The 57,671-nt window shown below is 39.3% G+C and carries 51 protein-coding genes and 2 other annotated features (1 of these 53 only partly in view); of the genes, 19 read left to right on the top strand and 32 right to left on the bottom strand.

Annotation, left to right across the window (positions count from 1 at the left end):
* Positions 1-62 carry the final stretch of a hypothetical protein gene (locus COE25_RS16260; protein ID WP_098933340.1) on the top strand. It extends 358 nt beyond the left edge of the window, so 62 of the gene's 420 nt are visible here — the last part of the coding sequence; its start codon lies beyond the left edge, outside the window; the stop codon is at positions 60-62.
* 88 nt (positions 63-150) lie between these two features.
* Here the strand turns inward: COE25_RS16260 and COE25_RS16255 are convergent, their stop codons facing one another.
* Complete coding sequence (locus tag COE25_RS16255) at positions 151-339, bottom strand: DUF6954 family protein (RefSeq protein ID WP_098933339.1); 189 nt, start codon at positions 337-339, stop codon at positions 151-153.
* A gap of 113 nt (positions 340-452) precedes the next feature.
* Positions 453-1,706 carry a tyrosine--tRNA ligase gene (tyrS, locus tag COE25_RS16250; RefSeq protein WP_098933338.1) on the bottom strand — a complete coding sequence of 418 codons (1,254 nt, stop codon included), beginning with the start codon at positions 1,704-1,706 and terminating at the stop codon, positions 453-455.
* A gap of 47 nt (positions 1,707-1,753) precedes the next feature.
* Positions 1,754-1,972, bottom strand: a binding site (T-box leader).
* Positions 1,973-2,117: 145 nt separating this feature from the next.
* On the opposite strand from tyrS, the gene COE25_RS16245 reads away from it, so the two are divergent.
* A complete protein-coding gene (locus COE25_RS16245) occupies positions 2,118-5,006 on the top strand; it encodes a transglycosylase domain-containing protein (protein WP_098933337.1) in 2,889 nt (962 codons plus the stop codon).
* A 115-nt stretch (positions 5,007-5,121) separates the two neighbouring features.
* On the opposite strand, the gene acsA is transcribed toward COE25_RS16245, so the two are convergent.
* Positions 5,122-6,840, bottom strand: a complete 1,719-nt coding sequence (gene acsA / locus COE25_RS16240) for an acetate--CoA ligase (protein WP_088089272.1) — start codon at positions 6,838-6,840, stop codon at positions 5,122-5,124.
* Positions 6,841-7,061: 221 nt separating this feature from the next.
* On the opposite strand from acsA, the gene COE25_RS16235 reads away from it, so the two are divergent.
* From COE25_RS16235 to COE25_RS16225, 3 genes are read left to right on the top strand one after another with little or no spacing between them, the layout of a single operon-like run.
* Complete coding sequence (locus tag COE25_RS16235; protein ID WP_088089273.1) at positions 7,062-7,694, top strand: GNAT family N-acetyltransferase; 633 nt, start codon at positions 7,062-7,064, stop codon at positions 7,692-7,694.
* 36 nt (positions 7,695-7,730) lie between these two features.
* Positions 7,731-8,378 carry an acetoin utilization AcuB family protein gene (locus COE25_RS16230; protein ID WP_098933336.1) on the top strand — a complete coding sequence of 216 codons (648 nt, stop codon included), beginning with the start codon at positions 7,731-7,733 and terminating at the stop codon, positions 8,376-8,378.
* On the top strand, positions 8,375-9,547 hold the full coding sequence (locus COE25_RS16225) for an acetoin utilization protein AcuC (protein WP_098933335.1): 1,173 nt from the start codon (positions 8,375-8,377) through the stop codon (positions 9,545-9,547). The genes COE25_RS16230 and COE25_RS16225 overlap by 4 nt, the downstream gene beginning before the upstream one ends.
* A gap of 37 nt (positions 9,548-9,584) precedes the next feature.
* Here COE25_RS16225 and ccpA read toward each other — a convergent pair whose 3' ends face one another.
* The 5 genes from ccpA to COE25_RS16200 all read right to left on the bottom strand — a co-directional run bounded on the left by ccpA (position 9,585) and on the right by COE25_RS16200 (position 13,537).
* On the bottom strand, positions 9,585-10,583 hold the full coding sequence (gene ccpA / locus COE25_RS16220) for a catabolite control protein A (RefSeq protein WP_088089276.1): 999 nt from the start codon (positions 10,581-10,583) through the stop codon (positions 9,585-9,587).
* A 248-nt stretch (positions 10,584-10,831) separates the two neighbouring features.
* The gene (locus COE25_RS16215) at positions 10,832-11,911 is read right to left on the bottom strand and encodes a bifunctional 3-deoxy-7-phosphoheptulonate synthase/chorismate mutase (RefSeq protein WP_098933334.1); all 1,080 of its coding nucleotides are present in this window, start codon (positions 11,909-11,911) and stop codon (positions 10,832-10,834) included.
* 218 nt (positions 11,912-12,129) lie between these two features.
* Positions 12,130-12,465 (bottom strand): bacillithiol system redox-active protein YtxJ, encoded by a 336-nt coding sequence (gene ytxJ / locus COE25_RS16210; RefSeq protein WP_088089278.1) that lies wholly within the window; start codon positions 12,463-12,465, stop codon positions 12,130-12,132.
* A 95-nt stretch (positions 12,466-12,560) separates the two neighbouring features.
* A complete protein-coding gene (locus COE25_RS16205; protein WP_098933333.1) occupies positions 12,561-13,055 on the bottom strand; it encodes a YtxH domain-containing protein in 495 nt (164 codons plus the stop codon).
* A 20-nt stretch (positions 13,056-13,075) separates the two neighbouring features.
* Positions 13,076-13,537: a DUF948 domain-containing protein gene (locus COE25_RS16200; RefSeq protein WP_098933332.1), complete on the bottom strand. Its 462-nt coding sequence runs from the start codon at positions 13,535-13,537 to the stop codon at positions 13,076-13,078.
* A gap of 223 nt (positions 13,538-13,760) precedes the next feature.
* Here COE25_RS16200 and COE25_RS16195 point away from each other — a divergent pair, with 223 nt between their 5' ends.
* Positions 13,761-14,876: an aminopeptidase gene (locus COE25_RS16195; protein WP_098933331.1), complete on the top strand. Its 1,116-nt coding sequence runs from the start codon at positions 13,761-13,763 to the stop codon at positions 14,874-14,876.
* A 188-nt stretch (positions 14,877-15,064) separates the two neighbouring features.
* Here the strand turns inward: COE25_RS16195 and murC are convergent, their stop codons facing one another.
* The 6 genes from murC to COE25_RS16165 all read right to left on the bottom strand — a co-directional run bounded on the left by murC (position 15,065) and on the right by COE25_RS16165 (position 22,141).
* Complete coding sequence (gene murC / locus COE25_RS16190) at positions 15,065-16,366, bottom strand: UDP-N-acetylmuramate--L-alanine ligase (protein ID WP_098933330.1); 1,302 nt, start codon at positions 16,364-16,366, stop codon at positions 15,065-15,067.
* A 234-nt stretch (positions 16,367-16,600) separates the two neighbouring features.
* A complete protein-coding gene (locus COE25_RS16185) occupies positions 16,601-19,060 on the bottom strand; it encodes a DNA translocase FtsK (RefSeq protein ID WP_257208853.1) in 2,460 nt (819 codons plus the stop codon).
* Positions 19,061-19,223: 163 nt separating this feature from the next.
* Positions 19,224-20,012, bottom strand: coding sequence for a DUF1444 domain-containing protein (locus COE25_RS16180; protein WP_098933406.1), 789 nt, complete (start codon positions 20,010-20,012; stop codon positions 19,224-19,226).
* Positions 20,013-20,107: 95 nt separating this feature from the next.
* A complete protein-coding gene (locus tag COE25_RS16175; protein ID WP_098933329.1) occupies positions 20,108-20,422 on the bottom strand; it encodes a thioredoxin family protein in 315 nt (104 codons plus the stop codon).
* Between the two features lie 81 nt (positions 20,423-20,503).
* Positions 20,504-21,007, bottom strand: coding sequence for a DUF84 family protein (locus tag COE25_RS16170; RefSeq protein ID WP_088089285.1), 504 nt, complete (start codon positions 21,005-21,007; stop codon positions 20,504-20,506).
* A gap of 60 nt (positions 21,008-21,067) precedes the next feature.
* Entirely contained in the window at positions 21,068-22,141 is a 1,074-nt protein-coding gene (locus COE25_RS16165) for a M42 family metallopeptidase (protein WP_098933328.1), read from the bottom strand.
* A gap of 193 nt (positions 22,142-22,334) precedes the next feature.
* Between COE25_RS16165 and COE25_RS16160 the strand changes: the two genes are divergently transcribed.
* Complete coding sequence (locus COE25_RS16160) at positions 22,335-22,658, top strand: PepSY domain-containing protein (protein ID WP_088089287.1); 324 nt, start codon at positions 22,335-22,337, stop codon at positions 22,656-22,658.
* A 41-nt stretch (positions 22,659-22,699) separates the two neighbouring features.
* On the opposite strand, the gene COE25_RS16155 is transcribed toward COE25_RS16160, so the two are convergent.
* Both COE25_RS16155 and trmB read right to left on the bottom strand, forming a co-directional pair.
* On the bottom strand, positions 22,700-23,542 hold the full coding sequence (locus COE25_RS16155) for a YtnP family quorum-quenching lactonase (protein WP_098933327.1): 843 nt from the start codon (positions 23,540-23,542) through the stop codon (positions 22,700-22,702).
* Positions 23,543-23,640: 98 nt separating this feature from the next.
* The gene (gene trmB / locus COE25_RS16150; RefSeq protein ID WP_088089289.1) at positions 23,641-24,282 is read right to left on the bottom strand and encodes a tRNA (guanosine(46)-N7)-methyltransferase TrmB; all 642 of its coding nucleotides are present in this window, start codon (positions 24,280-24,282) and stop codon (positions 23,641-23,643) included.
* A gap of 163 nt (positions 24,283-24,445) precedes the next feature.
* On the opposite strand from trmB, the gene COE25_RS16145 reads away from it, so the two are divergent.
* On the top strand, positions 24,446-24,724 hold the full coding sequence (locus tag COE25_RS16145; protein WP_088089290.1) for a YtzH-like family protein: 279 nt from the start codon (positions 24,446-24,448) through the stop codon (positions 24,722-24,724).
* Here the strand turns inward: COE25_RS16145 and COE25_RS16140 are convergent, their stop codons facing one another.
* The 4 genes from COE25_RS16140 to thpR all read right to left on the bottom strand — a co-directional run bounded on the left by COE25_RS16140 (position 24,725) and on the right by thpR (position 29,421).
* Positions 24,725-25,498 (bottom strand): phosphotransferase family protein, encoded by a 774-nt coding sequence (locus COE25_RS16140; RefSeq protein WP_088089291.1) that lies wholly within the window; start codon positions 25,496-25,498, stop codon positions 24,725-24,727.
* A 219-nt stretch (positions 25,499-25,717) separates the two neighbouring features.
* Positions 25,718-27,850, bottom strand: coding sequence for a type I pullulanase (gene pulA / locus COE25_RS16135; RefSeq protein ID WP_098933326.1), 2,133 nt, complete (start codon positions 27,848-27,850; stop codon positions 25,718-25,720).
* A complete protein-coding gene (locus COE25_RS16130; protein ID WP_098933325.1) occupies positions 27,837-28,820 on the bottom strand; it encodes a diacylglycerol/lipid kinase family protein in 984 nt (327 codons plus the stop codon). The genes pulA and COE25_RS16130 overlap by 14 nt, the downstream gene beginning before the upstream one ends.
* 22 nt (positions 28,821-28,842) lie before the next feature.
* Entirely contained in the window at positions 28,843-29,421 is a 579-nt protein-coding gene (gene thpR, locus COE25_RS16125) for an RNA 2',3'-cyclic phosphodiesterase (RefSeq protein WP_098933324.1), read from the bottom strand.
* A gap of 167 nt (positions 29,422-29,588) precedes the next feature.
* Here thpR and cysK point away from each other — a divergent pair, with 167 nt between their 5' ends.
* Positions 29,589-30,518, top strand: coding sequence for a cysteine synthase A (gene cysK / locus COE25_RS16120; protein WP_088089295.1), 930 nt, complete (start codon positions 29,589-29,591; stop codon positions 30,516-30,518).
* Positions 30,519-30,563: 45 nt separating this feature from the next.
* Here cysK and dat read toward each other — a convergent pair whose 3' ends face one another.
* Entirely contained in the window at positions 30,564-31,436 is an 873-nt protein-coding gene (dat, locus tag COE25_RS16115) for a D-amino-acid transaminase (protein ID WP_088089296.1), read from the bottom strand.
* A gap of 575 nt (positions 31,437-32,011) precedes the next feature.
* Between dat and COE25_RS16110 the strand changes: the two genes are divergently transcribed.
* Together COE25_RS16110 and COE25_RS16105 are read left to right on the top strand one after the other, a co-directional pair.
* Positions 32,012-32,233, top strand: coding sequence for a DeoR family transcriptional regulator (locus tag COE25_RS16110; RefSeq protein WP_066260326.1), 222 nt, complete (start codon positions 32,012-32,014; stop codon positions 32,231-32,233).
* Positions 32,234-32,706: 473 nt separating this feature from the next.
* A complete protein-coding gene (locus COE25_RS16105) occupies positions 32,707-34,062 on the top strand; it encodes an amino acid permease (RefSeq protein ID WP_098933323.1) in 1,356 nt (451 codons plus the stop codon).
* 48 nt (positions 34,063-34,110) lie between these two features.
* Here the strand turns inward: COE25_RS16105 and COE25_RS16100 are convergent, their stop codons facing one another.
* On the bottom strand, positions 34,111-34,995 hold the full coding sequence (locus COE25_RS16100) for a LysR family transcriptional regulator (RefSeq protein WP_098933322.1): 885 nt from the start codon (positions 34,993-34,995) through the stop codon (positions 34,111-34,113).
* A 124-nt stretch (positions 34,996-35,119) separates the two neighbouring features.
* Here COE25_RS16100 and COE25_RS16095 point away from each other — a divergent pair, with 124 nt between their 5' ends.
* A complete protein-coding gene (locus tag COE25_RS16095) occupies positions 35,120-37,120 on the top strand; it encodes a YhgE/Pip domain-containing protein (RefSeq protein ID WP_098933321.1) in 2,001 nt (666 codons plus the stop codon).
* A gap of 44 nt (positions 37,121-37,164) precedes the next feature.
* Here the strand turns inward: COE25_RS16095 and COE25_RS16090 are convergent, their stop codons facing one another.
* A complete protein-coding gene (locus COE25_RS16090) occupies positions 37,165-37,542 on the bottom strand; it encodes an ArsR/SmtB family transcription factor (RefSeq protein WP_098933320.1) in 378 nt (125 codons plus the stop codon).
* Positions 37,543-37,968, bottom strand: coding sequence for an SRPBCC family protein (locus COE25_RS16085; RefSeq protein ID WP_098933319.1), 426 nt, complete (start codon positions 37,966-37,968; stop codon positions 37,543-37,545).
* Between the two features lie 286 nt (positions 37,969-38,254).
* Between COE25_RS16085 and COE25_RS16080 the strand changes: the two genes are divergently transcribed.
* Complete coding sequence (locus COE25_RS16080) at positions 38,255-39,001, top strand: AAA family ATPase (protein ID WP_180247515.1); 747 nt, start codon at positions 38,255-38,257, stop codon at positions 38,999-39,001.
* Positions 39,002-39,243: 242 nt separating this feature from the next.
* Here COE25_RS16080 and speD read toward each other — a convergent pair whose 3' ends face one another.
* On the bottom strand, positions 39,244-40,053 hold the full coding sequence (speD, locus tag COE25_RS16075; protein WP_088089302.1) for an adenosylmethionine decarboxylase: 810 nt from the start codon (positions 40,051-40,053) through the stop codon (positions 39,244-39,246).
* 190 nt (positions 40,054-40,243) lie between these two features.
* Here speD and COE25_RS16070 point away from each other — a divergent pair, with 190 nt between their 5' ends.
* Together COE25_RS16070 and COE25_RS16065 are read left to right on the top strand one after the other, a co-directional pair.
* Positions 40,244-40,678 (top strand): Dps family protein, encoded by a 435-nt coding sequence (locus COE25_RS16070; RefSeq protein ID WP_088089303.1) that lies wholly within the window; start codon positions 40,244-40,246, stop codon positions 40,676-40,678.
* Between the two features lie 143 nt (positions 40,679-40,821).
* The gene (locus COE25_RS16065) at positions 40,822-42,108 is read left to right on the top strand and encodes a DUF4309 domain-containing protein (protein ID WP_098933318.1); all 1,287 of its coding nucleotides are present in this window, start codon (positions 40,822-40,824) and stop codon (positions 42,106-42,108) included.
* A gap of 171 nt (positions 42,109-42,279) precedes the next feature.
* Here COE25_RS16065 and COE25_RS16060 read toward each other — a convergent pair whose 3' ends face one another.
* Both COE25_RS16060 and COE25_RS16055 read right to left on the bottom strand, forming a co-directional pair.
* A complete protein-coding gene (locus tag COE25_RS16060) occupies positions 42,280-42,999 on the bottom strand; it encodes a 16S rRNA pseudouridine(516) synthase (protein WP_088089305.1) in 720 nt (239 codons plus the stop codon).
* Positions 43,000-43,027: 28 nt separating this feature from the next.
* Positions 43,028-44,638 carry a putative polysaccharide biosynthesis protein gene (locus COE25_RS16055; protein WP_098933317.1) on the bottom strand — a complete coding sequence of 537 codons (1,611 nt, stop codon included), beginning with the start codon at positions 44,636-44,638 and terminating at the stop codon, positions 43,028-43,030.
* Positions 44,639-44,842: 204 nt separating this feature from the next.
* On the opposite strand from COE25_RS16055, the gene COE25_RS16050 reads away from it, so the two are divergent.
* Complete coding sequence (locus COE25_RS16050; RefSeq protein WP_098933316.1) at positions 44,843-46,117, top strand: BaiN/RdsA family NAD(P)/FAD-dependent oxidoreductase; 1,275 nt, start codon at positions 44,843-44,845, stop codon at positions 46,115-46,117.
* A 7-nt stretch (positions 46,118-46,124) separates the two neighbouring features.
* Here the strand turns inward: COE25_RS16050 and COE25_RS16045 are convergent, their stop codons facing one another.
* Positions 46,125-46,310: a sporulation protein Cse60 gene (locus COE25_RS16045; protein WP_088089308.1), complete on the bottom strand. Its 186-nt coding sequence runs from the start codon at positions 46,308-46,310 to the stop codon at positions 46,125-46,127.
* Between the two features lie 151 nt (positions 46,311-46,461).
* Between COE25_RS16045 and COE25_RS16040 the strand changes: the two genes are divergently transcribed.
* Genes COE25_RS16040 through COE25_RS16030 form a run of 3 tightly spaced genes read left to right on the top strand, consistent with a single transcriptional unit; the run spans position 46,462 to position 48,279 of the window.
* Positions 46,462-46,872, top strand: coding sequence for a hypothetical protein (locus COE25_RS16040; RefSeq protein WP_098933315.1), 411 nt, complete (start codon positions 46,462-46,464; stop codon positions 46,870-46,872).
* Positions 46,872-47,750, top strand: a complete 879-nt coding sequence (locus COE25_RS16035) for an FAD:protein FMN transferase (protein WP_098933314.1) — start codon at positions 46,872-46,874, stop codon at positions 47,748-47,750. The genes COE25_RS16040 and COE25_RS16035 overlap by 1 nt, the downstream gene beginning before the upstream one ends.
* 7 nt (positions 47,751-47,757) lie before the next feature.
* A complete protein-coding gene (locus COE25_RS16030) occupies positions 47,758-48,279 on the top strand; it encodes a ferric reductase-like transmembrane domain-containing protein (RefSeq protein ID WP_257208860.1) in 522 nt (173 codons plus the stop codon).
* A gap of 51 nt (positions 48,280-48,330) precedes the next feature.
* On the opposite strand, the gene COE25_RS16025 is transcribed toward COE25_RS16030, so the two are convergent.
* The 4 genes from COE25_RS16025 to COE25_RS16010 form a co-directional block, all read right to left on the bottom strand.
* Positions 48,331-48,645 carry a rhodanese-like domain-containing protein gene (locus tag COE25_RS16025; RefSeq protein ID WP_088089312.1) on the bottom strand — a complete coding sequence of 105 codons (315 nt, stop codon included), beginning with the start codon at positions 48,643-48,645 and terminating at the stop codon, positions 48,331-48,333.
* Between the two features lie 48 nt (positions 48,646-48,693).
* A complete protein-coding gene (leuS, locus tag COE25_RS16020) occupies positions 48,694-51,111 on the bottom strand; it encodes a leucine--tRNA ligase (RefSeq protein WP_098933312.1) in 2,418 nt (805 codons plus the stop codon).
* A gap of 43 nt (positions 51,112-51,154) precedes the next feature.
* Positions 51,155-51,376 (bottom strand) — a binding site (T-box leader).
* 191 nt (positions 51,377-51,567) lie between these two features.
* On the bottom strand, positions 51,568-55,869 hold the full coding sequence (locus COE25_RS16015) for an endo-alpha-N-acetylgalactosaminidase family protein (protein ID WP_373605360.1): 4,302 nt from the start codon (positions 55,867-55,869) through the stop codon (positions 51,568-51,570).
* A 359-nt stretch (positions 55,870-56,228) separates the two neighbouring features.
* Positions 56,229-57,431 carry an AgaS family sugar isomerase gene (locus COE25_RS16010; protein ID WP_098933311.1) on the bottom strand — a complete coding sequence of 401 codons (1,203 nt, stop codon included), beginning with the start codon at positions 57,429-57,431 and terminating at the stop codon, positions 56,229-56,231.
* Between the last annotated feature and the right edge of the window lie 240 nt (positions 57,432-57,671).

The following is a 57,671-nucleotide window of genomic DNA, read 5'->3' as shown; positions in this document are numbered from 1 at the left end:
AGGAACTCGTTCGCATTCCTATGTTCTACATTAATAATGTTAGTTATAGGAGTAAAAATTAAAAAGCTGAATCCGAAGAACCTAAGTCACGAAGACATGAGTCACGTTAATAAGGTTAAAGCCCTCATACCCATTGTATGAGAGCTTTTTCTATCCTCGATTGACCCATTTGATAGATTTCCGATATAAAAAGGCAAGTATTATATAGATGACAACTACGATAGCCGCAGTCGATAATCTTTCTTGTAATACCCCGTCTGCATATAAAACAGGACCAAGTCCGAAAAATGTAACAAGTGCGATGAGAATAATAAAAACGGCTTGTAATAATATTTTCAATACATTAACCCCCATATTCGTTCCTTTTATATTAGACGAAATAAATTAACCCGTTGTTACACGGATATCCTTATAGCAAAAAAAGGGCTTTGATTTCCAAAGCCCTTCTTTTATTAGTATTTAATTAACGTATACTTCTTTTTACCTCTTCTAATAATCGTAAACTTTCCTTCAATTCGATCGGATTCTACTAAGATATAAGCGTTGTCCGTAATTTTCTCACCATTAACAGTAACAGCACCATTTGAGATGTCTTCACGTGCTTGACGCTTGGATGGGGAAATTTTCGCCGCAACCAAAAGATCGACCAAATTCTCCTCATTTTGTGAAGTATAAGCTGGTACATCTTTAAAGCCCTGCTCGATTTCCGCACCTGAAAGACTTCTTACATCCCCGCTAAATAACGCCTCGGAAATTTTGATAGCCTGTTGCAAGGAATCTTCACCGTGAATCAAACGAGTCAGTTCTTCAGCTAATACCTTTTGTGCCTTACGAAGATGCGGCTCTTCCTGAACAGCTTTTTCTAATTGTTCAATTTCCTCGTGCGAAAGGAATGTGAAAATCTTTAAGTATTTCACTACATCTGCATCAGCCGTATTAATCCAGAACTGGTAGAACTCGTATGGGGTAGTTTTTTCAGGATCTAACCAAACGGCACCGCTTTCCGTTTTTCCAAACTTTGTACCATCTGCTTTTGTCACAAGCGGAATGGTTAACCCATATGCCTTCGAGCCTTCTGGCTGAACTTTGCGGATTAATTCCAATCCTGAAGTTATGTTCCCCCACTGGTCACTTCCGCCAATTTGTAATTTACAGTTGTGATGCTCATATAAATGAAGGAAATCCATCGCTTGTAAAATAGTATAAGTGAATTCAGTAAACGAAATACCCGTCTCAAGCCTTGATGCAATAGTATCCTTCGCCAGCATGTAATTGACACCGATATGCTTGCCGATATCACGCAAGAAGGTAACGACATCCATTGAGCCTGCCCAATCATAGTTATTAACCATGATCGCCCCGTTTTCACCTTCAAATTCGAAAATAGATTCAAGTTGCTTTTTGATACCAGCTACATTATCCTGCACTGTTTCTAATGTTAACAGCTTTCGTTCTTCACTTTTACCACTTGGATCTCCAATCAAGCCTGTCGCTCCTCCGACTAACACAATCGGACGATGTCCATGCTGCTGAAATCTTCTAAGAGTTAAAAATGGCAGCAAATGGCCGATATGCATACTATCTGCGGTTGGGTCAACACCGCAATATAAAGAAATTTGCTCCTTGCCTAATGTATCCTTTAAACCTTCTGCATCCGTCTGCTGATAGATAATTCCTCTCCATGCCAAATCTTGTAATAAATCCATCCTATTCCCTCCCATTTGGTAAAAAAATAAAAACGCCCCTGCAAAAATGCAAGGACGTAAATTTACGCGGTACCACCCAGCTTGAGGAAAATTCCTCCAACTCAAAAAATTAACGGTTTAGACCGTTCTCCGCTACTAAAAATCAGGTTTCACAGAGAAAGCTCAGGGGAGTAATTCACTCTTCTATATGTATCAGCTCGCACCACCGCTGACTCTCTAAAAACAGGGATAGAAGAACTACAGTTGGTTCCCTTCACAGCTTTTTATAAAATTAATGTATAGCTTTTTTTACCATATATAAAGCTCCTTGTCAAACCCAACTGGAAATTTCAGATAAATGTAGAAGTTTGTCAGTTTTTAAACCTTTGGTATGCTATAATGTACTTGATTTTAGATGAGGTGATACTATAGATGGTTGAAAAATTACAAGCATGGATAGAAAAAGCAAAATCCTTACTGAACATATTTACCCATAGAAAAACGGTTAAACGTGCACGAATCACATATCAAGTAGTTTGGAATCTGTTACTCCTTGTATTAACAGTCGTCATTCTTGGCGGATCATTTGCCACAGGTGTTGGTGCTGGTTATTTTGCTTCACTTGTAAAAGATGAACCTGTTCGTTCGTATGACAGCATGAAAAAAGATATTTATAACTATACGGAAACTTCTGAGTTATATTTTTCGGATAATGTTTATCTTGGTAAACTTCACACCGACTTGGAACGGGAAGAAGTAAAATTGGACGATGTATCAAATGATTTAGTCAATGCGGTAGTTGCAACTGAAGACGAATACTTTTACAAGCATAAAGGTGTTGTCCCAAAAGCTGTATTTCGGGCCGTTTTTCAGGAAGTGACAAATTCTGCTGTTCAATCCGGCGGTAGTACCTTAACACAGCAATTAATAAAAAATCAAATCTTAACAAATGAGGTCTCGTTTCAAAGGAAAGCCAATGAAATCTTACTTGCTCTTCGTTTAGAGAAATTTTTTGATAAAAAAGAAATTCTTGAAGCTTATCTTAATGTGTCTACCTTAGGAAGAAATTCGTCTGGACGAAACATTGCTGGTGTCCAAGCAGCGGCAAAAGGGATCTTTGGTAAAAAGGCGAGTGATTTAACACTTCCGCAAGCCGCTTTCATTGCAGGGTTGCCTCAAAGCCCGTTTGGATATACCCCTTTTACACGGGAAGGGACGATAAAAGAACCGCAATATCTCGAACCAGGTCTCACACGGATGAAAACCGTCCTAAAGAGAATGTTTGACGGTGGCTATATTAACGAGCATGAATATGCGCAAGCCTCTGCCTACGATATTAAAAAGGATTTTATCAACCCGGTCGCAAACCCACTGGAAAAATACCCATGGTTAACAGTCGAAATTGAAAAGCGTTCGATTGAAGTCCTGACTACTGTCTTAGCAAAAAATGATGGGATTTCAGAGGAAGAGTTAAAAAACGATGACAATCTTGCTTATAAATATCAAATATTAGCTCGAAATGCTTTGCGTCAAAATGGATACAAGATTCATTCGACGATAGACAAAAACATATACGATGCGATGCAAAAGGTTAAGGATAATTATCAATATTACGGACCCGATAAGCCTCAAGAAAAAAAGGATCCTGAAACAGGAGAAATAAAAACAGTTATGGAACCTGCGGAGGTTGGGGCGGAACTGATCGAAAACAAGACTGGAAAAATTATCAGTTTTGTCGCTGGAAGGAATTATGACGATCAACAGCTTAATCACGCAACCAGTGCCATCAGACAAAACGGTTCTACCATGAAACCACTTCTTGTCTATGCACCAGCGATTGAGTTAGGAAAAGCAGCTCCGGGAACACCGCTGCCAAATGTAGCGTTAAGTCTTGCTCCCGGCAGAAGTGATCCTTGGCCGCAAAACTATGACTATCGGTACAGTGGACTGGTTTCAGCAAGATATGCATTGGCGAAATCCTATAACGTACCAGCGGTTAAGCTTTACAAGAGTATCGTTGATCAACGTCCCGCCAAGTATCTTGAAAAAATGGGATTTACTTCTTTAAGAAAAGATGATTATACCAATCTAGCTACTTCGATTGGATCGATGACAAATGGGGTAACCATCGAAGAAAATACGAACGCATTTAGTACCTTTGCTAATGATGGAAAATTTATTGATGCCTATATGATTGATAAAATTGTCGATAAAAACGGCAAGGTTATCTATCAGCACGAAGTGAAGCCTGTTAATGTCTTTAAGCCGCAAACAGCCTATTTAACGATTGATATGATGCGTGACGTGGTAAAGATGGGAACGGCAGCAGGAGTTAGAAGCAAACTAAATTTCAGTGCGGACTGGGCTGGGAAAACGGGGACAGGAAATCAATATATTGACTCTTGGTTCGTTGCTTCAAACCCTAATGTCACCTTTGGTCTGTGGAGAGGGTATGATACACCAAAATCGCTCCAGACATCCGGTATGTCTTATAGTTCACGGACCAATAACTTATGGGCTCAGTTAATGAACGCTGCCTATAAAATTAAACCTGATCTAATTGCTCCAAAGACGTCATTTAAAATGCCAAAAGGAATCGTACAACGTTCTTATTGTGCAGTTTCCGGAATGCTTCCTTCCGAGGCATGTTCAAAAGCAGGATTAATCGAAACAGATTACTTTAATGTCAATAATGTACCAACAAGAGTTGATGATAGCTTAATTGAAGGAAAATTTGTTATGGTTGGCGACAAAAAATATTTGGCCTTGGATTCTACACCAAAAGAGTTTGCCCAATTTGGTCTCATTTTAAATCCTGATTTTATCAAACGCATTGTTGGAAGTAACTTCCATAATTATAGACAACTAATTCCACAGAAGGAGCGCTGGGGGAAAATTCTCGTATCAAGTGCAAAAATGTACGATAACGGGAAGAACCCTGACAGTGTCGTCTTAAAAGTAGAAGGAAATACATTAACATGGTCAGCATCTGGTGATAATGATGTTGTCGGTTACCGCGTCTATCAAGGTGGATTAGTTTCAGCAAAAGTAGGCAGTGTGATCAATGGCTCAAATCGATCATTTCAAGCTGGCACTGGTACCTATTATGTAACGGCGGTCGATATTGCTGGTAGAGAGTCTGCCCCCTCGAATCTGGTTGAGGCTGGAGTAATAGTAACACCACCACCTGTAGATCCAACTAAACCTGCAGTACCGAAAGACCCTGCTAAACCTGGTGTACCGAATGGCCCTGCTAAACCTGGTGTACCGAATGGCCCTAATGTTCCAACTAAACCGACTGAGCCAACAAAAACACCGTAAATATTTAAAACCGCACCGATAGTTGGTGCGGTTTTTTCTGTTTTTAGAACACTAAAAAGCCAGGCATCTAGCCTGGCTCAAGTCATTTTCTTTTCCCATAATGGAAATCCGGTCTTTAATCTTCCATTGTAGAAAGGTCACCTGTTGGCAGGTTTAGTTCCCATGCCTTTAACACACGTCTCATGATTTTCCCGCTTCTTGTTTTCGGCAGCTTATCACGGAAATCAATTTCCCTTGGTGCTGCATGAGCGGCAAGACCTCTTTTCACAAATTGCCTGATTTCTTCTTTTAGTTCGTCCGTTGGAGCATAGCCGTCTCTGAGTGCAATGAAGGCTTTAATGATTTCACCACGAACTGGGTCTGGTTTACCGATGACACCGGCTTCAGCGACGGCAGGATGCTCGACTAGCTTGCTTTCTACTTCAAACGGTCCTACGCGCTCCCCTGAGGTCATAATAACGTCATCGACACGGCCCTGGAACCAGAAATAGCCCTCTTCATCCATGTAAGCAGAATCGCCTGAAACGTACCAATCGCCTGGCATAAAGTATGATTCATATTTCTCTGGATTATTCCAAATTGTATTCATCATGGAAGGCCAGCCTTTTTTAATCGCGAGGTTCCCCATCCGATACGGCGGAAGTTCATTCCCTTGATTGTCAACAATCGCTGCTTCTACACCTGGAATCGGTTTCCCCATTGAACCGGGTTTAATTTCCATACAAGGATAGTTACTAATCAATTGCGCACCAGTTTCTGTCATCCACCAGTTATCATGAATTCGCTTATTGAATACCTTTGCCCCCCATTTAACAACTTCAGGGTTTAATGGTTCCCCGACGCTTAGAACATGGCGTAGACTGCTTAGGTCAAATTTCTTAACCAATTCATCACCTGCACCCATTAACATTCGGAATGCCGTAGGAGCACTGTACCAAACGGTTACACCAAAGTCCTCAATCATTTGATACCAGGATTCTGGACTAAATCGACCTCCGACAATCACATTCGAAGACCCTGTTAACCATGGCCCAAAGATACCGTAAGAAGTACCGGTTACCCAGCCTGGGTCAGCAGTACACCAATAAACATCATCCTCTTTTAGATCGAGCACCCATTTAGCTGTCTGGTAATGCTGAAGCATGGCATTATGTACATGCAATACACCTTTTGGTTTTCCTGTTGAGCCTGATGTGTAGTGCAGGATCAAGCCGTCCGTTCTGTCAACCCATTCAATTCGAAGATCCTTGCTTGCGGCTTCAAATTTTTTCAAAAAGTCAATATATCGGCCTTGTTCATCAACATTATTACCGATAAGGAAAATATGCTTCAGTGCAGGCAGGTCTTGAACAGGCACCCGGTCCAACAATTCAGGTGTCGTGACTAAAACTTTCGCTTCACTGTCTTGCAGACGGTCCCTGACAGCCCCTTCCATGAATGCTTCAAATAAAGGACCAACAATAGCCCCAAGCTTGATTGCACCCAAAACGGTAAAGTAAAGTTCTGGAGAGCGCGGCATAAAAATAAATACACGGTCACCTTTTTCTACATCCCCGTAAGTTTTTAACACATTGCCCGCTTTGTTTGATAGATCTTTCATTTCTTTAAAGGTGTACTTCTCATTTCTTGAACCATCACGATAGTATAGTGCAACTTTATTTTTCCGGAAGGTTTTCGCGTGACGGTCAATGGCCTCATACGCCATATTGACAAGCCCCGTTTCACTCCATGTAAATTCCTTTTCTGTTTCCTTCCAGTCGAAATGCTTGTACATTTCTTGATAATTACCTAGATTATGATCCCCTTGCACAACTGGCAACGCTTCCACTTTCATTCAATCTCCCCCTTTGACTTTATTTAAAATTATTATAGTACAAATAATAACTATTCACAATTTTTAAAAAAGTACTATATTATTATTCTTTTATATTTATACATAAAATGTCAATATTTTTTTACTATAAGACAGAAAATTTTGTGAAGTCACTTTTCTGTAATAGATTTTATGTATAATAGAATTATAATTAGAAAGATTTTTCCAGGGTAGGTGACCGTATGGAACACAAAAAGACATACAATGCCAAACAATTAAAAACACCTCACGGGTCTATAATTGTTGAAGGGCCTATTACTTCAGATAAACTTGCTGGCTATGAATTTCACGAAGACCTCACTGCCTTCCGCCCTCCTGCACAGCAGCATCAGGCTTTAATTGGTATTGCAGAGCTTCCAGAAGGTAGAATTATTATTGCAAGGGACAGAAACACCATAGTCGGATATGTTACTTTCCTATATCCTGACCCGCTTGAACGATGGTCAGAAGGCAAAATGGATAATTTAATCGAATTAGGTGCCATCGAGGTGATTCCTCAATTTAGGGGATGTGCAGTCGGGAAAAGCCTATTAATTGTCTCCATGATGGATGATGCGATGGAAGATTATCTTACCATAACAACAGAGTACTATTGGCACTGGGATTTAAAGGGTACCAAACTAAATGTGTGGGAGTATCGGAAGATCATGGAAAAAATGATGAATGCGGGCGGCCTTGAGTGGTATGCAACCGATGATCCTGAAATTTGTTCACACCCTGCTAATTGTCTCATGGCTAGGATGGGAAAAAGAATCGATATGGAAACCATCCAAAAATTTGACCGTCTCAGATTTATGAACCGGTTTATGTATTAATCATTTTACTGATATTTGGGTAAGGAGGATTTTCTTATGATTGTAGAACAAATCATGAAAATAGATGTTGCAGTACTTCTACCAACAGATACCATTGCGGATGCAATCCAATTAATGGAGTCAAGAAAAATCCGCCATATTCCTATAATTAATGATGAGAAACATTTAGTTGGTCTTGTCACTGTTTCGAAAATACATGAGGCAACTCCATCTATTTTTCATGCCAATGAGCATCCAGAGGATATGAAAAAGCCACTTGAGGCGATTATGGAACGGAATGTCATTACAGGCCATCCTCTTGATTTCGTCGAGGAAGTGGCAGGTCTCTTCTATGAGCATAAAATCAGTTGTCTGCCGATCATAAATAACCGGGAATTGGTTGGAATTTTGACCGAAACAGATTTGCTGCGGACATTGGTTGAATTAACAGGGGCCCATCAGCCAGGATCACAAATTGAAATTAAGATCCCTAATCTTGCGGGTAAACTCAGTGAAATCACTGCTGTTATTAAGAACCGGAAAGCAAATATATTGAGTCTATTAGTTTACCCTGATAAAACAGATGAGCAATATAAAATCCTTGTGATAAGATTGCAAACTATGAATCCCACTATATTAATTCAAGAACTTAAACAGGCTGGCTTTCATGTATTATGGCCAAACCTTCCGGGGATTTCAATATGAGCGATAAGTGTTCCTTTATTTTTTCAGACGAGCTGCTGAAATATAAATTTAGCAATCAGCATCCTTTTGACCAATTCCGGCTTACGTTAACAGTAGACCTATTAGAGAAGATTAATGCTCTTAATCCAGACGATGTCATCCCGCCCAGAATGGCATCCATGGAAGAGTTAGCTTTAATACACGACCTAAGTTACATAGAAGCAGTGAAAAAGGCGGGAAATGGCCAATTGCCACAAGATATAGCAGAAAACTATGGTCTTGGGACGGAAGACACTCCTATATTCCCTAACATGCATGAAGCAAGCGCCTCACTTGTTGGGGGGACATTAACGGCCGTCGATCAGGTTATGACTGGAAAGGCACTTCACGCTCTTCATCTTGGCGGAGGATTACATCACGGATTCAGAGGAAAAGCATCTGGATTTTGTGTTTATAATGATAGCTCGGTCGCCATCAAATATCTTCAGGAAAAATATAATGCTCGTGTCTTATATGTGGACACCGATGCACATCATGGAGATGGGGTTCAATGGTCCTTTTATGATGATCCAAATGTATGTACCCTGTCGATCCATGAGACAGGAAGATATTTATTTCCAGGTACAGGCAATGTAAATGAGCGCGGTCAAGGGTTAGGCTATGGCTATTCCTTTAACATCCCCGTTGATGCCTTTACCGAAGATGAATCGTGGCTGCAGGCCTACACACATGCGTTTAGAGAAGTGGCTGAGTTTTTTAAACCGGATGTGATTCTAACCCAAAATGGTGCAGACTCCCATTATTTGGACCCTTTAACACACCTTTCTTCAACAATGAAAATCTATCGAGAGATACCAAGGCTTGCACATGAAATTGCCCATCAGTATTGTAACGGGAAGTGGATTGCTGTCGGCGGCGGCGGTTATGATATCTGGAGGGTAGTTCCAAGAGCATGGTCTTTTATTTGGCTGGAAATGACAGAAAACTCAAACTGTTATGGCAGTTTACCTAAGGAGTGGTTAGCTTCCTGGCAGAAGGAATCTCCTGTATCGTTACCAACGGAATGGGACGATCCAGAAAACCTATATACTCCCATCCCTAGAAAAGCAGAAATTACCGAAAAGAATTTATTAACCCTCGAAAAGTCACTTTATCCGATTCGAAGTCAGCAAAAGAGCGAATCCGTATAAAAAAGTGGGGTGGCCAACATGTGGCCACCCCATTATTTTATTTTGTTGATTGTCGGTGTTCAATCCGATGTGGGAGAACCACAATTTGATCTGACACCTGTTCTTTGTTCATTAATTTGGTTAAGAGCCGCATTGCAACCGCGCCAATATCATATAATGGCTGAACAATGGTTGTTAGCTGCGGGCGCACCATTAGTGATAGCCTTGTATTGTCAGATGTGATTACCTCAAAATCTTCAGGGATCTTATAGCCTTTGTCCTCTGCACCATGGACAACGCCTAGTGCCATCTCATCAGAACCCACTAAGATGGCTGTAGGTCGGTCTGCCACTTCAAGTAATTTTTCTATCGCTTCAATCCCAGAATCGTACGTATAATCTCCTTCAACCACAAGTTCTTCATTATAAGGAATACCGGAATCTTGTAATGCCCTTTGATACCCTCTCAACTTCTTAAACGTATTTTTAGGTTCATGAAGTGGTCCAACTACAAAGGCAATATTCTTATGACCTTTTTCAATAAATTCCTTGATTGAGTCATATACCGCTTCTTCATAATCAATATTTACAGATGGAATCTTGTTTGATTCTTCAATCGATCCTGCCAACACAATCGGTACCGGTGATTTTTCAAATTCCTCGACATGTTCGGCTGTAATATTACCACCCATGAAGACTAATCCATCCACTTGTTTACCGAGCATCGTATTAAGCAAATGTAATTCTTTATCTTTGTTTTGGTCGGAATTACTTAAAATGATATTGTACTTATACATCGTTGCAATATCTTCAATCCCACGGGCTAATTCGGCAAAAAAGATATTTGAAATATCTGGAATAATAACTCCAACTGTAGTAGTTTTTTTGCTTGCCAATCCTCTAGCGACAGCATTTGGACGGTAGCCTAATCTGTCAATAACTTCTAACACCTTTTTGCGGGTCACTGGCTTTACATTCGGATTTCCGTTAACCACACGGGAAACGGTTGCCATTGAAACATTGGCTTCTCTTGCTACATCATAAATAGTAATATTCACTTAACACACTCTCCTAAAACGAACATCGTTTTCTTTATTTTACATCAGCTTGTATAAACTTAAACATTTAGTTTTTGTTTTTGTTTGTGAGAACGTAAACAATCTTTAATATGTATTTAATGATACGACAAGAAGATTAAAGCCGCAATTGCATTTGTCAGCATTTTTTGCTAAATAGCTAAATATTATCAAAAAAACCTCCTGCAAAGGAGTTGCAGAAGGTTTTTCATAAAACTATCTACTTGAAATTAGAGTCGAACATAATTGGATGCAAGCAGTTCATTGAAAAATTTATCAAATTGATTAAGATCCATTTGCTGCTTTTGATCCGAAAGTGCCACTGCTGGATCTGGATGAACCTCAGCCATTACACCATCTGCACCAATTGCAATCGCAGCCTTAGCACATGGCAATAGTAAATCTCTTCTACCTGTAGAATGCGTTACATCAACTAATACAGGTAAATGTGTTTCTTGCTTTAAAATAGGTACTGCTGAAATATCTAGAGTGTTTCTTGTAGCACGTTCGTAAGTCCTTATGCCACGCTCACAAAGGATGATTTGCCCATTCCCTTGTGCCATAATGTACTCGGCAGCATTGATAAATTCTTCGATTGTAGCCGCAATCCCTCTTTTTAACAGAACTGGTTTTTTGACGGAACCTGCTGCTTTTAACAGTTCAAAGTTCTGCATATTGCGTGCCCCAATTTGAATGACATCGATATAGTCACAAGCCATTTCAAGATCAGCAGGGTTAACAATTTCACTAATAACAGCCATATCAAATTCCGTTGCAACACGTTTCAAGATTTTTAATCCCTCAACACCTAGCCCTTGGAAATCGTAAGGAGATGTTCTAGGTTTGTAAGCTCCGCCACGTAATAGGTGTAATCCTTTTTCTTTCATTGCTTTTGCTACAGTTGCCACTTGCTCATATGACTCGACTGCACATGGACCAAAAACGAAGTGTGGTTTGCCATCGCCAATATTTTCACCCTTTAAGGTAACAATCGTGTCTTCAGGCTGCTTTTTTCTTGAGACAAGTAAGGCTTTACTATGGTCATCCTGTTGCAGGTCGAGACCAGCTTTAAAAATCTCTTTAAAAATATGATCAATGGTCGAATCTTCAAAAGGCCCATCATTATGCTCTTTGATAATATCAAGCATTTTTCTTTCACGGACTGGATCGTAACGGTATACCCCTTGGTTTTCTTTAACCCGCCCTATATCCTGAACGAGCTGTGCTCTTTCATTAATTAACCTCAACAATTCTAAGTTTAGTTCATCGACACGCGACCTCAATTGTTCTAATTCAATTTTTTTGCCCATCCTTCGTCCCCGTCCTTCCTTTGCTAATCAGAACTCTATAAAATAAAGCTCTGAATGCCTTTTTTTCATCTGTCATTATAATATCGGTTCAAGTTTAAGAATTTAAATATTATAACAATTTAATAATTAGGACTTATTATAGCGGATAAATATTTGTTTGTCACTTGTTTTTTCTTTAATGATTAAACGCTTTTAAGCACTAAAGCGTTTGTGATATATTATGCTTGATTTTCACCAAAAGCACCTGTCAAAGAACGACTTGTTATTTTCCAGTGTGAAGTATTCCATAAAGGCTCTCCGTTTGAAAACAAGATGGTTTGTGGCGATTCATGTTTGATTTGAAATTTTTCTGCTACTTCATTGGACAACGGACGAGAATCCTGAACAGCTAAGAAATAAGTGGGTACAGCTTGATTTTCATTTGCAAATTTTTCATATTCCTTATATGCAGCATGGCTAATCGGACACGTTAGGCTATGCTTTAAGAGAAAAAACGTACTCTCCTTTTTTAATACTTCATCAAATTGTTCAATTGAATCAATTTTCTCTAACATGGGTACATACCTCCAGAAAATAAATAAACGGTGAAGTAATTTTATCACTCCACCGTTTTTATAACAAATAAACAGATTTAGCTTGCGACTAATTTTTATAGTTTAACCTTATTTTCTTCCTCATCAAAGGCCTTTTCGGCTTCTTCCAGCTTTTTTCTTATTTCTGAGCTATCAAGGGGTCCAATTTCGATTGACCTCTTCGATTCTATCTTTTCTTTAGAAGTTTGAAGAGGAATATAGTTTAATTCTCCTTCTTCTTTCAACTCGTCTTGGCTCGTTATTTTTCCTTTTACCTTGTTCAATAGTTCTTGGGATTGTAGGACAATTCCTTGGGAAAGGCTGGATCCTTTGGACGCTAATTCATTGCTTTTTGTCATTACATTTTCACGCATGGCAGCTGTTTTATCGAGGATCGTTCCAGCTTGGTTATTAAACTTATTGCGGAGATCTTTTCCGGACTTGGGAGCCAAAAGCAGTGCCGCAGCTGCACCAACCACTCCTCCGATAATTGCTCCCAGCAAAAAGCTATTGGAAGACTCCTCAATCCGAGTTTGATTCGTATCCCGTGAATCATATTCTTTATTAGGCATTTAATTTCCTCCTCTATATTCTAATGGGATCTAACCTTCTTGCCCTCGTCTAAGCTTACCCTGTTTTTTTGTTGCTTCCTAGCTTGCCACTTATCCTTTAATTCAAGAATGATATGACTCCATTGAACAATTTGCGAGACTTTTTCTTTACTTTCCTCTACTTGTTTATCTACAGATTGAGTAATGTTTTGTAAAGTCCAATTGAATTTAGTGACGGTTGTACCTACGTCTTTTACGGCTCCAACCACACTATTTAAACTATCGGATTTCTGCTTAATATCGTCAGCTAGAGCGTTTGTTTTTTGTAAAAGAATCGTGGTTTCTGCTGTAACACCCTCCAATTGTTTTTCTAATCCAGATAATGTCTTCGAAACGTTTGTAAGTGTAACCTGAAATGATTTAAGTGTTGTCGATAAAAATATGACAAGTACAAAAAACGCAATCGCTATCAAGGCTACGCTTAAGTATAAAATAATTTGCATCGTGCACCTCCGCCTTAATCCTATCAATATGTATTACCCATCAAGTATAGATATAAACCTCGCTAATTATCTTATACTACTTCCATATAATTGTCTTCATTTCCTGCCGCTTCTAATAAAAATTTCATCTCGGATTGGGAGCAGAATTTTATTTTTCAACTTTCGGCCTTTATTCGGTTACAATATGTGTGTACTTACTTAATTCTGTTGGAGGCGTAAAAATATGAAAGATCCACGTATTGAGAAACTGGCAAAAAATCTAATTAATTACTCGGTACAGCTTCAAAAGGGAGAAAAAGTTTTAATTGAAAACTTTGGACTTCAGCGTGAACTTGTGACTGCCCTCGTGAAGGAAGCCTATCTAGCAGGGGGATACCCTTTTGTGCTCTTAAAGGACCATCAAGTGGATCGCTCTCTTTTATTAGGTGCCCAGGAAGAGCAATTTAACATGATGGCAGAATTTGAAGCAAATGTGATGAGCAAAATGGATGCATACATAGGTCTTCGTTCGGGTGATAACATCAGTGAACAATCAGATGTTCCTGATGATAAAATGAAAGTCCATGGAAATACCATTGGTAAAAAGGTCCATCGTGACATCCGTGTTCCTAAGACAAAATGGGTTGTTCTAAGATATCCAACTTCGTCCATGGCCCAATTAGCAAAGATGAGTACGGAAGCATTTGAAAACTTTTACTTTGATGTTTGTAACCTTGATTATGGAAAAATGGATAAAGCAATGGATAGTCTTAAAGAGCTTATGGATCGTACTGACAAAGTACGAATTACTGGTCCAGGAACGGATCTAAGCTTTTCCATTAAGGATATTCCAGCCATTAAATGTGCAGGACGGTTAAACATTCCTGATGGTGAAGTTTATACTGCGCCTGTTAAGGACTCCGTTAATGGGGTTATCACTTATAACACTCCATCTCCGTATCAAGGTTTTACATTTGAAAATGTGAAGCTGACTTTTAAAGATGGGAAAATTGTAGAAGCTGAGTCTAACGATTCTAGCCGGATCAATAAAATTTTTGATACGGATGAAGGGGCCCGCTATATTGGGGAATTTGCTATTGGGGTAAATCCTTTTATCCTCAATCCAATGCAAGATATCTTGTTTGATGAAAAGATTGCTGGCAGCTTTCATTTTACTCCTGGACAATGCTATGATGATGCCTTTAATGGAAACCATTCAAATATCCACTGGGATATGGTTAATATCCAACGTCCTGAGTATGGCGGTGGGGAGATATATTTTGATGAGGTATTAATCCGCAAAGATGGTCTGTTCGTTATTCCTGAATTAGAAGTGTTAAATCCTGAAAACCTTAAATAAAAGGAAGGATGCCAACAATCGCTGGCATCCTTCTTTTTATTTAGGCTTTTTTAAACTTGGCTGTTGATTTCCGCTCCAGGCGCGGGCGGTCCGGGGAGCCTCCTCGGCCCCGTCCTCCCGCAGGAGTCTTCGCGCCTTCCGCTCCAATCAACTTGGCTATAAAATCAAAAATAACCTTTATCACAGCATTATTTTATAAGTTGTTTTTCGTATGATTCTTGGAATTTTTGAATGTCTCCAGCGCCCATGAAAATAATTACGCTGTTTTCGTATTCATTTAGTACGGATGTATTTTCTTCGGTAATTATTTCAGAACCTTCAATTCGGTCCTGGAGATCCTTTATTGATAGTTTCCCATGATTTTCACGAGCAGAGCCGAAGATCTCACACAAATAGGCTTTGTCCGCTTCACGTAAACTTTTCGCAAAGTCTTCTAAGAACGCTTGAGTGCGTGAAAAAGTATGTGGCTGGAAGACCGCCACAATTTTCCGATCCGGATATTTTTGCTTAGCTGCATCGATAGTTGCTTTAATTTCAGTTGGGTGATGGGCGTAATCATCAATTAAAATCTGTGTCCCAATTCTTTTTTCGGAAAATCTTCTTTTTACACCTTGGAAGGTAGTTAATTGGTCCTTGACTATCTCTACATTTGTTTCTTCATAATGGCACAATCCAATAACGGCAAGTGCGTTTAACACACTATGATCACCAAAGGTTGGGATGGAAAATGTATCATAGAATGTATTGCGAATAAATACATCAAAGCTCGTTCCACTAGTTGTTTTCACAATATTTTTGGCTTGATAGTCATTCTCCTCGCCAAAACCATAAAACAATACAGGGACCTTTGCTTGGATTTTTTGAAGCTGTTCATCATCGCCATAAGCGAAGATTCCTTTTTTCACCTGAATGGCCATCTCTTGAAATGCGGAAAAGACATCATCAATATTCGCAAAGTAATCGGGATGATCAAAATCGATATTTGTCATAATCGCATAGTCAGGAAAATAAGACAAGAAGTGCCTTCTGTATTCACAGGCTTCAAATACAAAGTATTCCGAGCCTTCTTTACCTTTACCTGTTCCGTCACCAATTAAAAACGAGGTAGGTTTAGCCCCTTCAATCACATGGGCGAGTAAACCTGTTGTAGACGTCTTACCGTGCGCACCGGTGACCGCAACACTAGTAAAGTTCTGCATAAAGTCGCCCAAAAACCGATGGTATCGCACAATAGGGAGACCTAGCTTCATGGCCTCTTTAATTTCCTCATGGGTATCTGGAAAAGCATTTCCTGCAATAATCGTCATTCCTGGCTTGATATTCTCCTTTTGAAAGGGAAGGATCGTTATCCCTGATTGTTCAAGGGCCAGTTGTGTAAAAAAGCGCTTTTCGACATCGGAGCCTTGCACTTTAAATTTCATATCATGTAGAACTTGTGCGAGTGCACTCATTCCAGACCCCTTTATACCTACAAAATGGTAAATAGTCATAGAAGAACCTCCAACAACGTCTATCTGTATAACAGTATATGACATCTGTCTGTATTTGCTAATAAGAAAAACTGAGTGCGATTGCACCCTAAAAAAACATTTACTTGTAAAAACATATTTAATAATTATAACATTGTTCATCCTGAAAAACTATTTGCGGATCTAAAATCTTTACGGCCGCACTAGTCAGTCCACTATATATTATTTGTTCCTGTCATTAAAGAATACTATAGATTAATTATTTGCACTAGCATCTTGGATTGACTCTAAATCGGCTAAGGTAATTAAAACTTCACGTGCCTTGCTTCCATTTGCGCTGGTAATATACCCATGGGTCTCAAGCATATCCATTAACCTTGCCGCTCGGTTATATCCTATTTTAAACCGCCTTTGCAGGCTTGAAGTGGAAGCACCGCCTTGGTCAATAATAAATTCGCAGGCTTCATAAAAAAGTTCATCTTCATTTTCGGTTACTTGTGCTTTTTTTAATAGTTCTTCTTGCTCGAACAAGTACTCTGGCTCCCGCTGCTCCCTCACATGACCCACCACTAGATCAATCTCTTCATCCGATACAAACGTTCCTTGAAGACGAACGGGTTTAGAGGAGCCGTTTTCTAAAAATAACATATCGCCGCGTCCTAGCAACTTTTCTGCACCGCTAATATCTATAATCGTCCGCGAGTCGACCTGAGAAGAAACGGAGAAGGCGACTCGTGTCGGAATATTAGCTTTAATTAATCCAGTTATCACATCCACCGAAGGTCTTTGTGTTGCCACGATGAGATGAATACCGCAGGCTCTAGCCTTTTGAGCAATCCTGCAAATTGCTTCTTCCACATCTGCTGGGGACATCATCATTAAATCGGCTAACTCATCAATGACAATAACAATGAATGGAAGTTTATCTGAATACTGTTTATGTTTTATAGCCAATTCATTAAAGCGGTTAATGTCACGAACGCCAGTATGGGCGAATAATTCGTAACGTCTTTCCATTTCCTCTACAGCCCATTTTAATGCAGCTGTTGCCGCCTTTACATCCGTTATAACTGGACTAACAAGATGTGGAATACGGTTGTATGGAGCAAGTTCCACCATTTTTGGATCAATCAGCAATAGCTTTAAATCTTCTGGGCTAGCCTTAAATAGCAAGCTAACTAAAATCGTGTTAATACAAACGCTCTTTCCTGACCCGGTCGCTCCTGCAATCAAGCCGTGGGGCATCTTCTTTAAGTCAGTTACAATCGGTTTTCCAGCAATATCTAGGCCAAGTACCGCTGTTAATGGTGACGTAGATTCTTTAAAGATGCTGCTTTGAATAATTTCGTTAATGAATACAGGTCGCGACTTTTGGTTTGGAACTTCGATCCCAATGGTATGTTTTCCGGGAATAGGAGCTTCAATCCGAATATCTCTTGCGGCAAGACTTAACTTGATATCATCACTTAAGTTAGTTATTTTATTTACTTTCACACCTGGCTCTGGTTGGACCTCAAAGCGGGTGACGGAAGGACCTTGTGTCACATTAACAACACTTGCACCTACATTAAAGTTTTGTAAGGTTTCGTTTAAAATCTCCTCTTGCTCTAGTAACCATTTGGTATCATTCACCACAGTAACAGGAGGGTTTAGTAAACTATCTGTTGGGAATGCATAATAGTCATCATCCGTAGGTGGCAGACTCTCTTTTTCCTTGATTGGGAACAGGTCAATTACTTGACTAACCTTCTCTGCCTGCTTATTCTCAGTTGGGACCTCAGACGGCTGTTCGAGCGCTCTTTTTCGTTTTCGCTCTTCCCATTTCTGTTTATCTTGTTTTAACATCATCACATTAAATGGCAAATTAGATCGCTTCGGTGCGGGCGGTTCAGGTAAAGCCTCAACTACTTCCGCTTCCTCGATGGATTCTGTTGAAACTGCAATTAATTCTTTTACTTCCTCTATTGAATCTTCTTCCTGTGTTACTTCCTCTGTCGCTTCTTCTTGTGTTACTTCCTCTTCAACTTCAACCAATTCTATCTGAATTTCTGGCATTGGAATTGGAACAATCTCTTCGATCGTGTGTTCCAGCAGTTCAGATGATGGCTTTTCTTCGATAAGGCCCACTTGTTCTTCTTGATTAATTTCTAACCAAGTTGTTTCCACCTCTAGCTGTTCCTCATCGTTTACAAATGGTACAGTTTTCTCCGTTTCGGTCATCGTTTCTTTTGAAACAACTAAACTATCAAACCGATTTTCAACAACATCGTTTAAGAAATGGCTTAATTCATGCTCGACTATGATATCCGTATTCTTAGGCCGCTGATTAAATCCAAAAACAGGCGAAGGAATTTCTGTTGGTTGGAAGGGACCCTTCTTTTTAAGCAGCGGCTCTTGTTTGCTTTTAGGGACTTCCTTTTTGACTGTTTGAACCACAGACTTTTCCGTCATTTTTCCTTTTTCCGGAAGCCGCTCTGTTCGTTTTTGACGCAATGTTTCTTCCTTCACTTTCTGAGTTACCTTAGGAATGGGTGTATAAGAAGAACGATTGCTTCCCTTTGGGTATTGATAGGATATTTTTGTATCCAAATCCTTTAGATTTTCATATTTGTTTAGTAACGGCGGACCTTCATGTTTATGTAAAATGTAACCGTCAAATTCTTCATCATCTTCCTCTTTTTTTAATCTTTGAAAAAAGTTTTGGAACCAGCTCAAAACTATCACTCTTTCTACTTTCAACTTTCACTATCACTCTATTTTATCAGTTTTTCATATTTTTTCGACATAATTCTTTGAAATGAGTCAAAATACATGCAGACTAAATATCGTGCAATGAAAAAAGATCACCTTTCTTGATGTGATCCTTTTTCTATTTTGATTATTTATTTTTCCCTAAAATAAAAATAGGTTCTAATTCACCATTTTCATATAAAAATGAAAGGGCAGTGATTGGTACATGACCGTTTGCGAAAAAGCTCATTGCCATTTGCGCTAGCACATCATAGCCTCTGTCATTACGAATATCAGCGATAATTAATACATCCTGATGTGGAACAGCAAGTACCATCGTACCAGTAAATTGCTTCTCCATTTCATTTATGAATCCCTTATTTAAGATCCTGCTTGCATCGTATCCATCATTGGTATTGAGGAAGTAAAAACTATTGCCAGCCACTTGGTCTTCTTTTAAAGGAGTCGACAGGGATCTTACATTAAATAAGGCAATTTCCTTAATCCTTTTAGCTTCCCAGCCCTCTTTAGCCATGATACGTGAGTCAATTAGCCGATACGTACTGCCTTGATCATACGCATAATAAATTTTTGTTTCCGCTGTGTGGTCGTCAACTAAGAATGGCACACCCTCTTCTGCTTCTGATGGGAAAGAAGTGGAGCGGATAACGGGAAAGATTTTTTTCTCATGATTGGTTAATTGAATGTCGTCTTCCATGGCACGGAGGCCTTCTTCGATATAATAAACGACTTCATCAATGGCTTTTTCCTTTTCACTATGCCATTTGGCAATAATCCCAGGTAATGCTACTGTTATACCTTTACCGGTCTCTTTACTTTCAAATCGAAGTTGGTCTTTCTCACGGTCATAAGTTATTAAACGATTTTTTCTTGCCAAGCGTTGTTCTAATTCACTTTTCATTTTTCTGCTATCCATTTTCACCTTTTAATCCCTCCATTTTAGGAGCTACACTGCTTATTTTACAATAAAAACCCTCCATCTCAAAAGGTGATGGAGGGTTTCGGACTTTTTTATTTCAAACCCGAAATAAAACCTTCAATTTCTTCTTGCGTTTTTCGGTCCTTACTTACGAATCGACCCAGCTCTTTCCCATTTTCAAAGGCAATAAAGCTCGGGATCCCAAAGACGTCTAATTGCTGACATATTTCAATAAACTGATCACGGTCTACATGAATGAATGTATACTCATTAAATTTGGATTCTACTTCTGGTAGAACCGGCTCGATCACGCGACAATCTGGGCACCAGCCTGCAGAAAACATGAAGATCGTTTTCCCATGATCGCGCAGCTGTTCAAATTGCTCTACTGATTCTAAATTCTTCAAATTCAACGCCTCCATTTGAATATATGACCTTTTTCGTAACATCTTCACAAATCATATCAGCCCTGCTGCACTTCAGTCCAATTATTTGCTCCTTTGATATTGTCCCACTAAAAGGTTCATAACATGAGTAAACATTTCAGAACGATTCACCATTCCATTTGTAAAAATCCCAACTGCTCCTTCTTGTTTCCTTACATTTTCCTTTTTCGCATAATCTTCCATAACTGGTCCGAGTTCTTCACCTGCCCTTAATCGAATGGCTATTTCTTCAGGCAGAGGGAGTCTTGCTCCACCTGCAATAATCGGCTCCCTCCCAATTGATACAAGAGCCCCCCAGTTACAAATAAGCAAACCGTAACTCGTTTCCTGGACGCCTCCCTCAAGTCCAATCCCAATATCTCCATTTCCCTGCTTTAAGGCAGTTGCCGCTCGATTAATGGCTCCTCTTATCGTTTCTTCGTCGGAAAAAGGCTGCTCGCTGACACCCGATGGGATATCTAAGGAAACAAACTCATCTTCATGAGAAAAGCAGTTTTTTACTGCAGTAATTTTAGCAGGGTTCTTTGATCCAATGATAATTTTCATTATAGTAACTCCTTTAGACATAGTAAAAGGAGGCATATTGTAAAATGCCCCCCATTAAAATTAGCTGTTGGCTTTAATGGAATCGACCGTTGTTTGGTCACAAGCCTTGACTAGTTTAACAATTAACTCTTTAGCCGCTGCATAATCATCAACATGAACAATGGAGGCATGCGTATGAATATACCGAGAACAAATACCAATGACAGCACTTGGAACGCCCTCATTCGATTGATGGACACGACCTGCATCTGTTCCACCCTGTGAAACAAAATATTGGTAACGGATATTATGTGTTTCCGCTGTATCTAGTACAAACTCTCTCATCCCGCGATGAGTAACCATTGACCGGTCAAGGATCCGGAGCAAGGCACCTTTGCCTAATTGGCCAAACTCTTGTTTATCTCCTGTCATATCGTTGGCAGGACTTGCATCCAGTGCAAAAAAGAGGTCAGGTTTAATCATATTGGCGGCAGTTTGGGCACCACGTAAGCCTACTTCTTCTTGCACCGTTGCACCTGAATAGAGAGTATTTGGCAAGGTTTCATCTTTAAGTTCTTGAAGCAATTCAATCGCTAAACCACAGCCGTAGCGATTATCCCATGCTTTAGCTAATATTTTTTTCGGATTAGCCATTGGAGTAAATGGACAAATAGGCAAAATCGCCTGACCTGGCTTAATCCCAATTCGTTTTGCATCTTCACGGTCATCTGCGCCGATATCAATCAGCATGTTTTTAATTTCCATTGGTTTGTTGCGTCTTGCATCGTCTAATAGATGTGGTGGAATGGAACCAACGACACCAATCACAGGACCATTATTTGTCATTACTTGAACCCGCTGGGCAAGAATAACCTGACTCCACCATCCGCCAAGCGGCTGAAAACGAAGCATTCCATTATCCGTTATTGCAGTCACCATGAAGCCCACTTCATCCATATGACCGGCTACCATTACGGTTGGACCAGTCTCCGTACCTCTTTTCACACCAAAGATGCTGCCAAGATTGTCTTGAACAATTTCATCTGAGTATTGTGACAGTTGTTCTCTCATGAATTTTCTTACTAAGTGTTCATTTCCAGAGGCACCTGGAAGCTCTGTTAACGTTTGAAAAAGCTTTAAGGTTTGTTCATTCATTTTTTTTGAGGCTCCTTTGGATTTCTTTGGTAGTTTATGTAGATATTTTTATATTACAGAACTTCGATTTCTCTTTCCAACAATTGAATTTAATATTTGTCATATTATGTTCCACATGGCAAATACGATATACTAAAGAAGAGAATTCTTGATAGTAATCTTTTCCAAATTTATTTTTTTTGGAGGTCCTGTTATGAATTGGAAGTCGTTTTTCCTCGGTGCAGCAGTTGGTATTATCGGTGGATTTGCTGCTAAAGAAATGATTAACTGTAAGACCAATGTTTCACCTGAAAAAGTATTAGAACAAGTCAAAAAACAATTTAATCAGAATGGACCGATTAGCGGGTCATGGATACATATGGAAGCAGAGCCGTATGAAAAGCAGCAAATCAATTATCGTGTTTACAAAGGTGGTATTTCTAAAAACAACAATGGCACAAACGAACAATTTGAATTCATTGCTGATGCCCAAACAGGAACACTTTTGGACGTGCGTAATTTATCTAGTGTTTCTTAGTAAAAATAGCCGTTCCTTAAAAGGGATACGGCTATTTTTCTTTATCTTTCCCTTTTTAAGCTCTCCACTATTTGCGTTCCGTCAGCGTCCCATTTCACTGCCCGGTAATAGGCATCATGATAAAAGCTGTACCATGCATTTTTTTTAAAGCCGTATGACAACCATTTTTCCTTTGCCGTTATTGAGGTCATAGGGTAATCATCATAGGCCATTACCCATAATACTGGTTGGTGGGCATGTGTTGCCATCAGATCTGCCATATGAATTAACATTTCTCCCTCGTCCTCTACGATAAGGATGGAATGTCCATCACTATGCCCGCCCGTATGGACCATTGTAATCGCCCCTAAATTCCAGTTTTCCTTGAAAGGAACCACCTGTGATTCAATGGCTTCCCAGTTTTCTGTCCAGTATGTATTTTTCGAACGAATGTTGGGGTTACGCATTTCGTCCCATTCTACTTGTGAGGTAATAATTTGTGCATTGGGAAATGCAGAAACATATTGTTCATTTTCAAACTTGGTTAGGCCGCCTGCATGGTCAAAGTGCATATGGGTCATCAGGATGTAATCGATCTCCTCTGCTTTTAACCCTAATTTTATTAATGATTCATCAAGCTCCGATTCCTTGGTGACTCCAAAATTTCTTAATTGCTTTTCCGTTAACTTTCCTTTTCCGATACCGGTTTCTACTAAGAAATTCTTTCCATCCATTTGAAGTAACATGGGATCTGTTGGCAATTCAATTTGATTTTTCTCATTGGGTGGATATTTCTTGGACCATAACCCTTTTGGAACAACCCCAAACATGGCACCACCATCTAAATTGGTTACCCCTCCAGATAACCAAGTTAATGTTACGCCGCCTATTTTTAATGTTTCCAACTTTCCATCCCCCTTTGTGCCTTTTTCTATATATTAACATTGACTAACTATTTAGAGAAACGAAAAAGGACAGTTCAAAATTGAACTGTCCCTAAAATTTAGTTTTGATACTTTACTTCACAACGATAAATGCGACTTCCTTTTTCTGAAAATTTCTCTTCATACTCTGTCATGATGTTACCTTCATAATCACTTTTATGAAGATCTAGACTAATGTACTTTAATAATAAACCGTACTCCGAAAAGCTCATTAAAGAATTTTCAAATAACCCTTGGTTGTCGGTTTTGAAATGGATTTCTCCACCATTAACCATAATATCCTCATAAAGCTTCAAGAAATCCTTATATGTTAATCTTCTTTTTCTATGACGATATTTTGGCCATGGGTCAGAAAAGTTTAAATAGACTTGGTCCACATCATTCTTTGTAAAGTATTTTGCTAAATCATTTGCATCTACGTTAAGAAGCCTGAGGTTCGGTAAATCGGCTTCAATTAAGCGGTCCAAAGCTGTAATGATGACACTGTCGTATATTTCAATCCCAATATAATTAATCCCCGGATTTGCTTTCGCCATTTCCGTAATAAATTGACCTTTTCCTGTGCCCACTTCAATATGAAGTGGATGATCGTTTTCAAATACTTCATGCCATTTTCCTTTATATTGTTCTGGATTGGCAACTATATATTGGGGATGCTGCTCTATTTTTTCCTTTGCCCAAGGTTTATGTCTGACTCTCATTTATGACACTCCTAAAAATAATATTGTTTACTACATATCATGCACCATTTGTCCTTACAAGTTTAACTATATGGAAATAAGATGATGCATAAACAAAAAAAGAATTCACAACCTAACAGTGTGAGTTCTTTTTTTTAAATAACACTTGAGAGGGTGTACATTCATGCCATTAAGTCATGGTGACCAAGTTACATTATTAAAAGATATATTAAACAATCATCAAACAGATTGCTGCGGGTCCGTTTCAGAATGTGAACAACTGGAACGCTTAGTGAAATCCCTAATGGTTAATACACAGGTTGATCAAAATGTTAAAAATATCTTACAGGAAGTATATCAGTACAGCCAACATGGGGTTGGCACAGCAGATTTAGATCAACACATCTTATCAAACCAAGAAAATTTATCCAATTGGGTTAGCGATATTGGTCAGTTTTCTTAACTAGAGAATTCCATCTAAGAACTTTATCCATATGTTCATTTCTTCCAAGCGATTTTTATTTTTATACCATTGAATAGAAGAAAGCGTTTGAATGGTCACATACCATTTCATGCGCAGTCTTAGGTTGTCTGTCAGCTTTTTTCCGTAAAGCTTAAGCCAATCCTGCCAATTTTCTTCTGGAATATACCAATAAAGGAGCAGCCCTAAGTCAATAGCGGGATCGGCAATCATTGCCCCGTCCCAATCAATCAAGTACAACTGGTTGTCTTCTGCAAGCAGCCAGTTGTTATGGTTGACATCACCATGACAAACCACCTTTTCATCGCAATAAACATTTAAAGCTTCTTTTTTTAAAAAGTTCATTGCTTTTTGCGATTCAGGCATTAGGAGTACCTCTTCATCTAACTCGTTTGCAACTCTTTGCAATAACGGTTCAGGATGCATTGGAGAGCTCTCTAATCGACTTAACATTCCTAGCATTGGCTCGGAGCAATGAATTTTCTTAAGCAGTCTCGCCACGAGTTCTTGGTTCATTTCAGACGGCTTTAACTCTCTGCCGGGAAGCCACTGCTGTGCAGTTATGACGTCTCCACTTTCCAACCGTTTTGTCCAAACAAGCTTTGGGACGATGCCTTCTGCTGAGAGTACAGCAAGGAACGGAGAAGAATTCCGCTTTAAAAAAAGCCTTTGGTCTTTATGTTTCGCATAAAAGGCTTCACCTGTTTTGCCTCCAGCAGGGGTAATTTCCCATTCTTGTCCTAGTATATGATCCAAAATTGCTCACCTTCAATTTATGCCGTTCTAATGGGCTCATTCCCCTTATTTCTAAGAGGTAAAACCTGCGCTGCCGGAAGGTCCTATATTACCACAGTTTCATTAACAGCTTTTTATTTTTAAGAAATAAAAAAAAGCTATTGAAACCATTGCACACAATAGCCATCTTAATAAATTTTATCTCGGATTACCTTTTTTCGTCAAGTAAATCTGAAGAAACTATTTTTTCAGCAAAACATTTATGGAAACTGGCTCTATCAAAACTTCGCCACCATGCAAAATCTTTTTGGAGGAAATTTCAGCTTGTTCATGGTCAGCTAAAACAGCCCAGTCCCCTTCTGGTATCGAAATCGCTTGCTTCTTTAACGAAGGATTAATTAATAAGATTACATCATTTTCCCTATTAAACAAATACCCCAACATTGGTGCTGCTAATGGTAATTGGCGTATATTTGCACGGATTTCAGCAGAAGTTCTCATTCGGAAAAAAGAAAGAGATTTACGGATTTGAATAAGTCCTTTAATATATTTTACGTTTTCTTTATATATAATCTTTCTATCCCAATCCAGTTGATTGATTGGATCAGGAGAACGATAACTATTTCCATCACCCTTTTTTGTTCGAAAAAACTCTTGGCCGCTGTGGAGAAATGGAATTCCTTGTGATAATAAGACAATACTCGTTGCGAGACGATGATATTTCATTCGTAACGAATCCTCTGCATCGGGGAGACAGGCAATAAGTTTATCCCACATTGTATGATTATCATGGCACTCCACATAGTTCACAGATTGAAAAGGTTCATTAAAAAGGGCCAACCCCTGTTTCGTAAAACCGATACTGCCCGTTATAACCTCATTAGCGGCCTCAACATAGTGCTCATTTCCTAAGACAAAGCCTTTATCAAACAAGTTAAATGAACTACCTTTTATACAATCACGATATTTATCATTGAATTGAGCTATTTGTGGCATTTTTGCCTGATTTGCTATTGTTGCTTTCTGCTCAACTGGAAGAGGTGTGTTGAGACTCCAGCCTTCACCGATGATGATTGTTCCTTTTGACAGGCTGTCGCACACTTTCCTTACCTCGTTCATGGTCTCTACATCCAATATCCCCATCAAATCAAAGCGAAAACCATCGATATGATAATCCTCCAGCCAATAACGAATCGAATCAACAATATATTTTCTGACCATTTTTCGTTCTGATGCAATGTCATTCCCAACCCCAGTACCGTTGGAGGGGAGTCCAATTTCGTTATGACGGAAATAATAACCCGGGACCACCTTTTCAAAGGAGGAATTCTCACGGATGTAAACATGATTATAAACCACATCCATAATCACTCGTAGTCCAAGACTATGAACTTGATCAATTAACTGTTTTAACTCCATGATTCTTGAATATGGATCGGCAGGATTCGTTGAATAGCTTCCTTCGGGAGCATTGAAATGGAGAGGATTATATCCCCAATTATATTCATTATTTGGTTGCAGTTCATCGACGCCAGCAAAATCATGGAAGGGGAGGAATTCTATATGGGTAATACCAAGGTCTTTTATATAAGATAATCCTGTAGGTTCATCGTCTATCCCTTTTGTATTTAGCTCGCCCGCACCTAGATAAAGTCCTTTATTCTTTACACCACTTTTAGGGTGAATCGTTAAGTCTCTGATATGTGTTTCATAAATGATTGCATCTACGGCATTTTCAATAGCGGGTAAGTTAGGACGCGGCCTATGTGTTTTCTCAAGCCTCACAATCACTCCAAACTCGCCATTGACCGACACAGCCTTAGCATAAGGATCTGTAGCCTCTCGCCATTCTTGATTAACTAGGATGAGGAAACTATATTGATAGTATTCTAATTCACGGTTGACAGTAACAGACCATATGCCGCGATCCTCTCGTTTCATTTTTACAATTTCTGAAAAACTGCTATTAGCAGGACGTAACTTTAATTTAACTTGTGTGGCGGTTGGGGCCCATAGCTTAAAACAGGTTTGGCCAGCATGAAAGGTAACACCAAGGTCATTACCGTCATAATAGAATTTCTCGTCAAAGGCGTCCGTTCGAATCACTGCACCAATATGCAGGTCTGTTTTCCCGCCATGTTCATCAATAATCACATATTGTTTTTCAAAGGAATAATCTTTTGAAAATTCACAAATATATTTCATATTATTATCTATTTGTCTTTTCTCGATGATTTTCAAGGGATGTTCTTGAAAATCACTAGAAATCAAGAAAGTGGATGACAAACCGTGATGATAGGAAAGTGGTAGAAGAATCGTAATGATCTTCATCTCATCTAGATAGGCAAAGAAATTTCGGTCAGTAGCAATCATTCGAGTCCCTCTCTTTCAACTCCACTTCTTCCGGACGTTTTATTCTCGACAACACTTCCAAAGCTCTTGCTTGAAGATGTATATTCAAAGGAGTAAATCCAATATGCTCCCCATCTGCGTGAACAAAAAGGGCTGAAGGGGATTGGATAGAAACATCCTTTCCTTTATAAGTTTTCACTTCTTTAAAATGGATGTGCTTCCCCCAAAACACACTGATAAAAACGAGTAACAGCTTCCACCTTGATAATCGTTGAACAACGGTTATATCAAAAAGACCATCATCAGGCTCGGCCACAGGGGCAATTTTCATTCCACCGCCATAATATGGTTGATTGGAAACCGTTACAAACCATGTTTGTTCAAATATATGCTTTTCTCCGTCAATTGATAAATCAATTGTTGAGGTTTTATAAGTAAATAATTTTTTTAATAGAAAATAAACATAAACCAACCTGCCCAACGAAAGTTTATTGAGTAAAGCCTTCATCCGGGAGTGATTAACTTCATAAGAAATGATTGCATCAAAGCCAGCACCCATATTGTTAATAAAATAGTGCTGATTCGAATCATCCATGGTAATTTTCCCAATATCAATAGGCAGACCCTTATGTTTCGCGAGGCGGAGAATCACTGCTATTGCTTCCACGGGGTCGACAGGAATTTGAAATCCTCTGGAAAAATCATTTCCAGACCCACCAGGGATAAATCCCAGTGTAATATTATTATCCTTCACTGCTCCATTTACCACTTCATGCATCGTTCCATCTCCGCCAACAGCGATGATCATCTTTTGCTCAGGGTTCTTTAACGCAATTTGGCTGGCAAGGATATTGGCATGGCCTGGATATTCGGTAAAGAATGCAAGGTAGGACACCTGTTCACCTTTGAGTTGCTGTTCCACCCGTTCCCAAATCTTAAAGCAGTGGCCATTTCCAGCTTTTAGATTAATAATAAAGTAAATTTGTTTCATATTACCAACCTTTATTTTAAGTTTATGTTTTTGTGTAATTTAAAGGATATATTTTTAGGGCTTCATACTTGGGTATTTTGTTAAGGTTTGTCCGATATAATACTACTTCACTTGCTTCAAATGAAAGAGGGTTAGGCTGAAGTTCTTCCCATAAATCAAGCATTTCCTTTTGGAAAGGATGGACTCCGCCCCACTTTCTAGCAAGTGTTATATGAGGTCGAAAGGGTCTGGTTTCAAGTTGAAACCCTGCATTCTCACAAGCAGAAAACACCTTTTTTCTGATGGTTTGTAAATGTTTGCTTTCCTCGGTATCGGCCCAAAAAACACGAGGAGAATCAGCACTTCCGAAAAATCCAAGTTTGTTGATTTTCAGGTTGAATGCCTTCTCATCTTTAAGGGCATCCTTAACATTATTTTCTGCAAGTGTAAGTTTATCAGGTGGAGCACTGCCTAGAAATGCTAGGGTTATATGCAAATCTTGATAATGAACCCAGCGGCTAAATGGTATTCGTTCCTTTATTTTTTCCATATGTTCTTGCATCGTAAACTTTGTTTGTTCTGGTATTCTTACGGCAAAGAAAAAATGGGATCGATGTTCCATTGTTATCTTCCTTTCTTTAGTTAATTTTAGTCTATTTTGTCCTAAATGTATCTATTAGCAAACAGACAATTACCCGATATTTTTTACATAGAGCATAAATTTATTTATTATTAGATAGGAAACTATAAATTAAGAACTTACTTCAAGGTATTGAAAGGAAGGTCCCTATGAAAGTAGTCAACAATATCGCTGAATTAATCGGAGATACACCATTAGTGAAACTAAATCGCTTAGCACCAAAGGACGGGGCCTCGGTTTATTTAAAACTGGAGTACTTTAATCCCAGCAAGAGCGTTAAAGACCGGGCAGCTTTTAATATGATTATCGAAGCAGAAAAGGCTGGAAAATTAATAGCAGGTTCAACGATTATTGAGCCGACCAGTGGAAATACAGGGATTGGCCTTGCCATGAATGCTGCTGCTCGCGGCTATAAATCGATTATCGTGATGCCCGATACGATGACACAAGAACGAATCAGCATCCTAAGGGCATACGGGGCTGAGGTTGTCCTTACACCTGGGGCTGAAAAAATGCCCGGAGCTATCCAAAAAGCACTTGAATTAGCAAGTGAGATTCCAAATAGTTTTGTCCCCATGCAATTTGAAAATCCCGCAAATTCAGATGCGCACCGATTCACTACTGCTGTTGAAATTATCAAAGCGATGAAGGAAATCGGTAAACCGCTGGCAGCTTTTGTCGCAACAGCTGGAACTGGAGGAACCATCACTGGCACAGGGGAAACATTAAAAGAGCATTATGAAAATTTAACCGTCCATGTTGTCGAACCGAAAGGCTCACCTGTTTTATCCGGCGGAAAACCAGGTAAACACAAGCTAGTTGGGACAAGCCCAGGTTTTATCCCAGTTATTCTTAATCAAGATGTCTATGATGAAATTCATCAAATCAATGATGAAGATGCCTATGATATCGCACGTCGGTTGGCTGTCGAAGAAGGAATTCTAGTCGGACCATCCTCTGGCGGTGCTTGCTTCGCCGCATTAGAAGTTGCCAAACGATTAACTCCAGATGATGTGGTCGTTTGTATTGCTTGTGATACGGGGGAACGATATTTATCCAGTGATCTGTTTCAATATTAATTAAAAAAGACGTGGACACTTTACTTGTGTTCACGTCTTTTTTAATTAATTAAGGGTTTTATCTTTAAGTGCCCCGCATTGTTTTTCAATTTCTTGCTCAAATGCTTCTTGCAGCCTTCGTGTAACAGGGCCTGGTATACCCTCAGCAACTTCTTTCCCATCCACTTCAATAATCGGCATTACCTCTGAAGTAGTACTTGATAGGAACACTTCATCAGCAGAGGCCAATTCATCAAGTGTAAATATTCGTTCTTCCACCACAATATTATTGCTAGTACAAATCTGCAATATTACATCCTTTGTAATCCCTTTTAAAATTAAGTTATCCGACGGATGCGTGATAACAACACCATTTTTGACAATATAGATATTCGACGAACTTCCTTCGGTAACATTGCTGCTGCGATGTTGGATCGCCTCAAAGCAACCTTCAACAGCCGCTTTTTGTTTCGCTAATAGATTGCCTAGCAAATTCAAACTTTTTATGTCACAACGCAGCCAACGAATATCTTCTGTTACGATTGTTTTTACTCCATCCCTCAAACTTTCCAAAGGTCTGAGCGCTTCCTTTGTATAAGCTACAAGGCTGGGAGGTATATTTTCCGCCGGAAACGCATGATTACGGGGGGCGACTCCTCTCGTAATTTGCATATAAATGGTCCCTAACTGAAGATTATTTTTTGCAACAAGCTCTTCTAGCAAATTCATTAAATGCTCCATAGTATACGGGAGTTCAATCCCAATACTACCCAAGCTTTTCACAAAACGATTCATGTGTTCCGTTCCTGTGAACATTTTTCCGTTGTAGACACGGATAACTTCGTATACACCATCACCAAATTGATAGCCGCGATCTTCCACATCAACCTTTGCTTCTGAACGCTCAATAATTTCCCCATTCAAGATTGCAAATTTCATTCTCCTATATCCCCTTTTTATTTATTATTCATTCATGGCCAATTCAAAGTAAATCCTGTGTGTCCGTAATCAGGGACTGTTTTCTTTTTTCAACTTCACTCATCCAATCAATCTTCGTCAGATGTAAATCCCCCTATCGTTGATGAATTCACTTCCACCATAACAATATCATTATTGTAAATATTTTATCAATTTTGCTTCAATAAACGTTGTTTTTTTATTATGCAAAAAATAAATCAACCGATTTAACTAAAAATTCAAATAATTAGTCATAATCCATACATTATCGCCCATAACCTATAGTAAGAGTATGGTAAGGGAGGGCGAAAATCCGAACAATTTTTGTAAATATTAGATGTTTATTTTGTAAATTTAAGTATATTGGTGGAAATTTTCTGATTTTGTGGGTACAATAAGGTTAGATGTAAGACATCTAAGTATCCACAGTAATCATCCATGAAAAGGAGATGTCTGCGCGGAAAAGAAAACTACATATTCTTGAAGAGGAATCTTCAAATAGGCTGTCGGTAGCAGGGTATTGCCATGGGTTTGAAAAAAGGATAGGGAGTGGTTCTTTGAAACCTTCAACTAACCGGATGTTAAACCGCATCAAATGTATCTACATGTTTATCCGCAATAACGGCACTGTTTCTACGCAAGAACTTGTAGAGGAATTTGGTATCACTCCTCGCACCATTCAACGAGATTTAAATGTCTTAGCCTATAATGACTTGGTAATTAGCCCAAGCCGCGGAAAATGGACGACAACACAAAAGAGAGTAAAAATGTCTTCTTAATAAGAAAATAAATGAGCATAATTTCATAAAAAAGCACGCGAGCCTATCTCGCGTGCTTTTTGTTTGTCTAAAATCAATGGTGCTCATGTACTTGGTTCGTGATTTTTTGATATTCCTGTTCACTTAGGATCCCTAGTTTTCTAAAAACATAGGAATAAATGAAAATCCTCCGTTGCAATCGAGGGGTTACGAACATATTAATCATCTCCTGCCTTAATTAATTATATTCGCCATTTCAAACAATGTTTCCTTCAACCAAAAAAAATTCTTATGGATAATATTTTAACCCCATAGCAAGAACACGCTGGGAAGGAGCTGAGCCACTATATTTGTGTGGAAACAGTAATATGGGTTGATCTAAAATCTTCAACACTAATTGACAGTTTTCAATAGTATGGTAGTATATTAATATCAAAAAAATACTTTAGCGCTTAAAAGCGTCTAAGCAAAAAAGATAAGTGGGTAGGAATAACATGAAAAATAATCATCAGAACTTACAAAAAGGATTATTACCGAGGCATGTCCAGTTTATAGCCTTAGCTGGTATGATTGGTACGGGGATTTTTAAAGGGAGTTCCGACACCTTGGCGATTGCAGGACCGAGTGTTGTAATTGCCTATTTAATTGGCGGCCTTTTACTATTTATCATAATGGCTGCCTTAGGGGAAATGGCGCTTGCTTTTCCAAATTTAAATGTACAGCATTTAGTAAACAAAGCATTTGGATTCCAAGTTTCGTATATCGTGGGATGGCTTTACTGGATCAACTGGATTCTTGTTACGGTTGTTGAATTATTAGCAGCGGGAAGTTTCCTACAATTTTGGTTTCCTACAATACCATTATGGGTGTTAAGTTTCCTTTGCGCAGTTATAATCGTAGGAATTAATTTTACTCAAGTAAAAAATTATGGGGAACTTGAATTTTGGTTTGCTGGAATTAAAATCATAGCGCTGATAGCGTTTATCATTTTAGGCTTTTCACTCCTATTAGGAATTATTCCAAGCTCGATCCAGGATCCGCTCGCTAACTACACAGCACACGGCGGATTTTTCCCGAACGGAATAGGTGGAACTTTCAGCGCCTTTTTAGTGGTCATGTTTTCGTATGGTGGTGCGGAGTTAATTGGGATCGCTGTTACCGAGACAAAGGATGCTGAACGAGTATTGCCAAAGATTATTAAAGGGGCAGTTTGGCGTGTTATTATTTTTTATATATTACCAATACTAATCATTTGTGGACTCATGCCTTGGGACAAGGTTACGGGCGCAAACAGTCCCTTCGTTCAGGTCTTCAGTACAACAGGGTTGCCTGGAGCAGCACATATCATGAATTTTGTCCTGCTGACAGCCGTGCTGTCCGCTGCAAATTCAGGTATTTATGCGACATCCAGAACGCTGTTTTCCATGGCACAAAGTGGCGTTGCACCTAGGGGGTTAGCAAAACTCTCTGCAAAGGGAATTCCAATAACTGGAATAATACTTACAAGTATATGTATACTAGCAGGTGTTTACCTAGCCTATCTAACACCTAGTCAGGTAATCGGCTATCTCATGACCATTCCAGGGTTTACAGTCATGCTACTCTGGATTAGTATTTGTGCAGCTCAGTTAAAACTAAGACCACTTTACAAAAGTCAACCGGCATTTAACGTAAAATGGTTTCCATATACGACCATCTTCGCCATTGTATCTTTAAGTATTATCTTTATTGGATTTGTGTTTAATCCAAATAATCTAATTGGGACATCCGTTAGCTTGGTAACGATTGGCTTGTTAATCATCCTCTCATTTCTTGTTAGAAAAAATGGTTTGAATGAAATTACCGCTTAATAGATACAGAAAAGGCCCTCAATTTACTTGTTGGCCTTTTTTGCTATTTCAAAGAGAAGGCTTTGAAAAGTACTTGATCACATACTGACGAAATTCTTGTCCCGCCTCAGATAAATAACGCCTCTTTGACCAGCCTAACCCAATGGTCCTTTGGCATTTTGGTTCAATGATTCTCAGTTTGTTTGGAAAGGGATTCGTATGATGGAGCCACGAAATTTCTGGAATAAAAGCAATCCCTAAACCTTGTTTAACTAAATCCCCTATCACCCCCGGCTCATCTCCTTCAAAAGCAATGTTTGGAACAAATCCTGCCTTACGACAAAATTCATCTGTTAAGTTTCTAAATCCGAAACCAGTATTCATACCGATAATAGGCTCGTCCTTTACTTCATTAAGAAATATTTCTTCTCTCCTCGATAAATGATGATCTGGGGGAACAATTAAGTAGATTTCTTCAGTCATTAGCGGTTCCCAGACGATATCCGTCCCCTCAATAGGCACGGATGAAATACCAAAATCAATCTCCGCCTTTTCCAGCCGGCTTTTCATTGAGGAGGTTGACTCTAGGACTTGTTGAAATTTAATTTCGGGAAAAAGCTTTAAAAAAGAACTCAATAACTCAGGAAGGACCCTTGGAATACTGACCGCTAAAGTAATTTGCGTTTGCTTTTGATGAGCTCTTTCAGCAATTTCTCTTTTCCCTTCATTTAATTCTAAAAATATCCGATTCACTCGATCTAAAAACAGTTTTCCGTAGTCGTTTAACCGGAGCTGTCGATTTTTCCGATCAAATAATGGAACACCCAAATCTTCCTCTAATCGTGCTATGGTTTTACTTAAAGAGGGTTGGGCAATTTGAAGTTCTTCTGCGGCTTTGGTCATATGCTCAAGTCTGGCAACTGTTTGAAAATACTGTAATTGTAAAAACTCCATCAATTATGCCCCCTTATCAATAGATTGAAAGCTACTAAATGATAACTAATTATATATTATACAATATACGTAAAAGTATTTATCATTGTGGTTATGTAAAAAACTTAAATGTAAAGGGGTCATTATGAAAGGAATTCACTTAGTATTTAGGGATTTAAAGATGATGTGGCATCATAAGCACGGAAGGATCGCCTTAGTGTTCCTATTAATCGTTCCGTTAATTTATTCTGGTTTCTTTCTTGCTGGTTACTGGAATCCCTATGGACGGTTAGATCAACTTCCTGTCGCTGTCGTCAATCTAGATCATGGATCGATGATGGATAACAAGTCGATTGAGGCAGGTCAGGAATTTGTCAAAAACTTAAAAGAAAACAAGGATCTCAAATTCTATTTCCTCTCTGCAAAGACCGCAAACCAAGGGTTGAAAGACGGGAAATATTATATGGTTTTGACGATTCCAAAAGATTTTTCACAAAAAGTTAGTACATTAATGGATGAACATCCCGAGCAGGCAAAACTAAATTTTAAAATAAATCCAGGAAAAAACTTTGTTGCCTCACAAATTAGTACGACCGCAACGGAAGAAATGAAGACAAAAATAGCAGCTAGCATCACGAAATCCTACGCAGATGGCGTATTTTCAAAGTTTGTTGAATTAGCAGACGGCTTACGTGATGCCGGCGATGGTGCGTCAAAAATTAATCAAGGAACAATCGATGCTAAGAATGGAATGATCCAGCTGTCAGATGGTGTCGACCGCTTAAATGATGGTGCAAAAAAGTTAGAGGATGGGAGTCAGCGGCTTTCAAACGGTCAACAAAAATTGACTCATGGGCTTGCCGGTTTAAAAGAGGGCTCACTAGCACTTTCTAATGGCATGGAAAAGCTTTCTGAAGGTCATGCAAGTGTAGAAGTTGGGATGGAACAATTAACGGAAGGCATGCAATCTTTGGCTTTGAATAGTGAAAGGTTATCTCAAGGTCAAGCAGGGGTGAAAAACACGACAGATGAATTATCGAAAGCAGTAGAACTATTTTTACAAAATCACCCTGATATGAAAAATGATCCTACCTTCCAACAAATTGCTGCCATGTCAACCGGCCTATCAAAAGCAGCTGATTCATTGAGAAGTGGTCAAGTCCAACTTGCTCAAGGGGCAAACAAATTAGTTCAAGGACAAACAAAAGTCCAAGATGGTATGACAAAGCTTGGCGATAAAATGGATGATGCTGCCACCGGGGCAAACAAATTATCTGAGGGAACCGTACACTTTTCCAATGGTTTCGTTCAATGGAAAAATGGTTTTTCCTCTTTAAATAATGGAATAGTTGATTTAGCAAACGGTGGAAGTAACTTAGATAACGGCACCAATCAGTTAGTAGATGGTTTGGATCAATTGAGCGTTGGTTCAGACGAGTTAGCCACAAAATTAAATGATGCTGCTATGCAAACGTCTAGTATCCATAATAATAACCAATTAACCTCGATGTTCTCAGAACCAGTCAAATTAGTAGAATCGGATTTATCCGAGGTTCCGAATTATGGGACTGGAATTACCCCCTATTTTCTATCTTTAGCATTTTATGTAGGTGGAATAATGGCAGCTAACATCCTTCCATTAGGGCGCAGACAAGATCTTAAGGTTAATGGAACAGAGCATTTTATTAATAAACTCGGACTTAAGTACTCAATCGCATTAATACAAGTGTTATTTGTCGATTTGGTAGTCCTTTTCGGATTCAAAGTACATGTGGTAAGTGTTCCCTTGTTTATTGTATCCAGTGTCATTGTCTCCTTAACCTTCATGACGGTCATCCTTATGTTAGTGACATTGTTTGGTGTTGCAGGGAAATTTATGGCTGTTACACTATTGGTTTTACAATTAGCTACATGTGGTGGAACATTCCCGGGTGAATTGAGTAATCCTATCCTAAGCAAGATCGGTAATGTTTTACCAATGGCCCATTCATTACGGAGCTTCCAAGATGTTATCTCCCTAGGGGATTGGGCCCAACTACAACAGCAAATACTAATCTTACTTTTCTACCTAGTAATATCGGGGGGAATTGGATGGGTGACAAGTCATCTGCAACATTCCAAGACTGCCGTGGAGACCTCTCATTAAAAACTAAAAAAGTGATACCCAATATTTACATGGGTATCACTTTTTTAATCTTTTTCGTCTTCTGGCTTTTCAGTTGCCGGATGGAGATGTTTGATTTCCTTCACATCCGGCTCAACAAATAGCCGAAGTGCTGAGAGCTTATTTTCCCAAAATATCTCAAAATATTGGAGCCAATCTTTTAATTCATATAAGGGCTCCGGCTCCAGCTTGTACCTTGTTTCCCTGCCCGCTTTCCGTTCCTTAACTAGCCCGGCATCTGCTAATACACGTAAATGCTTGGACACAGCGGTTCGGCTTATCGGAAAGTGTTCACTTATCGCTGTGACAGGCATCTCTTCCTTGCTAAGAAGTTTTAACAGCTTTCGTCTTGTTGGATCAGCGATGGCTTGAAAAACATCATGCTTTGCCGATGAAGACGCCATTTATGCCTCAACATATGCTTGCAATTTTTTCACAAGACCAGCCCAGCCCTGATTCATGTTATCGCGGATCGGAGTATGCGGAGCACCGAATTCTGTAACTTTGTTAGCGTCCCAGCCACTATGGATAAGAGTTAATTCTGTTTTATCATCCAGTTCTTTTAATTCAAATGTTAGTGTCCAATCTTTTCCCCAATTAAATGAAAGTTTTTTAGGTGGATCGACATGTGTTACCTTACAAGGCGACATGCCAAATTGCGCAGCATTTAAGTGAAATTCATGTCCTTCAACTGGTTGAAGGTCATTAGGCATGAACCACGCACCCAGACCTTCTGCTGTAGCTACTGCATCCCATACTTTAGCTATTGGAGCATTGTAAACGACTGTATACTTTATATCTTCTAATGTTGCCTGTGACTCATTTCCCATTTTAATTGCCTCCTCGAATTGTGCTGCGATTATTACTTCATTACGAAACCATTTGGTTTCACATTAAGAACTATATAACACCATTTGGTTGCACGTCAAGCATTTCTTTTTTAAAAAGAAAAACGGTGACTTCACATTAAGTAAAGTCACCGTAATTTTCATTCAATATACTTTCATCCATAATTATTACAACTCAATATATAGGATAAGCAGTAAAAATATGCTACTTTTAATATTAACCAATCTGCTAACTTTCCTTATTAAAATAAAAATTGGGGTAATAAATATGATAAATACTCAATATTTACGAAGAATTAATCTGAAAAGAGATGAAATTCCTTCTTTTAATAAATATCCCTTTAACCTGCCCAGTTTGCGAGGCTTAGACGAACTAGCTTTTCATCCGAATGTTACTTTTCTGATTGGGGAGAACGGCATGGGTAAATCCACCCTGCTCGAAGCGATTGCTGTAGCAGTTGGTTTTAATCCAGAGGGAGGGTCCTTTAATTTTAATTTTTCAACCTATGATTCACATTCTCCTCTTGCAGACTATCTCAAAGTAATAAAGGGTATCGAAAAACCTAAGGATGGATTTTTTCTGCGCGCTGAAAGTTTTTATAATGTTGCTTCTAATATTGAGGAACTGGATAAAGGAGGCGGCGGGAGAAGGGTCATTGAATCATTCGGAGGTGTTTCCCTGCATGAACAGTCGCATGGTGAGGCTTTCTTTGCCACGTTTCTTCATCGGTTTGGCGGTAATGGGATATACATTTTAGATGAACCAGAAGCAGCCCTCTCCCCACTGCGGCAGATGTCGATGCTGACAAGGATTCATGATTTGGTGAAAGATAACTCCCAATTTATTATTGCTACCCATTCGCCAATCATCATGGCTTATCCTGATGCAAAAATCTTTGAATTTACGGAAGAAGGAATTATTGAAAATACACTTGAGGAAACGAATCATTATCGGATTATGAAACAATTTTTTGATGATAAAAATAGAATGCTGCATCATCTGTTAGATGATTAAAATTTGACTTTGAAAGACTGGTTTCTCAATCACCATTCGTTCCAGTCACGTAGACACCTTCTACGTGAACCAATTCTTCATTCTGGCATTCTTAGGGGAACGTAGATACCTTCTACGTTCCCTTATCATTGGTTAGGCCCCTGTTTCGGGCACGTTGACACCTTCTATGTGACCCTATTCATAATTATGACTCTGTTCCAGTAACGTATATACCTTAATGGCTTTTCCTTCGGCTTCATTTACTATTGGATAATATTTTTCCCATAAAAGATTTCATCCATTTCAATCTTTAATCGCTCCGTAATCTCAATATGTTCATCAGGGGAAAGCTTATCTTTTGTATATCCAAACAAATAGTTATTTAAGTCGAATTCACGCAGCTTGCATTTTGTGTGAAAAATATGTTCCTGATAGACATTAACGTCAATCATATCGAATAATTCGCCAACATCATCAGGGATGTAATTCTGAATTGAATTTATTTCATGGTCAATAAAGAGCTTATGCCCTGTCTTATCCCTTGTAAAACCGCGGACCCGGTAATCAATTGTCATCACATCTGTTTCAAATGATCGGATTAAATAATGAAGGGCCTTAAGGGGCGAAATTTCCCCGCATGTTGAAACATCAATATCTGCCCGAAATGTGCTTATTCCTTCATCAGGGTGGAATTCCGGATATGTATGAACCGTGATATGACTCTTATCTAACTGAATCACCACAGATTCCGGCAGCGGTCCCGGAGATTCCTCAAAGGATTCAGACGGCGCATTCGCAACTGGACCCTCAGATACCAATAGAGTCACGCTTGCTCCGGCCGGTTCAAAGTCCTGACTCGCCACATTTAACACATGGGCACCGATTATATCTGATACATGGGTTAAAATTTTTTGCAGCCTGTCTGCACTGTATTGTTCATCTATATACTTCAGATAGGCTTCACGTTCTTCCCTCGTTTTTGTAAAACAAATATCATACATATTAAAGCTTAACGATTTCGTCAAGTTATTAAAGCCGTGTAACTCAATAGCCTGCTCGTGTGTAAGTCTCATGACAGTTCCCCCTTAAAATTAAGGTATCCTTTGCAAGTAAATATTATTAAGATACCCAGAGTTCTACCTAGTTACTAATTTTTTATAAAATGTTCCCCCTTTCTTAATTATAATTATTATTATTTAATATTTACTTTTAAATAATATATGATATAATTAATTCAGATAAGAAATTAGGAGGAATGCTAAAATGACCGTTGAACAAGTAATCAACCAACAAATTGCAAACTGGAATATACTATATACTAAATTACATCGTTTTCACTGGTATGTGAAAGGTCCTCACTTCTTTACCTTACATGCCAAATTCGAAGAATTATATGAGGAAGCAGCAGCGACAATTGATGAGTTTGCTGAGCAATTATTAACCATTGGCGGCAGTCCTATTTCTACCCTTAAAGAATATCTTCAACTTGCAACCATTGAAGAAACCATTGAAACATTAACTGCTGAAGAAATGGTTCAGACAATCGTCCATGACTTTTCCTTAATCATTGATGAATTAAAAGCTGGGATGGAAGTTGCTGAACAAAACAATGACGAGGTAACCAGTGATATGTTTTTAGGCCTAATCGGCAAACTCAATAAACATAACTGGATGTTACAATCTTTCCTACAGGCTTAATTGAAAATAAACGTTAAATCTAGGACAAGCTGATTGCTTGTCTTTTTTTTCATGCGATTGAGTTGAATTTTCCCAAAATTGAATGTCTTTGCTATTATTAAATCAAGTATAGATCAAATAAATTATGGGAGGTGAAACCCCTAATGAAGTTGTTAACACCTATCTTGACGGTCATTTTCTCTTTGTCTACCCTATTAACTGCTTGTGATTCGGAACAGCTGCATCCAAGTAATAATGTACAGCAAAAGCAAAATGGCCTACAGCCTAAGGAAATAAACCAATCCTATTTAAAAAAGCTTGATAATATTAAGGATTTGGCTCAAAAAGGAATGGTGAAGGATTGTCCATTTAATACGTTTGATCGCACAATCCAACAAGTTAACTCTGAATGGGGTGAACCCGACAAGGTTGATCAGGCAGGTTCTGGCACCTATGCCACCTATGACAATAAAAACATCGTTTTAGGCTATAACAAGGCAGGAGAAATTTTCGACGTTCGTTCCTATGATGCGGACCTCAAAGAAATTACAGACAAGATGGTGGTCAGATCATTCGGGCAGCCTAAGGAAATACGAGACAATAATAATGAAAATATTTATGTTTATGAATTGAAGCAGCAAATTCAGCTTAAGTTGATTTTTCCGAAAAGTAGTAATGTGATAGATCATATTTCTGTTTTTAACCCAAAAAGATCTACCATCACAGCATCAAATAGCGAATACATCCTTGATATAAAAGGAAGCTCCAATCAGTTATCAGAATCAGCTTGGGCTTCGATGCAAAAATGGCGGAAAGATATCGTCCTCTTTGCTAAAAACCAAAAGAGTGTTTATATTAATGGCCCTGATAAAAAACAGGTGGCCCTAACGTTTGATGATGGACCTGATGATGTAATCACACCGGCAATCATTGAGATTTTGGCAAACCACCATGTAAAAGGAAACTTCTTTTTTATTGGCAGTAAGGTTAATAAGCATCCTGATGTTGTAAAGGATGCCTTTAAAAATGGAAACTTAGTCTTAAGTCATAGCTTTAATCATGTAGAATTAACCAAATTAGGCAAAAACGCTACTAGACTCGAAATTGATCAAGCTGGGAAAGCAATTAAATCAGTTATTGGCAAGGAGCCGGCTATCCTTCGTACACCATATGGAGATACAAATGTACAGGTGGCAGGGGTTGCAAAACAAGAGGGCTATTCCATTGTCCTCTGGTCGATTGATACCCTGGATTGGTCCCAAATGGATTCAAAAAATATCATTCGCAATGTGATCGATAATCTTCGAAACGGTGACATTATCTTAATGCACTCCGATTCCGATAAGAGTGAGACCAAAAAAGCCTTACCACTCCTTATAGAAGAATTGCAAAAAAGAAATGTTGAAATTGTCGATTTAGAAACAATGTTAGATGTGAAGGCCTATCAATAATCAACCATATATCATAATATGGATTCGCTGATTGGATTCATAAATTCGCTGATTGAACTTATTAAAGGCAAGAAAATTCCATATTTACGCTTTAATAACGTTATTTTATAGTGAAATATTTATTAAAAGGAAAAAGCAGCTATTTTTTTAGCTGCTTTTTACATTTTAAGATTATTTCACTTGATATCCTCGCAATAATTCTACTTCTTCGTCTGTCAGTTCCCGGTATTCACCTAACTCCAGTGTCTCATCCAACGGCAAGGGGCCCATTGTAATCCGCTGAAGATAAACCACTCTTTTACCAACAGCTTCAAACATTCTTTTCACTTGATGAAATTTACCTTCCGTAATGGTTAGCTCAATGTCAGAACGGATACCGGATTTTATTATTTTCAACTCACCTGGCTTTGTTTCGTAGCCATCATCCAAGGTTACTCCATTAGCAAAGGCCACGACATCATTTTCCGTTACTTCACCATCAATGACAGCAAAATACGTTTTCGGAACATGCTTTTTCGGTGAAAGTAATCTGTGTGCCAAATGACCGTCATTGGTGATCAGCAGTAAACCTTCTGTGTCCTTATCCAATCTGCCAACAGGAAACGGTTCATAGACCTGGTCCTCGAGCTCTAATAAATCGATAACCGTTTCGGTAGTGCTATCTTCTGTCGCTGATAATACCCCTTGCGGCTTGTTCATCATCAAATAGATAAATTCTTTGTATTCAATAACCTCACCATTTAAAGTCACGGTTTGTTTGGACGTATCCACATGCTGTTTTGCATCCTTGACTACCACATCATCAACCTTGACCGCACTACTTTTTAAAAGCTGCTTCACTTCTTTCCGGCTGCCATAGCCAAGATTAGCTAGCATTTTATCAATTCTCAATTGTCCCATCTCCTTTTTAAGAAGATTTTTAAAATCTTAACCTTAGTTTTTGCTTGATTCGATCGACCCTGTCACCAAATAAACGGTTCACTAGTCCTGATTTCAGGCCTAAGTAAAAATAGATGACGGCGCCCATTCCGGCACTTATCACGATAAGCAGGACGGATTGACCCTTTGATGCAGGAGAAAGGAATAGTAATAGTAATTTATAAACAATTTCTGTTCCTGCCCACATCAATCCTGCGAAGATGATAATCAATAAACTCCTCCGCCATACCAGCCGGAAACGATAGCCGGAGAATGACTTAATCACAATTAAATTAATGACAATCGCTGCCGTATAACCAAGCGCTGTGGCGAGAACGGCCCCTCTTGTTTCAAACATTTTAATTAATGGAATGTTTAGAGCAAATTTTATTAATAAACCCACAAGCAAGCTTAAGATGGTAAAGCGCTGTTCGTTAATTCCCTGCAATATGGCTGCTGTGACAGAATAGAGGGAAAAAAGAATCGCAACAGGTGCATAGGCGCCTAATACTTGTGTCCCAAGATTATCATGCTCATAAAAAGCTGTGTAAACCGGTTCGGCCAATAACGAAAGCCCGATAGCAGCCGGTAATGTTAAATAGAGCAAAACTTGAAAGGTTTGGTTTAATTGCCGGTCCATGTTTTTCTGATCATTCTCTACAAATGCCTTTGTAATACTCGGTATGAGTGTTAAGGAAAAGGCCGTTGCAAGTGATACAGGAATAATGACAATTTTATGTGACTCGAAATTTAATATACCAAAGGCCGCATCAGCCATCTGCCTTGCATTGCCCATTGCGGACATCGCCCGGTTGAAGGTAATTTGATCGATAAATTGAAATAACGGATTGGCAATTCCGACAAAAACGAAGGGCGCTGCGTATAATAGAATTTCTTTATAGATTTCCTTTAGAGAAATATGGCTGGTCCCTTTATCATGTTCAAGTAGTTCGTCTAAATAGGGTTTTCTTTTATACCAATACCAAAATAAAACAACTAATCCTCCGATAGCACCGACAAATGCTGCAAAGGTGGCAACGCTAACTGCCGAAACAATAGTGCCATGTAAAAATTTCAGAACAACATAGGCTCCTGCAAGTGTAAAAATAATTCGTACGATTTGTTCGACAACCTGTGAAACAGCCGAAGGTCCCATTGATTGATGTCCCTGAAAGTAACCTCTGATTAAGCTCATAATTGGCACAACGATCAATGCAAAACTAACAGCCCGAATAACCGTCGTAACATTGGCCAGTTGTCCTTTACCAGGATGACTTAATTCAGCTAACATAGGTGCAGCGGAATACATCACTAAGAATGCCACAACCCCAGTCAACAACATTACCACTAGTCCCGATTTAAACAGCTTTCGGCCAACAGCATACTCTTCAAGTGCATTATATTTTGCAATGAATTTTGAAACAGCCAACGGTACACCCGCCGTTGCAATACTGATAAAAATGGTATATGGGACATATGAAAATGAATAAAGCTGCGTCCCGTGTTTCCCGACAATTTGATAAAACGGAATAACATAAATTAATCCAATAACCTTAGATAGTATTGTTCCAAACGTTAGAATAAATGTTCCTCTTAAAAGCTTTGACTGCATAGAATCCCTTCCTACCCGAAGAAATACGTGCGCTTCTTCACAAATAATTCGACTTTTTTTGCACACTATTAGTAGTTTACAACTTCTTTCTCTCAGACGCTACTAACTTCCAAGTTAAATTTACGAAAAAAAGGACACATTCGTTTTATTTTGATGATAAATGTTTATAATGGAGTGACGGATTAAAGTAAAGTTGGTGGAAATATGGATTATGATGTAATCGTCATCGGCGGCGGACCTTCTGGGTTAATGGCGGCCATTGCAGCTGGTGAAAAAGGCGCAAAAGTACTTTTAATTGATAAAGGAGACAAGCTCGGCAGAAAGTTAGCTATTTCCGGAGGTGGTCGCTGTAACGTGACGAATCGCCTGCCAATTGAGGAAATCATCAAGCATCTACCGGGGAACGGTAAGTTTTTATATAGTGCCTTTTCAATCTTTAGTAATGAAGATATTATTAAGTTCTTTGAAAAATTAGGTATCGAATTAAAGGAAGAGGATCACGGGCGGATGTTCCCCGTTTCCAATAAGGCTCAATCTGTTGTTGACGCCCTATTAAATCAGTTAGAAAAGCTTCGTGTCAGGATTTTCAAAAATAGCCCTGTAGAGGACCTTTTCTATGAAAATGGAACCGTTTCTGCCGTCTTGTTGAAAGATGGTCAAAAATTATCAGCTAAATCGATCGTGATTGCCGTTGGGGGAAAATCAGTTCCACATACCGGTTCAACTGGTGATGGGTATGCCTGGGCGAAGAAAGCAGGTCATACGATTACGGATCTGTTTCCAACTGAAGTCCCTGTCACCTCTAGCGAACCATTTATTAAAAATAAAGCCCTACAAGGTTTATCACTAAGAGACATTGACTTAAGTGTTTTGAATCCGAAAGGTAAGCCGATTATCTCGCACCGCATGGATATGATTTTTACCCATTTTGGAATCAGCGGACCTGCCGTGCTGCGCTGCAGTCAGTTCGTAGTCAAAGCTATGAAAAAGTGGAATTTAAAAGAAGTAACCATGAGCCTTGATGCCTTACCAGACAAAAAAGAGGAAGTAGTTTTTCAAGAAATTCTAGCGCTTGTAAAAAGTGAGCCTAAGAAAAGCATTAAAAATACGCTAAAAGGGCTAGTCCCTGAACGATATCTTCTATTTCTATTAGAACATAATGGGATTGACCCATCCGAGCAAGGTGGCACGATATCCAATGAAAAAATTCGTAGTTTTTCAAAGAGCTGCAAGCATTTCCTGATAAAAGTAAATGGCACCTTGCCTCTTGAAAAAGCTTTTGTCACTGGCGGTGGAGTGTCTGTTAAAGAAATCGAGCCACAAACGATGGGCTCAAAATTAATGAACGGTTTATATTTTTGCGGTGAAATCCTTGATGTTCATGGTTATACAGGAGGGTATAATATTACCTCTGCCCTTGTAACTGGAAGATTAGCTGGTACCAATGCAGCCCTGTCTGCAAAAAACAAAAAGGTCTGACTATTTGTCAGGCCTTGTAAATAATCATCGCGGAAAAACAATAAATCTGCTCCTCTTCTTCTTCCTCCGGCATTGCTGCCACATTATATTTAATATCCAGCAGGCTTGTTTCATCCAGCCCTTTCAAAAAACGATTCATTTCCTTTTCTAAATCCTTCTCATGCTCCCGATCAAACAATTTAACCTGTATCACTTTTCTCTCTCCCTCTCTTTTTTACTACCATTATTAACAACTTATCTGAATTTTAAAAATAAGCAGACTGAAAAATTAAGGTTATTTTAAGATTCAACTTGTAAACTCCTTTTTAGAAAGACAGTTTCACCTATAGAAAGGAGCATTAAAAATGGATAAAAAACAAAAAATCTCTTGGGGCGTTAGTTTTGGGAGTTTAGCATTAGTAGCTGGAATGGTATCATTTCTTGGTCTATCAAATGGCGATCAAGAGAGCAACCAAGTGGCACTTACTCAAGGGCAATCCTCAAATAATAATTCTAATCAGCAATCACAGGATGGCTTTAATACACAACAACGTACTGACCATGGTAGCGGTTTTGATCAATCCTTTGATGGCGGTAACTCATCACAATACAATCAAAATGATGATTCTAACAATAATTTTGATTCTAGTGATCAGCACTCGAATAATAATGATCAATTCAATGAAAACAGTAATCAACAGGATCAATTCTCAAATGGCGGCGGACCTGGAATGGGACAACAAAGTGGCTTTGACACGACTACAGGTGGAACCTGATGTTTACCTACCGGTTTCCTTCAATGAGTACAAATGTTCAAATCTCTATTAGTCAAGAGTTGTTTGCTAACGATTTAATGCCTATCTACAAGCTATTTGAATTGATTGAGGATACGTGCAGCCGTTTTCGTTCTGATAGTGAACTGTCACGATTAAATCAACAAGTTGAAAAAGAAGTCATCGTTAGCAGTGAGATGTTTTCAATACTATCAGACGCTCTTCGATTTTTTGAAGAAACGGAAGGTATTTTTAATCCTAGCGTTCTATCGACGCTTGAAAACCACGGCTATTCAAAATCGATTGAAATGATAAAGGGGAAAGAGTTAGCAGTAACTCCCCCTTCATCAATGGCTGTGATATGTTCGCAACCTTTTATGCTAAACGAAAGTAAACGGTCCGTAACCCTATTATCAAAAATCGATCTTGGGGGAATGGCCAAGGGCTGGGTAATTGATCGTGCCGCACTGCTTTTAGATAGGTTGGGCTATGGCTTTATCAACGTGGGTGGTGATATCCGCATTTTCGGCACGTTGCCACGACCATTAAATATCGGGATCGAGAGTCCATTTGCCGAAACAACGATGATTTCTTCGATTCAGGTTCAAAATGGTGCGCTTGCGACGTCCACAACCATGAAAAGAACATGGCGGATGAATGGGGAGTGGACGCATCATTTGATTGATACTCGAACAGGAAACCCTAGTAAAAGTAAGATTGTATCGGCAACAGTGACAGCCCCAACTGCTTTGGAAGCTGACGTTTGGGCAAAAACCGTTCTTTTACTTGGTAAACAGGCTGGTCAAGAGTGGATAAATAGAAAAGGTGTCCAGGCTGTGTTAATTACTAAAGACGGAGATATTTGGAGAGGAGGAGAGTAACTTGGAAATGTTTGAATGGTATATGATCCGTGCTACAGGTTTGGTAGCTTACCTTTTACTTTACTTGTCTGTCATCATAGGACTATACTCTCAAGTTCAGAAAAAGCGAAAGCAAAAGGTCACTGCTTCCCTATTTTTGCATGAATCACTGTCTAATTGGACCCTTTATCTTGTCCTTGGCCACGTAGGATTTTTACTAATCGATTCATATATCTCGTTACAATGGTTAGAAGTACTCATACCGTTTAATACGGACTATAAGCCCTGGCCAATGGCGCTGGGCGCACTTTCCCTTTATTTCTTAATTATGACCATCGTTACATCCAAAGCACGAAAAAAAATCGGCTATCAAAAATGGCGGAAATTACACGCATTGAATCCGGTCCTATATATATTTGTTACGATACACGGTTTATTGATTGGTACAGATATTCAAGCGGCTGTGCTTGCGGGAGTCAATATCCTGCCGCTTATCCTTTTAGGAGGTATGTTGATGAGAGATAGACCTAAGGTGGGGATTACTCACTAACAAAGAAAAGCGCTTATTTTCATAAAAAAACCGATTCCATGGTGGAATCGGTTATTCTGTGTATTCCGTTTCTCCTGTCCATGCGAGCATGCCGCCAACCATATTGCGGACCTTAAAGCCTTGGTCCTGCAGATAATAGCAGACATTCCCACTGCGGGCACTTGAGCGGCAGATAAAGATATATTCTTTATCCTTATCAAAATAGTCAAGATTAGCCGGAATGTCCCCCATGCGAATATGCTTGGCCCCTGGTACCATCCCGAATACTACTTCTTCATCTTCCCTTACATCCACAAGCTCAAGTTTTTCCCCTGCCTCAAGCTTTTTTTGTAATTCTTCTGGTGTAATCGTTTGAATTTCTTCCATCAATTCCATCCCCTTTAGGAAAAACAGCCCCGGAGAAGGGCCGTTCTTTTAATTTGCAACAATATTAACAAGTTTTCCCGGAACAGTTATCACCTTGCGAATTGTTTTTCCTTCAATTTGTTCCTTTATGTGGGCATCTTCCATAGCGATTCCTTCTAGTGACTCTTTGCTTGCATCAGTTGGAACCATAAGCTTTGTTTTTACTTTACCATTAACTTGGATGACAATTTCAACTTCATCATCGACTAGTTTCGCCTCATCAAATGCAGGCCATGTTTGGTAAGCTATCGTTCCACTGTGACCTAACTTTTCCCATAGCTCTTCAGCGATATGCGGGCAAATAGGGGCAAGCATTTTAACGAATCCTTCAATGTACTCTTTTGGCAGTACCGTTGCTTTATAGGCATCATTAATGAATACCATCATTTGTGAAATAGCCGTATTAAATCTTAAGCCTTCATAATCCTCCGTCACTTTTTTCACGGTTTGATGATACACTTTTTCCAGTGTTGAGGCTTCATCAGTTGCTTGAATCTTTGGATTTAGTTCACCGTTTTCCTCAACCAATAAGCGCCAGATACGATCTAAGAAGCGGCGGGAACCATCCAACCCATTTGTCGACCAAGCAATCGATGCATCAAGCGGTCCCATGAACATTTCATACAGGCGAAGGGTATCGGCACCGTGGCTGCCGACGATATCATCAGGGTTTACTACATTCCCTTTTGATTTACTCATTTTTTCATTTCCTTCGCCTAAAATCATTCCTTGGTTAAATAGCTTTTGGAATGGTTCTTTGGTAGGAACCACACCGATATCATATAAGAATTTGTGCCAGAAACGTGCATAAAGTAAATGTAATACGGCATGTTCGGCACCGCCAATGTAGATATCAACTGGAAGCCAATGATTTAACTTTTCCTGTGAAGCAAGTGCTTGATCATTTTTCGGATCAATATAACGTAAATAATACCAGCAGCTGCCTGCCCATTGCGGCATTGTGTTCGTTTCGCGGCGTCCCTTTTTACCTGTTTCCGGATCCACAACATTCACGAAATCAGAAATAACTGCAAGTGGTGATTCTCCTGTCCCTGAAGGACGAATTTCAGTTGTTTTTGGTAACATCAGTGGAAGCTGGTCTTCCGGAACTGCTGTCATTGTGCCATCTTCCCAATGGATAATCGGAATCGGTTCACCCCAATAACGTTGACGGCTGAACAGCCAATCTCTTAGGCGGAAGGTTACTTTCTTCGTTCCTATTCCTTTTTCTTCTAACCAAGCAATCATTTTTTGAATGCCTTCCGTTTTATCCAAGCCATTTAAAAATTCAGAGTTAATATGTTCACCGTCGCCTGTGTAGGCTTCTTTGTCAATATCTCCACCTGCGACAACTGCTTTAATCGGAAGGTTAAATTCTTTTGCGAATTCATAGTCACGCTCATCATGTGCAGGAACTGCCATAATCGCACCAGTTCCATAGCTTACTAACACATAATCAGCAATCCAAATTGGCATTTTCTCCCCATTGGCAGGATTGATGGCATAGGCGCCAGTAAATACTCCTGTTTTCTCTTTGGCAAGATCCGTACGTTCCAAATCGCTTTTCGTCTTAACTTTGTCTAAATAGGCATCAACCGCAGCACGCTGTTCAGCTGTTGTTATTTTTTCAACAAAGGAATGTTCAGGTGCAAGCACGGCATACGTAGCACCAAATAAAGTATCAGGGCGAGTAGTGAAGACAGTGAATGTCTCCTCATGTCCTTCGATTGAGAAGGTAACTTCCGCACCTTCTGAACGGCCGATCCAGTTGCGCTGCATTTCCTTCAAGCTTTCAGGCCAATCAAGTTCTTCAAGGTCTTCTAGTAAACGGTCACCGTAAGCGGTGATTCTTAACATCCACTGCTTCATCGGACGACGTTCAACAGGGTGCCCGCCGCGTTCACTTTTGCCATCAATGACCTCTTCATTTGCTAGTACCGTTCCAAGTGCAGGGCACCAGTTTACCGCTACTTCATCAATATAAGCTAGGCCTTTTTCAAATAATTTCAGGAAAATCCATTGGGTCCATTTGTAGTATTCAGGGTCAGTCGTATTGACTTCACGATCCCAATCATACGAGAATCCTAATGATTTAATTTGCCGGCGGAACGTATTGATATTCTGTTCTGTAAATTCTGCTGGATCGTTACCCGTATCCAATGCGTATTGTTCCGCTGGTAGGCCGAACGCATCCCAGCCCATTGGATGAAGAACATTGTATCCCTGCATCCGCTTTAAGCGGGAAAGAATGTCGGTTGCTGTGTAGCCTTCAGGGTGTCCAACGTGTAGACCTGCCCCTGACGGATATGGAAACATATCTAAAGCGTAAAATTTTCTTTTATCAAATTCTTCGCTTGTTTTAAATGTTTTTTCTTCTTCCCATTTCTTTTGCCACTTTTGTTCGATTTGATTATGGTCGAAACTCATAATGCTCTTCCTCCTAAAAAAAAATAAAAAACCCCTCATCCCAAAAAGGGACGAGAGGATTGTATGTATCTTCCCGCGGTACCACCCACATTAGTGCTGACTGCACTCGCTTCATTCATCCTTAACGCGGAAAACGGCAAGCCTTACTATTCCTTCACGCTTGCAACTCAAAGGCGAGTTCATGATGTACCCGGTTAACTTCCACCAGCCGTCAACTCTCTATTTGCGGGTATGAACCATTACTACTCCTGATCACTGTCTTTTCAATATTAATATAAAGTATTACGGTTATTGTATTAAATTTTCAGTAAGTATGCAAGCAAACTTGTGCCTAATTTAAGGATAGACTCATTTTCATTAAAATAAACATTTATCAAAAGGCATTATTAAGAAATTGAGTCTGTTTCCTCTATAATTAAATAGAGGGAAGTGTCAGAAGCACTTCCCTCTTCAACTCTATTTCACCTGTTCAATCCGAAGGTTATCTAAAATAAATGTTCCTGCCCCGGTATCTTCATTCACACTAGTTCCATCGCTGAAAATTCCAATATAGGTTTGCCCATTGTCAGAACCAGTGATTGTAAACTCAGCCGTTTTGGTAGTGGCAGATGCTGGAAGCGTATTATTCAAACTTAGTCCCTTGGCTGCTGTAATGTCCCGAACATCAATTTCTTGATTACCTGAGATAAAGCGATAGGCATTGGCAGTAGTTTGATAGTCAAAGGATACTTTGTATGTTACTCCCGGTTCAAAGTGGAAGTGCTGCGGAATCGTGCGATACACTAAGCCTTTGTTTCCGGTATTTACTTTAACGGACCAATTTCCGCCTAAGACATCATCTACTAATTTTTTACCTGCCCATCCTTTTTGTGTATAAGGAGCATGTAACTCAGACAAATGAACTCTGTTGTCTTCTACCCCTTCCGTATTACCAATCACAAATGGGTAAATTCCTTGCACGACCGATTCAAAATCTTGTTCAAATACCCCTGATGACACATTATTTTTCAAAGACTTTTGAACGACCCGAATATCATCAAATTTGGTGGTTCCTTCTCCGGCCTCACGGCTTAGAATGATTTCAGCCTTTTTTGATGTAGCCGTAAAGCTTACCTGCATCCTTTGCATTTTGCTATTGTAGCCATCATTCGTAGCATGTGAGTCTGCTTTCACAAAGTTCTTTTGCAGGCTACGCAGCGTATAATTACTTACATCTTTCACCCCGCCAGTTATTTTGATTCCCGCTTTTACATCACTATTGTTTTCTACATATACCTCTGCCACATAATCCTTGCCAGGCACCAGGTCAGTAATGGAGCGGGAAACGGTTGTATTTTTCGATGGACTTTCCATATTCAAATAATTGTCACCGCTGCTTACATTACGGGCAGTTTCCGTTTGATTCGTTCTCTTGACACTGACAGCATCTTTATCTCCTGCCACTTTTGTCACTTCATCTTTGACGGTTCCCGAATTGAATCCTGTGTCATAGACATGAGCACCGTTGCTCCAGTCATCGACTTGTAAACCCTTCTCTTTTTTATCCGGAATAACAACATATGGCGTTGCTGCCTCAGCTGTCAAGGTTACCTGATTATTGACCACTTCGACTTTCTGCACTTCTGTTCTACCTTTATCTGTCAATTTGTACACATAAACCTTTTGAGATGGACCAACAAATCCAGCCGGCAATGTCCAAGTTGTAGTACCGCCTTCCAAATTCCAATGATACAATTTTTCAGCAGCAGGTGTTGGATTATTAAAATCTTGTTCCACCCAAGGAAGTAAATAAGCATGTTCATCAAGGACAACATTTCCATTAAGTGTAATAACACGCTCTCTGGAGTTGTCTTTCCTAGTTACAACCACATCATCCCCATTACTTGGGTCTTTTAACTTGATTTCTTTTTCAAGGTTTGTTTTTTGCTTGTTACCTTCTCCATCTGTCCACTTGGTGACATAATACTTTTGTAAAAATTTAGTTGGTAGATTGGTATCGAATGTCATCCGGATAAACTGGTCAAAGTTCTTATCCGATTGCCAACCCTCGAAACCTGCTAATTCAAATCCGCCAAGCAACGGGTGATCAGCCGTTCCGCCTGCTTCAGGCCAATTCAACACCCAAGAATCTTTTTGGTGATTGCTAATAAAGCGAAGGACTTCAGAGTTAATTCCCTTGCTGGATGCCCCGCCGTAGTTCTTATCCGTTGCCCAGTGCTGCCATGTTGAATAATTGGCAATAGATGTACCAAACTCGGTTGATACTCTCCAACCTCTATCCATAAATTGTTCTGCCACTCGATCAGATTCCCACTGATCTTGATACCATACATCCAAATAGATAAAGTCAAGACCTGGTGCAGCTGCTTTTAATTGGTCCAGTCTTTGCGCACGTGATCCTGAGTACAAATCCTTTAATTTATTGATGGTATAAGATTGATCCAACCAAGCCCATCCTTTGGAATTTGGACCATCAATAAAATCCTCACTAAAAACTTTGGCTTCAGGATACGTTTCTTGAGCATTAATATGGACACCAAATTCAGAGTTGTACTTATGACCATCACTAATAAGCGTTTTTAAATCGTCTGCGCCGCCAATCCGTTCACCTACATCGCTATAATCCGGGTGCCCGCTGTCATGACCTTCATTCGCATATCCTTTTAATAGCACAGCCTGGCCCAATTCATCTGTAGCGAGAGCTACCTTTTTTACATTATCCAATGTTTTTAGGAATGGATGTTGTGCTTGTGATCCAAAATTCATGGCAATCCGTGTGCCTACAAGATTGTTTACATCTTCTGACCCTTTTATATCTTGCATGATTTCGCGGTAAGCAATCGCACCGTCTTGCCAGTCAACTTCATCATCTTTATTCAAATCGTCAGCAATAGCAATTTTCACAGTAGGTTTAGCCGTTTGTGGTTCCGGCATAAATTCTCTTTGATAATAAAGCAAGCTGGAGCCGATTCCGATGGCTTTCGTACCATCTTTATTCTGATAACGATTAGCCACTAAATTACGGTAGCCATTGACTTCCGAACTGGACCATACACCAGCACTCAATTTGTTCGTTGACAGGAAGGCTGTATAGTATCTTTCTGAAGTTCCAATGCCTTCCAAAGATGAATCGACAGTAACATCAACATCCCCAGGTTTGGTCACATCACTGCTAAGATTCGTTAATTTGGCTTTAGCACTGGTTTGAGCTGAATTGACGGAGATAAAGTTCAGATCAGCTAGTTCAACCGATTCGATTTTTGCACCTTTAGCATTGTTGATTTCTTCAAAAGTATAGATCACTTTATTTTTTTGAACTTTTAATGAAACTTTAATAACAGCATCAAGGTTTTCATATTCATCGCTTACCTTTAAGGTATACAATGCTTCACTTTCACTCAGCTTTTCATAGCCTACCTCTGGATAGTAAAGTGTGCCGTTCACTTTCAATCCGTAAACAGGAGATTTTTGTCCGTCCATTACCTTATCGCCCACCCGGTATTCGATGACACGCGGGAATACTTGGTCAATAGTGACATTCATAAAATCTGAGCTTAATGTATCCTCTACCGGAGGAGTATCTGGCGCTTTAGGTGGAACGTATTCTTTAATTTTGATGTTTGAAATCGTAATGTCGGCAGCACCGCGGCTCTTTTCAAATCCAAGTAAACCTGCTATATTGACACCGCCTGATAATGTCCAGCTATTCACTTTTTTATCATTAATGTATAAAGTAGCTACATCGTCCATGAATTTCATGAGTAAATGATAGGTTTTCTTTGCTTCTAATGGCACGTTTGAGGACATCTCCGTCCAACTGTTTGCAGGACCAAAGATTTCTCCAAAATACTGATTATTTTGATCTCCAGTACCTACATACGTGTATGCAGATGGATTTTGCACACGATAGATTAGACCAAAACGGTTCATGGCGCCAGCCCCTGGAGTAATATCAGCTTCAAAAATACCATTCTTAATTGCTTTCATTTTATTATAGACAATTCGATTCTTTTGGGTAGAGGTAACATGGAAAGTTGCTGAACCATCTTGATTATAGGTAACGCTTCCGTCGCCAGAGATGATTTTAAAATCACCTTCTCCAAGTTGGTTATCAGTAATGTCGACAAGTTCTCCTTCTCCCGGCACTTGGCCTCCATCTCCTGGAGCATCTCCCAATTCAATTAGTACTTGGCTGTTTTTACCACCAAAAGCACCAAGTTTAACCGCTTCCTTACCTGTAAGCAGCTTATTTACATCATTTGATAAAGTAACCGGTCCAAATAAATCTTTTCCATCTAAAGTAACATTCAAAGTGGCCCCGCTATAATCAATTTTAATTGAATGTTTGCTCCCAGCATCAGGAAGTGGGATGTCTGGTCTAGTTTGCAGCCAGGTTCCACTGCCTTGATATTTGTATTCATAGAACCAGCCGAGTGTGTCATACCCTACAAATACAAAGTTATTAGGGTCACTATAATGTGGATAGAAACCAAATCTGGTATCTGCCCCATTCAATTCGGGAATAAAGGTATATTCCATCGTTCCTGATTCTTTTGCTGCTTCATCCTTTTCTTGAAAAATAGCAGCTTTAACTCCATTGTCATTTCCAGCACCTGCTCCAAGCAATGCATAAGCCTTACCATTCTGGGTGACAATTTCATTTACTTCATTTCCTCCAGTTGAAATGGTAACCCATGGATTCGTTACTTCTGCTGTTGCACGTAACGGTGGAATGAACCCCGTTAAAAATGTTGGCAAAAATAACACAAGTGCAAGCAATGTACGGATAAATCTCTGATAATACTTACTGCCCAATTCCTCTCCTCCTTTAAATATACTAGTTTGATAGAAGTCGATACCTGCAAGTTGTTTAAAATATTGCAAAAATAACAGCAAATACCACCACCTACTGTAAACTAGCTTACTTTTGTTAAAGCGCTTACACAATAAAGATATTGTCCAAATTTTTAGAAATATTGTTTTTTTAGTGAATTGCATAAAAAAAGAACAGTGCCTATCACTATTCGCTTTTTTAGAGAGCATATCCTATGTAACACGAATTTTCGAGTAAGTACCCTGGTAATATAATTCCATTTAAGTTTACTAAACATACGAATTCAGATTGAAGAAACTAGAGATCCATCCTCCTTGCTTCCCTTATATTCGTAGATGGTTACGCCTTTTTTCACTCGGTTAACCGTTCCTGTCGGTGAAGGGGTATCAGGTGTATTACCGACTTTTACGGAAGCAAGCAGTGAGATCGTTTGCCCAATCATGAAAAAAGGTAATGCTAAGTAAGCATCCGGTATGGATTGGGCATCTCTGTCGAATAAGAATGTGTTCCCGTCATAATTCGTTTTTCCATCGACCTCGATAGCACAAATGTTTTTGGCAATGTTATCTCGCTGCAATTCTTTTAATATATCTAAATCATATTGGCGAGTATAAGGATGATTGGAAACAAAAACACACACCAATGCTTTTTCATTGACGAATGACTTAGGAGCATGTCGGAATCCCAACGGGGAATCGAATGAGGTGACAATTTTACCGGCTGTCAGCTCTAATATTTTTAGCTGTGCTTCTCTCGCCAAGCCTTCTAAACTTCCGGAGCCAAGGTAAATGATCCTTTCAAAATCGCAATCGATGATAGTTTGGATATCCCCTTCACGAAGAATAACACTTTCACCCATTTGGCGAATGATTTGGACAATCGCCCATTTTTCTTCGACAAACAGCGGATCAAAAACGAGTAATGCCATTAGCGTCATGCACGAATAACTTCCGGTCATGGCTAATCCTTGATCATTTGCTCTATCGGGCATTAACAACAAAAGATTGTTTTCTTCTCCTTTTGCCCTTTTCGCTAGCTCACCATCATTTGCACAGGTAATCGTTAGCTGATAGAAGTTCTTTACTAGTTGTTCAGCTAATTCTCCAGCAGCCAAGCTTTCGGGGCTGATGCCGCTTCGAGCAAATGAAACCAACAAGGTTGGGAACTCTGCTTTAAAAAATTCATAGGGATTAGATACCAAAGTGGTTGTTGGAACACTCAGCAATTCCCACTTTTTTTCATCCACTTTTCCATTTAAATATGGAAGGCACGTTTCACCGACATTGGCAGAGGTTCCAATACCCGTAAAAATAACACGAATACGTTCATGCTGTTCAGCCAGTTTTTGTAAAAAAGCTTGAATCTCTAATCGTTTCTTCGTATACAATGAATAGGTTTCACTCCATAACCCTGGTTGTTGCTTGATTTCCGATGTTGGAATCGAAGCACCGAAAGACACTAATTTTTCTTGACTAAAAGTAAACATATTTTACGCTCCTCTTCCTATTTTCCAACATTCCCTTCACAAACGAATACCAGCGATTCCTCATAACATTTGACAGGCTATTAAACTATTTGATAACAAGGCTGCCATTTGAGCCTACAAAACTTTCTTTTTCATCCTCTTTACTATTTTTAGAAAAAGTATACAAATGAAAAAGCGTTTTCACAATAAACATCTTGTTTTGTTTTTTAGATATCTTGCAAATATTATCTTGCCCATTCC

Source organism: Bacillus sp. AFS031507, assembly GCF_002584635.1.
GTDB lineage: Bacteria > Bacillota > Bacilli > Bacillales > Cytobacillaceae > Neobacillus.
The sequence above is the reverse complement of the archived record's forward strand: the minus strand, read 5'-3'. Positions and strand labels throughout refer to the sequence as shown.

Coding starts and splice junctions, on each gene's coding strand:
- cysK (WP_088089295.1), top strand. CDS start 29,589: ATGAAAGTAGTCAACAATATCGCTGAATTAATCGGAGATACACCATTA.
- COE25_RS16085 (WP_098933319.1), bottom strand. CDS start 37,968: ATGGGAAATGAGTCACAGGCAACATTAGAAGATATAAAGTATACAGTC.
- COE25_RS16180 (WP_098933406.1), bottom strand. CDS start 20,012: ATGGATAGCAGAAAAATGAAAAGTGAATTAGAACAACGCTTGGCAAGA.
- COE25_RS16165 (WP_098933328.1), bottom strand. CDS start 22,141: ATGAATGAACAAACCTTAAAGCTTTTTCAAACGTTAACAGAGCTTCCA.
- dat (WP_088089296.1), bottom strand. CDS start 31,436: ATGAAATTTGCAATCTTGAATGGGGAAATTATTGAGCGTTCAGAAGCA.
- ytxJ (WP_088089278.1), bottom strand. CDS start 12,465: ATGTTAGAGAAAATTGATTCAATTGAACAATTTGATGAAGTATTAAAA.
- speD (WP_088089302.1), bottom strand. CDS start 40,053: ATGAGACTTACACACGAGCAGGCTATTGAGTTACACGGCTTTAATAAC.
- COE25_RS16055 (WP_098933317.1), bottom strand. CDS start 44,638: ATGCAGTCAAAGCTTTTAAGAGGAACATTTATTCTAACGTTTGGAACA.
- COE25_RS16215 (WP_098933334.1), bottom strand. CDS start 11,911: ATGGGCAAAAAAATTGAATTAGAACAATTGAGGTCGCGTGTCGATGAA.
- COE25_RS16130 (WP_098933325.1), bottom strand. CDS start 28,820: ATGAAACAAATTTACTTTATTATTAATCTAAAAGCTGGAAATGGCCAC.
- trmB (WP_088089289.1), bottom strand. CDS start 24,282: ATGAGAGTCAGACATAAACCTTGGGCAAAGGAAAAAATAGAGCAGCAT.
- COE25_RS16090 (WP_098933320.1), bottom strand. CDS start 37,542: ATGGCGTCTTCATCGGCAAAGCATGATGTTTTTCAAGCCATCGCTGAT.
- pulA (WP_098933326.1), bottom strand. CDS start 27,850: ATGATTGCTACTGACCGAAATTTCTTTGCCTATCTAGATGAGATGAAG.
- COE25_RS16100 (WP_098933322.1), bottom strand. CDS start 34,995: ATGGAGTTTTTACAATTACAGTATTTTCAAACAGTTGCCAGACTTGAG.
- COE25_RS16030 (WP_257208860.1), top strand. CDS start 47,758: ATGTTTGAATGGTATATGATCCGTGCTACAGGTTTGGTAGCTTACCTT.
- COE25_RS16235 (WP_088089273.1), top strand. CDS start 7,062: ATGGAACACAAAAAGACATACAATGCCAAACAATTAAAAACACCTCAC.
- COE25_RS16195 (WP_098933331.1), top strand. CDS start 13,761: ATGAAAGATCCACGTATTGAGAAACTGGCAAAAAATCTAATTAATTAC.
- COE25_RS16070 (WP_088089303.1), top strand. CDS start 40,244: ATGACCGTTGAACAAGTAATCAACCAACAAATTGCAAACTGGAATATA.
- murC (WP_098933330.1), bottom strand. CDS start 16,366: ATGACTATTTACCATTTTGTAGGTATAAAGGGGTCTGGAATGAGTGCA.
- acsA (WP_088089272.1), bottom strand. CDS start 6,840: ATGAAAGTGGAAGCGTTGCCAGTTGTGCAAGGGGATCATAATCTAGGT.
- COE25_RS16145 (WP_088089290.1), top strand. CDS start 24,446: ATGCCATTAAGTCATGGTGACCAAGTTACATTATTAAAAGATATATTA.
- COE25_RS16205 (WP_098933333.1), bottom strand. CDS start 13,055: ATGCCTAATAAAGAATATGATTCACGGGATACGAATCAAACTCGGATT.
- leuS (WP_098933312.1), bottom strand. CDS start 51,111: ATGAGTTTCGACCATAATCAAATCGAACAAAAGTGGCAAAAGAAATGG.
- COE25_RS16010 (WP_098933311.1), bottom strand. CDS start 57,431: ATGTTTACTTTTAGTCAAGAAAAATTAGTGTCTTTCGGTGCTTCGATT.
- COE25_RS16170 (WP_088089285.1), bottom strand. CDS start 21,007: ATGAAAATTATCATTGGATCAAAGAACCCTGCTAAAATTACTGCAGTA.
- COE25_RS16245 (WP_098933337.1), top strand. CDS start 2,118: ATGGTTGAAAAATTACAAGCATGGATAGAAAAAGCAAAATCCTTACTG.
- COE25_RS16225 (WP_098933335.1), top strand. CDS start 8,375: ATGAGCGATAAGTGTTCCTTTATTTTTTCAGACGAGCTGCTGAAATAT.
- COE25_RS16040 (WP_098933315.1), top strand. CDS start 46,462: ATGGATAAAAAACAAAAAATCTCTTGGGGCGTTAGTTTTGGGAGTTTA.
- COE25_RS16095 (WP_098933321.1), top strand. CDS start 35,120: ATGAAAGGAATTCACTTAGTATTTAGGGATTTAAAGATGATGTGGCAT.
- COE25_RS16105 (WP_098933323.1), top strand. CDS start 32,707: ATGAAAAATAATCATCAGAACTTACAAAAAGGATTATTACCGAGGCAT.
- COE25_RS16230 (WP_098933336.1), top strand. CDS start 7,731: ATGATTGTAGAACAAATCATGAAAATAGATGTTGCAGTACTTCTACCA.
- COE25_RS16080 (WP_180247515.1), top strand. CDS start 38,255: ATGATAAATACTCAATATTTACGAAGAATTAATCTGAAAAGAGATGAA.
- COE25_RS16160 (WP_088089287.1), top strand. CDS start 22,335: ATGAATTGGAAGTCGTTTTTCCTCGGTGCAGCAGTTGGTATTATCGGT.
- COE25_RS16050 (WP_098933316.1), top strand. CDS start 44,843: ATGGATTATGATGTAATCGTCATCGGCGGCGGACCTTCTGGGTTAATG.
- thpR (WP_098933324.1), bottom strand. CDS start 29,421: ATGGAACATCGATCCCATTTTTTCTTTGCCGTAAGAATACCAGAACAA.
- COE25_RS16065 (WP_098933318.1), top strand. CDS start 40,822: ATGAAGTTGTTAACACCTATCTTGACGGTCATTTTCTCTTTGTCTACC.
- COE25_RS16035 (WP_098933314.1), top strand. CDS start 46,872: ATGTTTACCTACCGGTTTCCTTCAATGAGTACAAATGTTCAAATCTCT.
- tyrS (WP_098933338.1), bottom strand. CDS start 1,706: ATGGATTTATTACAAGATTTGGCATGGAGAGGAATTATCTATCAGCAG.
- COE25_RS16200 (WP_098933332.1), bottom strand. CDS start 13,537: ATGCAAATTATTTTATACTTAAGCGTAGCCTTGATAGCGATTGCGTTT.
- COE25_RS16025 (WP_088089312.1), bottom strand. CDS start 48,645: ATGGAAGAAATTCAAACGATTACACCAGAAGAATTACAAAAAAAGCTT.